Source organism: Mycobacteroides sp. H003, from assembly GCF_001440135.1.
Classification (GTDB): Bacteria; Actinomycetota; Actinomycetes; order Mycobacteriales; family Mycobacteriaceae; genus Mycobacterium; species Mycobacterium gwanakae.
Genome location: NZ_LJYL01000013.1, coordinates 55,602 through 113,272 on the forward strand (window position 1 = coordinate 55,602; position 57,671 = coordinate 113,272).

A 57,671-nucleotide genomic window follows, 5' to 3' on the forward strand; every position below is an offset into this window, starting at 1 on the left:
ACCCGACCATCTCCCAGGAGTCCACCGAGTGATGACAGGACACATCCACCGATTCGATGACCGTCACGTTTTCGATCTCCGCGACATCACAGGAGTGGATGACGCCCAGGATCTGCGTGAGCCCCGGGTTCATCCCGGTGCCATAGAAGGTGGATCCGCCACGCTCGCACGCATCTTGCAGCACCTCGGTTGTCGGCCGCCCCGACGGATGCGGGTGGTTCTGGTCGCGGTGGTGTCCGGTGATCCAGTCGGCGGTGGTGACGATGTCGATGCCCGCCTCGAGCACCTTCACATAGAGATCCTCGTCGGGGAACACACCGTGGAAGGTCAGCACATCGGGTTTGGCGGCAATGATCTCTTCGACGGTACCGGTGGCGATCACGCCATTGGCTTCCAGACCCACCAACTCACCGGCGTCTCGGCCAACCTTTTCTCTTGAGTAACAATGCAATCCGGCCAGCTCGAGGTCGGGATGCCGGGCGATACGTTTGATCATCTCAGTGCCGACGTTTCCAGTCGCCACCTGAAAGACCCTGATTCCACTCATGCTCGGACATCCTCCGGATAGAACTGGGCCGCCCATTTCCGCAGGGCGATGAAGCCTTCGTATTCGGCCCGCACCAGCGCGGGCGGGTCCGAGTAACGCTGATGCGACCAGATGTGGATATCGGCGAGGAACTGGTCGATGATGGCCTGCGCAAAGGCCTTTGCGTTCTGCGGGGGTTCCGCCGCGCCGCCGGGCTCCCCCTCGCGCGGCCTTCCGATGAAGACGGTGAATCTGACGTCACAGGTCTCGTCGTCGACGGGGGTCACCGCCGAGACGGTGCGGTTGTCGATCATCCCCCAGCTCTTGGTAACGGCGACACCCAGTCCGCCGTTGATGGCCCGCACACCACTTCTCATGTCTTCGGCAGACATGCCCGGCACCTCGTCGAAGGCGATGGTGAAGTCGACATAGGAGACGGGCCGCTCGAACTCCTGCCGGGTGAACTTCGGAATGAAGGGAGTTTTGTGCACGTATTTGAAATGCGCGAAGTCAACGCCGTTTTCGAGAACGTACTGCGGATGTAGTTGGAGGCGTTCGCGATACAGGGTGCTGTGCGGATATCCCGGGTAGTAGTCCCGGGCGCTGCTGCCGTCTTCGAATCCGGTGAAGACGTCCGGGACGTCGAAATACGGGTCGAGGCCATCGACGTCGTGCCAGATGTACACGGCCTCGTTGCGTTCGATGACCGGGTAGCTTCTGATGCGCCGCAACGGATTCGGCCGCTTTTCGTAGGGGATGCACACGTTCTTGCCGTCGCGGTTCCATTCCCAGCCGTGAAAGGGACAGACGATGCGATCGCCCTCGACATGTCCACCGTGCCCGAGGTGCGCGCCGAGGTGCTCGCAGTAGGCATCCATGACGGCGAGTTCACCCGAGTGCGCGCGCCAGGCCACCATCTCGCGCCCGAAGTAGGTCATCCGGTGCACGGCACCGACGGCGATCTCCGCCGACCATGCGACCTGGAACCATCCCGTGGGCTTCATCGACAACGGCGGCTTCGGCATCGGCACCTCCCTACGCGGCGACAGTAATCCACTCCGCGCATTTTTCACAGAGACTTCTATGAAAAATTCTTCGGCGGCTAGCATCACTGAGATGAGCGAAGGGGTAGCCACGGGGCGGCGCGCCAACCGTCGCGGCCTGGCGACCCGGGAGAGCATGCTCGATGCCGCGCTGCGGGTACTTGCCTCGGGTGATCCCACCGCCGTGTCGGCGAACAGAATCGCCAAGGAGTGCGGTGCCACCTGGGGCGCGGTGAAGTACCAGTTCGGTGATATCGACGGCCTGTGGGCTGCGGTGTTGCAGCGCACCGCCGAGCGTCGCGGCGACCAGCCGTGGCGGTCCGATCCCGAAGGCCCGCTGGATCGCCGGGTCAGCAAGATCGTCGAAACCCTCTATCGAGGGTTGACGTCGCCTGACTCCCGGGCCATCGAGAACCTGCGCCGGGCACTGCCCCATGAATCTGCCGAGTTGGAACGGCTGTACCCCCATACCGCCGCCGAGCTGGCCTCATGGAAGCATCGTTGGGCGCGGGCGTGTCAACTGGCGTTCGACGGCTTGGATGTGGATCCCGTCCGGGTGCGCGAGGTGGCAGCCTTCATTCCCGGTGCCATGCGTGGACTTGTGTCGGAAAAGCAGCTGGGAACCTATTCGGATCTGGAGGAGGCCCGCCGAGGGCTGACCAACGCGATCGTCGCCTACTTAGGAGGTCACGCATGACACGCGTGCACGCATTCACCGAGGACGCCCTGGGCGACCTGGATGCCACCGGGGTCGCGGAGCGGATCGCCTCGGGAGAGGTCACCGCCGCAGAGTGTGCCGACGCCGCCATCGTGCGCCTGGAGCGCGTCAACCCTGCGCTCAATGCGGTCGAGTTCAAGGATTTTCCGCGGGCACGGGAACGCGCACAACAGATCGAGGATGCCGCCGAAGACTTCGCCGCTTTTCGGGGCGTGCCCACCGCGACAAAGTGCAACATCCATGTCGCGGGCATGCCGCTGACCGAAGGCTCCGCGGCGATTACACCGATACTGCAGACCGCAGACGGACCATTCACGCAGCAGTTCCTCAGCACCGGGTTGGTCCCTATCGCATCGACAACCATGCCCGAATACGGCTGGTCGGCCAGTACGGAACGTTCGGGCGGCTCGGTCACCCGCAACCCCTGGCATACCGACTTCTCGGCCGGAGGATCCTCGGGCGGCTCGGCGGCACTGGTGGCCGCCGGGGTGGTACCGATCGCCCACGGTAACGACGGCGGCGGTTCCATCCGGATTCCGGCGGCGGCCTGCGGTCTGGTAGGCCTCAAACCCAGTCGCGGAAGGCTTTTGGGCGATCCGTCGAGCAGCTCAGCGCCCGTGAAGATCGTCGCCGACGGGGTGCTGGTGCGCAGCGTCCGCGACTGCGCACGGTTCTTCGAGGCGGCCGAGCTGCACTATCGCAACTCCAAGCTGACGCCGATCGGCCGCGTGGATCGCCCGGTGCAGCAGCGGCTGCGCATCGGGTTGTGCATGGATTCCCCGTTCACTCCGGCCACGGATACCGCGACCCGGCAAGCGGTGAATTCCGCGGCGGAATTGCTTGAATCCCTTGGCCACACCGTCGAGCCGTACGCACCGGCGGTCCTGCCCTCTTTCAAGGTCGACTTCGAGGATTACTGGTCCTTCTTGGCGTTCGCGGTCGCCAAGGGCGGCCCCCGGTTATTCGACGGGTTCGACGCCTCCCGGCTGGATCCGCTCACGGTCGGGCTCAGCCGCAGGTTTGTCCGGCGGTCGTATCGCACGCCGCTGTTCTTGGCCCGGCTGGCCGCATCGGCCCGGGTGTACGAGCGAGGATTTACCACCGGCATCGACGCGGTGCTCACTCCGGTGCTGACCCACACCACGCCGCGGATCGGGTACCTCACCCCCGACCAGGATCCCGAGGTGTTGCTGGACAAGCTGAGCTCCTATGTGGGATTCACTCCGGTGCACAACGCATCCGGTGCTCCGGCGATATCGCTGCCGCTCGGCCAGGATCCCGACGGCCTGCCTATCGGGGTCATGTTCAGTGGCCGTCGCGGCAGTGAGCGCACGTTGCTCGAGTTGGCATTGGAGATCGAGGAGGCGCGGCCCTTCTCGCTTCTGGGCTAGCCGACCGCACGCCCACCGTGATGCCAGTCACAAACTGCCAGTGTTGCAACAAAATTGGCGTTCTCGACATGCGATCGGCCGGTTGAACACCTACCGTCGTCTTCATGCCGACGGCGTCGCACCGCGCGAGCAGTGACCTCCGGAATCCGTCTTCACATCACCCGCGTGCTGGCAGGCTGCTCGTCCTGCTGGCCACATCCATGGTCGCATCATTGGTTGTCACAGACGGGACGCCCGCTGCCCTGCGGGTGAGGCCCCAGCAGTCCGTGTCCGGTCCGGTGACACTGACGGTCGAATCGGGCTTCATCTCCCTGACCTCCAGCTCGACACCTCTGGAATCCTTGACGATCACCCGGCGCGCCACCGTCGCACTGAACCCGGGCGAGAACGGCCGGGGACTCGACGCGGTCATCACGTCCGAATCCCTCACGTCCCCCTCCGAAACCGGCAGCCCCACACCCGGGAGTATCCCGGTGGTCTTGGTACACGGGACCGCCGAGAATCAAAAGTACTGGGACGCGATGACGACAAGCCTGCACGATGCCGGAATGAAGGCATTCACTTTCGAATACGGACAGAAGGGATTCCAGGGTCTCGTCGGGTCGATCGGACAAAAGATCGGGCTGCGCGGATTCGGTGACGTCGAGGTGTCCACCCAACAACTCGCCGACGAAGTAGCGACAGTCTTGGACCGAACCGGCGCGGGCAAGGTAGACCTGGTGGGCCACTCACAGGGCGGCCTCCTGATCAAGAATTTCGTGGCGCAGGACAAATCTGACAGGGTCGCCAACGTCGTTCAGTTGGCGCCGTCGACTCACGGCACCACCTTCAGCGGGCTTGCGGACTTCATCGGCCCCGTGGGCAATTCCGTCGATATCAACGGCTGGAAGCCCGTCAAAGACGTGATCTACACGGCCGCAAGCACATTGGCGTGGCCGTCGTTAGCGCAACAAACCGTCGGCAGCCGATTTCTTGAGAAGCTCGACAAACTTCCGGACACCAAACCTGGTGTCGACTATCTGGTGGTGAGCACCAAGGACGATGTGGTGGCCACGCCGTACCGAGCTCAATTCATCACAGCGGCACCGGGTTCCACCGCGGTCAACATGGAAGTACATTCCTTGCCCGGCGTGCCGCGAGATGGGGCGGTAGACCACGGCCTGAACACCGGAGACGTCATCTCAGCGGTGACCAATTACCTCAAGTCCAGCCAGTCGGCGCCGCGCACGGCCGATCAGGTCAAGGCCAATCCGGGTACCACGCTCACCCGGGACGGTGGCACGACAACCGTGTCCGAAGGCGGGAAGGTCGTCGCGACCATCGACGAGCAACCCGGGACTGCACAACAGAACCCTGCCAAGCAATCTCGTGAACCGGTTGGTAAGTCTGTCACCGGCACCACGGTCACCACGCCCTCGGGAGCGACCCTCGCGGTGGCGGGGCGCGATGTCACGCTGAAGCGCAACGGCCAATCGGTCTCCATCAGCGAAGCGCACGGTGTGACGGTCGCCAACAGCCCGGCCGAACGGGCGCCGAGCTCCAAGAGCTCCGCACCGGCGGATCACCCCATCAAGGCAGACCAGAAGCCTTCGGTGCCCCAGCCCACGGGAATCACACCGAAAATCGGCATCGGCGCCAATGGGGTGGCCGAGCGCAGCGGGACAACGACGGGTACCAAACCCGCAGAGCACCCGACTGGCGGCACCGCAACCGATTCGCCGTCTACGAAGGCCTCGAAGACGGCGACGTCGTCGACGGATAGCGCGACGAGCGGCACGGCGACCACAAGCACCGGCACCGGGGTGCACGCCACCAACGGCACCTCCACACGCACCGGATCATCGAGCAGCCTCGGCGGGCAACAGTCCTCCACACCGAAGGCGACCACAAGCACGTCGGGATCAGGCCCTAGATCGGCAGCGGGTAGCGGCGACAGCAAGGCGGGACATTCGGGTGCGGGCTCCAGCCCGGATTCCGGCAACCACAAGAAGTCCACGGACGGGCCGTCCCACGAACACGCCGCGGGCAACTCTTAAAGGCTGCGTTGGCGACTACGTTGGCGCTCGCGTTGCTCTCTCGGATCCGGAACCGGCACCGCGGCCACCAATGTGCGGGTGTATTCGGTGGTGGGGTTATGCAGAATCTCGCGGCGCGGACCCAACTCTTCCAGGACACCATGGCGCAGCACCGCAACCTCGTCGGCCAGTCGATCCACCACGGCCAGATCGTGACTGATGAACAGGCAGGCGAACTGCCACTGACGCTGTAGTTCCTCGAACAGGTCCAGGACGGCCGCCTGCACGGACACGTCAAGCGCGCTGGTGGGCTCGTCGGCGACCAACAGGTCGGGTCCCAGGGCAAGCGCCCGGGCCAGGTTGGCACGCTGGCGTTGCCCCCCGGACAGTTCATGGGGATAACGGTTTTCCGTGCCGGCCGGAAGCTGTACGGCATCGATCAACTCGGCCACGCGGGTGAGAATCTTGCGCTGATCGCCGTATCGGTGTACCCGCATGGGCTCGGCAATACAGTCACCCACACGCATTTTCGGATTCAGCGAGGTTGCGGGGTCCTGAAAGACGAACCCGAACTTGGCGCGCAGCGGACGCAGCTTGCGTTGGCTCATGCCCACAAGCTCCTGCCCGAGCATCCGCACCGAACCCGAGGCAGGCTGCTGCAGCGCGGCCACGCATCGCCCGATGGTCGACTTTCCGGAGCCCGACTCCCCCACCAGCCCGAGGGTTTTCCCACGACCGATACTGAAGCTCACATCATCGACCGCACGGAAGGACGAGCGACCCAACAGGCCGGGGAATTCCACGACCAGTCCGGACACCTCCAGGACAGGCTCGGCCGGTTCCCCGGCCTGGGTGGGAGCATGTTCGGGATCTCCCTGCCCCAGGTGCGGGACCGCCGCCAGCAAGGCCCGGGTGTACGGTTCGGCGGGTTCAGCGAAAAGCTGTTCCACCGGCGCTATTTCGACGACCTTCCCCTGTTTCATGACGACGACTCGGTCCGCGATATCGGCCACCACACCCATGTTGTGGGTGATGAGCACGATCGCACTGCCGATTCTGTCACGCAGATCTCTGAGGAGTTCCAGGATTTCGGCCTGCACCGTCACGTCCAGGGCCGTGGTCGGTTCATCGGCGATGATGACCGTGGGGTCACACGCGATGGCGATCGCGATGACCACGCGCTGTTTCTGGCCACCGGAGAGCTGATGCGGATAGCAGTCGTAACGACGCTCCGGATCGGGCAGCTGTACAAGCTTCAGTAGTTCGATGACACGTGCGCGGGCCTGTGCGCGTGTCATATCCGAGTGCGCGCGGACTGCCTCACTCACTTGGTATCCGATGGTGAACAGTGGATCCAGTGCCGCACCCGGCTCCTGGAAAACCATGGCGATGTCCTTGCCGCGCATAGCTGTCAGCTCGCGAGCCGACAACGTGGTCACGTCGCGGCCGTCGAGCAGGACTGAACCGGTAATGCGCGCGGTCTCGGGGAGCAGCCGGATGGCAGTACGCGAGGACACCGACTTGCCCGAGCCCGACTCCCCGACGACTGCCAGCACCTCTCCCGGCCTGACGTCGAATGACACATCTTCGACGGCGGCTACGGAGCCGCTGTCGGTGCTGAAGGTCACCGATAGCGACCGGAACGACAGAGCAGCCAACGGTTCCTTCTCGCTCATGCTTCCCCCCGCCTGGTCCGCAGGAGCGGGTTGATGATCTCGTTGAGACTCTCGCCCACCAGCGTCATCCCGAGCACCACCAGCACAATCGCCGTACCGGGAAAGACGCCCGTCCACCAAATGCCGTTCGCGACATCCGATAGCGCTTTGTTCAGGTCATAGCCCCATTCGGCGGCTTGGGTGGGCTCGATACCGAAGCCGAGGAACCCCAGTCCTGCCAGCGTCAGGATGGCCTCGGCGCCGTTGAGGGTGATGATCACCGGTAGGGACGAGGTGACATTGGACAGGATGTGCCGGAACAGGATTCGTGGAGTGCTGGCACCGGTGACCCGTGCGGCGTCAACGAACGGCTCTTGTTTGACGCCAACGGTGGCGTTGCGTACCACCCGGAAGTACTGGGGCACGAAGACGGCCATGATGGCAATGGCTGCGGCGAGAATGCCTCCGCCGGTACTGGATTGACCGCCAGTGACCGCTATCGACACCACGATGGCCAGCAGCAGTGAGGGCATCGCGTACAGCGCGTCCATCACCAGCACCAGCACCCGGTCCAGCCAGCCGCCCAGGTAACCGGAGGTCAGACCCAGCGCCACGCCCACCGGCAGGGACACCACCAGCGAGGTCACTATGACCAGCAGTGCGGTGCGGGCACCGAACAGCACCCGCGAGAACACATCTTCACCACGCACCGAAGTCCCGAACCAGTGCTGCCAGGATGGTGCCTGCTGACGGACAAAATCGACACCGTCCGCACTGGTCTGGGCGAACCCGTACGGCGCCAACAGGGGCGCCAGTATCGCAACGAGAATGAACACCGCGACCAGGACCAGACCGGCCAGCAGTGTGAACCGCTGCAGGCCATGCGTGGAACGCAACAGACCCACACCCGGCACGCCGCGCAGCCGGTCCCCCAGAGGTGTCCTGACCGATGCCGTCATCAGAACCTCACCCTCGGGTCGATAAAGGCGACCACCACATCGATGACGAAACTCATCACCGCGACGATGATCGCGATCACGGTGACGATGCCCTGCACGGCGACGAAGTCACGCGCCGAAAGATAGTGCGCCAGTTGTGAGCCCAATCCATTCCATTCGAAGGCTGTTTCGGTCAGCACAGCACCGGCGAGCAGCATGGCAATCTGCATACCCATCACCGTGACCACCGGCACCAGTGAGTTCCGGAAGGCGTGCCTCCCCACGACGACTCTCTCCGAAAGCCCACGGGCGCGGGCCGCGTCCACATACCCCGCACGCAACGTCTGCAGGAGATTGACGCGCACCAATCGCAGGAACACCCCCGCGGTCAGCAGCCCGAGCGCCAGCACCGGTAGCACCAAATGTTTGAGCGCGTCCATGAAATATCCACTGTTGCCGTACAACACGGTGTCCACCAGCAGCAGGTGGGTGCGGTGCGGCATGGCATCCAGCGCGATCTCGGTCCCTACGGTGCTGCGCCCCGAGGCCGGCAACCATCCCAGTTTCACCGAGAAGAAGAGCTTGAGCAGGATCGCGACGAAGAACACCGGGGCCGCGTAGAAGAACACCGCCGCCAGCCGCAACGACACGTCGGTGACCTTGTCACGATGCGTCGCCGCCAGCCGCCCCAAGGGAATACCCACCAGCAGGGCCAAGAGGATCGCACCGGTGGCAAGCTCGAGGGTGGCGGCACCGTTGACCACGATGATGTCGGTGATCGATCGCTTGTCGGTCAATGTGCGCCCAAAGTCCCCGCGCAGCACGCCGCTGAGGTACTCCCAATATTGGGTCCAGATGGGCCGGTCGAACCCCGCCTCGGCCTTGCGTTTGGCGATCTCTGCGGGTGTGAGCCGCCCACCAGCCTGTGCGGTGATGGGATCGCCGATACCGCGCATGAGCACGAACACCAGCGTCATCAGGATCCATGCCGTCGGAATGATCAGTGCCAGACGTACCCCGAGATAGCGCAGCAGCGTGGTGCTCATGCGGCGCTGCCTGTCTTCTTCAGCGGAGTGAACTGGAATTTGAATGAGGGGCCGAGCTTGATCCCGTCGACATTCTTCACCGACACCGCAATCTGTTTCCCAGTCAGCAGCGGCAGCGTCGAAATGTGGTCCCGTGCCATCATGTCCTGGATCTGGCCGATGATGCTCAGGCGCTTGGCCCGGTCAGGTTCGGTGGCCTCGGCGGTGATGAGCCGCGTGATGGTGTCGTTCTCGAAATGGTTCACGACCATGTTGTCCGGCATGAAGAATGGCGTCAGATAGTTGTCAGGATCGGGGAAATCGGGAAACCAACCGAACTGATATACGGGATACGAGTCCGATGACCGCCTCTCCTGGTAGGCGACCCACTCTGTCGACTGCAAGTCGACCCGAAAAAGGCCGGACGACTCGAGTTGTCCCTTGACCGCCGCGTACTCCTCCGATGAATTGCTGCCGTAATGATCCGGGTTGTACTGCAGATTAATCAGCACCGGGACTGAAATCTTGGCATCGGACAAGAACTTTCGAGCCAAATCTACGTTGGGTTTGGCCCCATAGAGCGTCTTGAATGATTCGGTAGCACCTGCCATGGAGTCCGGCACCACCGAATAGGCCGGGGTATAGATTCCCTTGTACACGTTGCGGGACAGTGCTTCACGGTCGACCAACGAGGACACTGCCTTGCGGACGGCGAGCTTCTGGGCATCCGTGCCGCCCGGCATGGTCTTGAGATTGAAGACGATGTACCTGAGCTCGCCACCGGGCCCCTCATGTACGGCAAGGCGCGGATTGACCCGCAATGTCTCGATATCGTTGGGGGACAGACTCCGGTAGGCGATATCGATGGCCCGGTTCTCGATGTCGATCTTCAGGTTCTCGCCACCGGTGTAGTACTTGATACCTACTAGCTCCCATTGCGGCTTACCCAGTCCGCCAATGTATGTGGGATTGGCCCGCAGCCCGATCAGCTGGTTCTTGCTGTGCGAGGTAATGGTGTAGGGGCCTGCGAACGGCTCGGCGCGCGCGATGGCGTCGTCATCGAGCAGCCGGTCCGCCGGGAAGACCTCTTCATCGATGATGGGTCCGGCATTGGTGGCGAGCACCTGAGGAAACGTCTGATCGTTGGGGAGTTTAAGCCGGAAGTCGACGGTCAGGTCATCGGGCGTCTCAACACGATCGAGATTGGCCAGCAGCGACTGCGGCCCGTTGGGATCGTCGATCACGCGCTCGCGGTCATACGAATACTTCACATCCGAGGACGTCAGCTTGTGCCCGTTGGCGAACACGGAGCCCGGCTTGAGCGTGCAGCTGTATACCGTGGGGTTTTTGAAGCCGCACGATGACGCCAAGTCGGGTTTGAGGTCGCCGGTCCCCGGGGTGAAGTTCATCAAAAATGGGTAGACCTGGTTCTCGACCTGAAACGAGCCATTGTCGTAGGCCCCCGCCGGGTCGAGGGTGGACACGCGGTCCGTAGTGCCCACCGTGAGGTACTCGCCGTCGACAGCTCCCGGTGGCCTACCCACCCCACACCCGGCAACGAGCAGCACGGATGCGGCCACGGCCAGTTTGCGCATCCGACGAGTATGGCAACACTTGCCCCAACCCGCTGAGGTGCGGTGCAATACATGTCACAAGGCCGACCAAGCGAGCGTTAGGTAGGTTGGTTGCGATCCCGCCGTCCGCGTCAGCGCCGGGCGGTCACGACACCCGAGCCACATGAGGGACTGAAATGAAGACTGCCGTCACCGGAGCCGCCGGCTTCATTGGTACCAACCTAGTCAATCTCCTCGTGGAGAACGGCCATGACGTGGTCGCCATCGACCGCGTAGTGCCCAGCTCACCGGAGACCCGCAGCGCCGTGACCTGGGTATCCGGCGATGTACTCGACCTGGCGTCGATGGCCAAGGCCCTCGAAGGCGTCGAGGTGGTCTACCACCTGGTGGCCGTCATCACCCTCAAACACGAAGACGAGCTGTGCTGGCGCATCAACACCGAAGGTGCGCGCACCGTCGCGCAGGCCGCCCTCACCGTCGGAGCCCGCCGGATGGTGCACTGCAGCTCCATCGACTCGTACTCCAACAGCGTGGCAACCATCGACGAGAAGTCGCCGCGCTCGACGGGTGCCGACTTGCCCGTCTACCAGCGCTCCAAATGGGGTGGAGAAGTAGCTGTGCGTGAGGTCATCGAGTCCGGGCTCGATGCCGTCATCGGCAATCCCACCGGGGTTTACGGTCCGGTGGACCTGCCCAACCTGTCGCGGATCAACCAGCTGCTGTTCAACAGTGCGCGCGGCCGACTGCCCGGCATGGTGAACAGCCAGTACGACCTTGTCGATGCCCGCGATGTCGCGGCCGGCCTCTACCTGGCCGGAGAGAAGGGCCGCACCGGCGAGAACTACCTCCTTGGCGGCTACATGGGCAGCCTGTTGCAGGTGTGCCGACTGGCTGCTCAGCACGTCGGCAAGCGCGGCCCGTTGTTCGCGCTGCCCATGGGACTTCTCAACGCCGCCATCCCGGTCATCGAGCCGATCGGCAAGCTGCTGAAGAACGATGCACTGAGCCGCGCCGCATTCAACAAACTGACCGTGTCACCCGCCGTCGATATCACCAAGGCCCGGACCGAGCTCGGCTATGACCCACGGTCCACGGCGACAACGGTGACCGAGCTGGTGGACTTCTTCGTCAGTTCGGGTCGGCTCTAGCCCCACGCGCGAGCCCCACATTGGGCACCAGCACATCGATCGGGGCGTTGCCAGGTTCCCGTATGAGGTCCTGGTCGAATTTCCCTGACCTGCCCAGGGAGGCCAGGTCAGCGGCCACCTCGTGGATGCGGCAGCCGGATCATCCATGTCGAAATCACGGACATAGGAAGGGAAATCGCGACGACCTGCCCGTCAGGGAACGGATCGAGCTATTCGCCCATATTGGTCGAGATGGCAGAGGCCCTGCGCGCGCGTGCAATTGACGTGCCGCAGCGTCGTGGTAGTTGAAACTGGCAACAATTTATACCAAGATCACCTCTCGAATCTTGAATCTGGAGGTGACGTGGAGCAGCTGTCCATCCCGCCGCATTGGGGCACCGTGGCGACGGAACTGGCACAGCGACAGGGCATAGACCCCGCCAAAATACTGATGGATGTGCAGGTTTCACCGCGATTCCTTACTGGCGAGCCTGCGGTGCTCAGCCGCGAGCAGATTCGAACCATGGTGTGCGAGGTACTTGCCCGCACACGCGACCTGTCATTCGGCATCAGCCCCATGCCGGTCCCGCCCGAGACGCTTCAGGTCCTCTTGTTCAGCCTCGCAACCTCGGAAAATGCCGGCGCGGCATTGGACCGCTGGACGGCATTCCGGGACGCGATGCCGCTGGTACCGCATATGACGGCAACCAGATCCGGAGATCGCGCCACCGTGGAGATCGAGGTATCCGCGCTCAAGCTGCCCGACGCCACGGTGACCGAGTGGAGCCTGGCCATCGTCGTGCGAGTCTGGAGCTGGTTGACCATGCGGTCGATCCGCGTCGAACGCATTCGCGTCCCGCAAGCACGCCCGATCGGACGGTCGGATCACAGTAATATCCTCGGGGCTCCGATCGAGTTCGGTAGTGCTTCGGCCACAATGATTCTGGATGCCGAGGTCCTCGACGCCCCGATCTTGCGCACCGAGGCGGAGATAACATCGCTCCTCGACCATCCCGAAGAGATCTGGTTCGACGTCCGAGGTTATGACCAGCAGTTACCCGAGCGTATCGAGCGAATCGTCAGATCGAGCATCGGGCAGAGGATTCCAAGCGTGAGCGATATCGCGACCGCTCTGAACATGACATCCTCGGCCCTACAGCGTGCCCTTCGAAGCGAGTTCGGCACCTCGGTGCGAGAAATCAGGGACGCCGCACTCCGCGATGAAGCCATCAGGAGCCTGGAGAGCGGAGCAGAATCTCTCAGCGATCTATCGATCCGCCTTGGCTTTTCGGAGTTGAGCGCTTTTACCCGCGCCTTCCGGCGCTGGACGGGAGCTTCGCCGGCTCAGTACCGCGACGGTGCGCGTTCGGTCAAGTAATTCGCCCAATTCGGTCATCGCACGCTCCCCTTCCATCCCGTAACCTCGGGCCAACGCGATCCGAGGGGGAGAGTTTGCTATCGGCTGAACGGCGTTTCGAGTTCTCCCGCAGTCTTGAGGAAATCTCTTCGGTGGCCGACTTCGAGCTACCGTCCTCCAGCGACATCGAACCCGGCAATCACGCGCCGTTCGCGTTCACCGATGGAGCTCGTCGGCTCGGTGATCTCACCGTCGGTGACGAATTCACCACGCAGACCGGAATCGCCGGTCTCATGACACCCATCGAATGGGTCGTCGTCGAAATCACCCACACGACACAACTTCTCGCCGCCCGCCGGGGCCGCTATCAGGTGGTGTCGCAGGGATTGCAGGGGGCGACCGCCACCGTCGTGCTCAACGTCTACGAACAGACACCGTCAGTGGTGGCGGAACTGTTCGTCCTGATCGACGAGGTAATCCTGACCGGTGACCTTCAGCATTCGTTCATGACAGCACTCGACGGCATGATCGACACCCAGGTTGAACTCATCAAAGCCAACTCAGAAGTGCTTCGGGACGTCACCGTCGTTGAGGAGTATCCACCGCGGGGACGTCAGCCCTAACGCGCTTGAACGGGATCCGCGCTGTCGCTTGATGTCTCCCGTGCGGTCGCCGCGAGCATGTTTTCGACCACATTCTTGCCGAGCGCCGTTTCCTTCGGCAGCTCGATCGGGTACTGACCGTCAAAGCATGCACAGCACAACCGCGACCGGGGCTCCTGGGTGGCGGCGACCATTCCTTCGGCAGAGATATACCCCAGGCTGTCGGCACCGATCGCGGTGCGGACACCATCGAACATCTCGTCGTCCGACTCCACCGCGTTGGCGATGAGTTCTGCGGGAGAAGCGAAGTCGATGCCGTAGAAGCATGGCCAGCGCACCGGCGGCGACGCAATGCGCACGTGCACCTCGGCCGCCCCGGCCTCGCGCAACATCCGCACCAGTGCCCGCTGGGTGTTGCCACGAACGATCGAATCATCTACCACCACAAGCCGCTTGCCTCGGATCACCTCGCGAAGAGGATTGAGCTTCAGGCGGATGCCGAGCTGGCGGATGGTCTGCGACGGCTGGATGAACGTGCGGCCCACATAGGCGTTCTTCATCAATCCCTGCCCATACGGAATACCCGAGCCTTGCGCGTACCCGACGGCCGCCGGGATCCCGGATTCGGGAACACCGATCACCAGGTCCGCGTCTACGGAGTGTTCGGCCGCAAGCCGGCGCCCGATCTCGACGCGGGTGGAGTGCACGGAACGTCCGTCGAGCATGCTGTCAGGCCGGGCCAGGTACACGTACTCGAAGACACAGGTCTTGGGGGTCGCGTTGGCGAATCGGCTGGAGCGAACGCCGTCGGCGTCAATGGCCAGTAGCTCGCCGGGCTCGATGTCCCGCACGAAGGAGGCGCCCACGATGTCCAGGGCCGCGGTCTCCGAGGCGACCACCCAACCGGTGTCGAGACGGCCCAGGCACAGCGGCCTGACCCCGTGCGGGTCGCGCGCCGCGTACAGCGTGTTCTCATCCATGAACACCAGACAGAACGCGCCACGAACGGTGGGCAGCAGCGACATCGCCGCTTGCTCGATGGTGGTATCGGCGGCACCGTGCGCCAACAGTGCGCCCATGATGTCCGAGTCGGTCGTGGCCATACCCGGAGTCTTCGGGTTGATAAGCCCCGCGTCGCGCGCCCGTTCGGTGAGTTCGGCCGTATTGACCAGGTTCCCGTTGTGTCCCAACGCCACCCCGGTGCCTGCAGCTGTCGTCCGGAACACGGGTTGAGCGTTCTCCCAGGTCACCGAGCCGGTGGTGGAGTAACGGCAGTGCCCGATCGCGACATGTCCGAGCATGGCGGCAAGCGTCTGCTCGTCGAACACCTGACTGACCAGACCGAGATCCTTGAACACAACCACCTGCGAGCCATCGGCGACAGCGATACCGGCGGCCTCCTGGCCGCGGTGCTGCAGCGCGTACAGGCCGTAGTACGTGAGTTTTGCTACTTCTTCGCCGGGTGCCCAGACCCCGAATACGCCGCATTCTTCACGAGGGTCGTTTTCCAACTCAATCGGCTGTGCGGTCACTATGGCTGCTCCCTGGTGGGGGGGGTGGGTGACCACATCAGTCTACGGGTGAAGGTAGCTGAACGCTGAATCGGCAGGCCGCGCCCGGGAAAAGTGCCCGTGGATAGCGTCGCGACGTGATCGATGCCACTGCGGGGCCCTTATCGTGGTGCCCTGAGCGACGAGTTCCACGACGCCTGGCTAGCCGAGCGGCACCAACGGCAGCCAGTCCGCGATCTCGGCGGCACGTGATCCGGACACGGTGACAGTGCGTCCGGCGACGGCTCCGTCCAACGTCAGCAGACCCGTCGCCAAGAGCAGCCAGGTACGCGGGGTGGTCTCCACCACGTTGGGCGGGGTGCCGCGGGTATGACGCGGACCCGAGATGCATTGCACTGCGACGAAGGGCGGTACCCGTACTTCTACGGACGCCCCGGGAGCATCTGCGGCGAGAGTTCGGGCGGTGAATCGGACGGCATCAGCGAGTGCCGCGCGTTCCGGCTCGGGCGCTTGCGCATCACGCAACCAGTCCGCGATCGCGAGTACTGCCGCCCGCGTCGAGGACGCGTCGGGCGGGCGAGCTGGCATGCTCGCCAGCCTATCCGTGGAGCGCCGGAGCCCGGCCCGGGAACCTACGCCCCGTCGCAGATTCCCGAGTCCCGAATGGTGTTGCCGTAGACATTGGCCGTGGCGATGTTGGCGTTGATCACGCCGGATGGCAACTGCTGCTTGATCTTGTCGCTGATCTGAGTGAACTGGAACCACAGGTGATAGAACGAGTCGCCGTTGTACAGCGGCGAGTACTGGCTCTGATCTGGGTAGTTGGTGATGTACAAGGCGTGCACTCGAGGATCCAGGAACGCCGCAGATTGGTCCAGGTTGGCGGTCACCACGTTGCCGACAGTGTCCGACCCCGAGGCCGCCCAGACGTCGTGGTGATCACGTAGGTAGTTCTGGAATCCGTACACCGACCCCATCAAGGTGCCGTACTGCGCGTTGAACCACTGGCAGGAATCACGCAGCGCCGTGACCTGCTCATCGGTCGCGCGGTTCTGCCACATGTTGTACGGGAACACCGAGGTGTCCGGCGACCAGTCCGACGGGTACGGGACGAACACGGGTAACGACGCGCCCGCTCCGGGCTCGGCGCTTGCCGGTGCGGCGAGCGCCACTCCGGCGGCCAGCGCCATACTGGCCAGCACTGCACCGGTCCTGCTCATCCACTTCGAGACCATCTGTGCAGTATTCCGCCGAATGTCGACTTTTGGTATCAGTTGCTCGCACTTTCTCGCCCCAACCCGACATTCGACCGGGAAACGTACAGGGTTGCCACCGCGCCCGCCTCATTGAGCGCCAGGTGGGTGAGCATGGGCGCCGCCACGCTCCCCGATCGCTCGCGTAGCCAGCCCAACAGCCAGCCGAACATGCCGGTGACCAGCACCGTTCCCAGGATGGAATCTCCCGCTGCGCGCGCGGGCCGGATATGAGCCAGCCCAAAGGCCACCGCCTGGACCACAGCACCCAGCCCGCGGCCGAAGGCCCCGATGGCCATGGGCTGCAGCACCCCGCGGAAGGCGAGTTCCTCCGACCACACCGTGCCCACCGGAATGTGCAGACCCAGCCAGGCCGCGGGATGCAGGCCGATATCCCGCTCCCGCATGGACGTGCGCACCGCTTTCAGCGCCGGAGAGGCACCGACGATGGCGGCGACCACTGAGGCGGCCACGCCACCGAGCCGCAGTCCGGCCGCCAGCGGATGTTGTCGAAGCCCCAGCGGGATGCCCGCGGCGGCGGCGAGCACCCAGCTGGCGCCCGCCCCGATCAGCGGGCGCCAGCGTTGCGGGAATCGTTCCAGGGCCGCCGGCCAAGCCACGAGCGCGATGGCGAGGATGAACACCCTGACGCGGGTGATCACGTATCGGGGCCGTCGAGCGACGCGGTGTCGACCAGAGCCCTCCGGATGCGTTCGGTGTCCTGCGGGGTCCAGCCGTCGGGCGGGGCAACCGCCGCCCAGCCGTTCACCGACGATATGCCGTAGTTGTGTCCGTGCCCATCGGGCACGGACACGGCGTTGGCCAGGTCTGCGGCGACCTGCCAGAAGGTGACGATGGGGTACCAGCGCATGGCGACAGACCGATCCCCTACCGGCGCCTCCCTGAGCCAATCCGGTTGGCTGAAAAGCAGATCCGTGGACCACCAGGTCACCGGGTCTGACGGATGCTGCACAAAGAGGACCCGAGGGTTCTGCCACGGCGGCCTGGCCAGTGCGTCGATATCGGGGCCTATCGCGAAACGCGCCGTGAATCCGCTGTCGTAGACCGGGAGCGCTTCCAACGTGCCCCGGTCGCGCTTGGACACCAACTCATTCCAGATCTGGCTGAAGTTGGGCGGACCGGTCCACAACACACCGTCGACGCCGGCCGCACGGATGTCGCCTAAGCCGTCGAACGCACCTTGTCCCGCAAACGATCCCAGGCTTTCGCCGTAGATGAGCAGCTTGGGGCGATGCCCCTGCGGCTGCTGCGCCCACCGTTTCTGAACGGTGTCGACCAAGAGCCTGCCCGAGGCCAGCGCCTTCTTCTTGTCTGCCAGGAACGAGATCCAACTGGGCAGGAAGGAGTACTGGGTGGCGACGATCGCGGTATCGCCGTTGTACATGAGCTCGATACCGCGCGCGGCGGCCGGCGTCACCCATCCGGTTCCGGTGGTGGGGACGATGATCAGCGCCTTGCGCTCGAAAGCCTTGGTGCGCTCCAGTTCCCGCACCAGGATGTCGGCGCGTTCCTCGGCGGTGTCGGCAGTCTCCAGACCCACGTACACCCTGATGGGTTCCTTGGCCTGGCGACCGTTCACCTTGGTCAGCTCATCGGCATGTAAACCACCGGAAACGAAGTTGCGCCCCTCGTAACCGAGGCTCTCCCACGAGGCCAGCGACGCCGGACTTCCCGAACGCTCCGGCTGCGTGGGCTGTTCCACCCCCGCACGGGTGGTGTCGTTATGCGGACCGAATGAGGCATTGGCAGCGGAGAAGAAGCCACGCACCAGCACACCGTTGAACAACATGATGGTCAGCACCGCGACGATGGCGGTACCGATGAGAAGGGACAACTCCTGACTCAGCCGCAGCCGCCGGATGAGGAACCGGGCCAGCAGCCGAACCAGGTCACGCAAGACTCGTGCCACCGAGATAAACAGTGCGCCAACGGCAATCGAGACGAGGAACGATTTTGAGTACTCAATTGTTGTCGGCCCTTGAGTCTCCATGAGCGCCGCGATCTGACGTTGCCAGCGGGCGGCGGGCACGATCATCGCCAGCGAGCACACTGCCGAGAGCAGCACCACCCCGAGCTTGGCGGTCACCATCACCCGATCACGTAGCGGCCACCACTTCTGGTGACGGAGCCAGAAACGCAGCACCAGTTTGGAGAGCACGACACCGATGCCGTAGCCGATGGCCGCGGTGGCTCCGCCAATGAGGCCCTGGAACAGCCAGGTACGCGGCATCAGCGACGGAGTAAGCGACAAGCAGAAGAACAAGGCGCCGAAGGCGATTCCGCTGAAGTCCAGCCGCAGCAGATTCCATGCCCAGGCCACCAAGGGGTGCCGGTCCTCGAGATGATCCTCTAACTCCTGGAACGCCAGCCAACTGCGGCCGATCCAATCATCGGGATCGACGGTGCTCGTCGTGACCGGGACTCCAGGAGTCTCGCTCATCCGAACAATCCGGGCAACACACCTTCATGGACTTCGCGCAGCTCGGCCAGCGTCACCGAGAACTGGCCCTGCACCTCAACGGAATCCGAACCCTGATCGACAACACCGATCCGCACCGCGGGCAGCTGCCGCGCCTCACACATCGCGACGAATCTGCTCTCCTCGGTACGCGGCACCGCGACCAGCACCCGCCCGGCAGACTCGGAGAACAACGCCACGAAGGGATCGGCCCCCTCGGGAAGCAAGATGCGGCAACCAGTTTCGCCGGCAAGCGACGACTCGATGACGGCCTGGATGAGCCCGCCCTCGGACAGGTCGTGAGCGGCGGACACCAGCCCGTCCCGCGACGCGGCGGTGAGAACCTGGGCAATCAGCTGCTCGCGGGCTAGGTCGACCTTCGGCGGGGTGCCACCCAGGTGATCGTGTGCCACCTGCGCCCAGATGGAACCGTCGAACTCGTCGGCGGTGTCGCCCAGCAGGATCAGCGTTTCTCCGGGTTCGGTGCCGAATCCCGTAGGGATACGCCGTTTTACGTCGTCAATAACGCCCAGTACCCCGACCACCGGAGTGGGCAGGATGGGGGTGGTGCCGGTCTGGTTGTAGAAGCTGACGTTGCCACCCGTGACCGGGATGCCCAGTTCCACACAGCCATCGGCGAGACCGCGGACCGCCTCGGAGAACTGCCACATGACGCCCGGGTCCTCCGGGGAGCCGAAGTTCAGGCAGTTGGTCACGGCGACGGGGGTCGCACCGGAGGCCGCCACATTGCGGTACGCCTCAGCGAGCGCCAAGCGGGCGCCGTTATAGGGATCGAGCACCGTGTACCGACCGGAAGCATCCGTGGCCAAGGCGATTCCACGCCCGGTCTGCTCGTCGACCCGGATCACGCCGGAGTCGGCATGCTCGGCGAGCACGGTGTTTCCGCGCACGTACCGGTCGTACTGCTCAGTGATGAAGGCACGGCTGCACAGGTGCGGGCTGCCGATCATGTCCAGCAGCGTCTGCCGCAGCTCCCCGGCTGTGGCCGGGCGCGCCAAACCTGCTGCAGTGTCTGCGATCAGCGCGTCCTGGGTGTCGGGCCGGGCCACCGGGCGCTGGTAGACGGGGCCCTCGTGAGCAACGGTCCGCGGCGGCACATCGACAACGGTCTCGCCGTGCCAGGTGATCCGCAGCCGGTCACCATCGGTCACCTCACCGATGACGGTGGCCAGCACATCCCACTTACGGCACACGGCCATGAAGGCATCTACGTTCTCCGGGGTCACCACCGCGCACATGCGCTCCTGAGACTCGCTGGAGAGCACCTCAGCCGGTGTCATTCCGGTCGCGCGCAGCGGCACCTTATCCAGATCGATGTGCATGCCGCCGTCCCCGGCCGAAGCCAGTTCCGATGTGGCGCAGGATAGTCCGGCACCACCGAGGTCCTGGATGCCGACCACCAGATGTGCCGCGTACAGCTCAAGGCAGCACTCGATGAGCACCTTCTCGGTGAACGGGTCGCCCACCTGCACGCTGGGGAGCTTCTTGCGAGAGGCACCGTCGGCCTCGTCACCGCCAAAGGTCTCCGAGGCCAGCACCGACACACCGCCGATACCGTCGAGACCGGTGCGTGCGCCGAACAGGATGATCTTGTTGCCGGTGCCGGAGGCGAAGGCCAGATGCAGATCTTCCTTGCGCAGCACGCCTGCACACAGCGCGTTCACCAACGGATTACCGGCATAGGAGGCATCGAACACCGTCTCACCGCCGATGTTGGGCAGCCCCAGCGAGTTCCCGTAGCCGCCGATACCGCGCACCACGCCATCGAAGACACGGCGGGTGTCGGGGGCATCGGCAGCACCGAAGCGCAGCTGATCCATGACGGCGATCGGCCGGGCGCCCATGGCCATGATGTCGCGAACAATGCCGCCCACACCCGTGGCAGCGCCCTGGTATGGCTCGACATATGACGGGTGGTTGTGCGACTCGACCTTGAAGGTGACCGCCCAGCCATCGCCGATGTCCACCACTCCGGCGTTCTCACCGATGCCGGCGAGCATCGCCGAGCGCATCTCCTCGGTGGTGGTCTGCCCGAAGTAGCGCAGGTGCACCTTGGAGGACTTGTACGAGCAGTGCTCGCTCCACATCACCGAATACATAGCCAGCTCGGCGTCCGTAGGACGGCGCCCGAGGATCTCGCGGATGCGGGCGTACTCGTCGTCCTTGAGCCCTAGTTCAGCGAAGGGCTGCGGGTGATCGGGGGTGGCTGTTGCGTTGTCGACCGTATCAACCCGTGAAGTCACGAACAGATTCTAACGTCGAACCCGACTTACCCTCGCTACATGCCATGCTGCCCGTACGGAGCGGCGATATCGGCAGGGTGGATAGGCCTGGCCGGATTCGCGATCATGCACAGAGCGCGCAGTTCTCCACGCTTTCCGACCAGGCCCGTCATACTTGGAAAGTGCTCCGTGCAGCTTTGCTGGTCGCAGTTGGGATCCTGACGGGTTCATCGCTGCTGGCGGCCGGCGGCTGTGCGGCAGGTCAGCCCGACCCGTCTCGCCCGATCGCCCAGGCGATCAACGGCCTGCCCGGTGTGGAGAGCACCAGTCACAGCTTCTCAATCGGCTGGTACGACACATTCACTGTGTACCTGGACGCCAACGTCCGGCCTGAGATCACGCCAGAACAGCTCACTGCGATCTGGGAGGTCTTCAGTCATCAGGTAGAGAAGGCCGGGGCCGGGCATGCACATGTCAACGTCAGGCTGACCATCAACGACTGCCCGTCCATCACCGCTCAGCCGGACCGTTACTGCGGTGGGATCTCCGAGACCACCGACATGGAAAGTGCCGAACCCGTGCCCAACTGGCAAGAGTGGCGGGCGCTCATCCGGGGGCACTACGGAAACGACATCCGCGTGAACACCAGCCATGTGAAGGGTCAGTCGCGCAAACAGATCACGGTGGCGTTAGCCCCATGGTCCGACGGGAAGCCGAGACAAGCCCGCGTACAAGACTTCTCGTCGCTCTTCCGCCGTGTTGCCACCGACTTCCCGGGCCTGCGCGAGGCAGCATGGACCGCTACCGCCGTCGGCGGACAGGCACAGGCGCCGGCACACGGAAACGATCTGGAACTCGGTACCTCGCGCGGATTGCCCACCGACGCCGAGTTCGGTCTCTGGGAAGCGCTCTCTGCCATTGCCCCGGTGAAGATGAACCTCGTCAGGGAGTCGGAGACCAGCGACGAGAAGTCATTGGTCACCGTCACGCTCCCGGGCAGCGGTGAGACCGCCTGGCGAAGTGCAGCACTGAGCCAGCTGATGCTGCTCAAGGCGTATCAGCATCGGGTCAAGTACGAGGCGACGTACGGCAAGGACACGCTATCGGTCGTTGTGGGCGGGTGCTCGCCAGAGTTCGATACCGGGTTCCCGTTGCAGAACGAGCTTCGCCAGTGGTTCGAGACCTGCTCCTAGTGATCTGCCCCGATCAACACCTTCAGCAGCTCGCGCCGGCGCAGCGCCAGGGCCGCCCAGATCAACAATCCGAAGCCGATCGCGAAGACGACCGGGAACCACGCCTCCTCGTGCATGTCGATGGTGACCGCACCACCCAGGTAGGCCGTCAGCCCGACGGCGCCGAGCACCGCGGTACGCGGGATGGCGAACACGACAGTGCACGCCAGCAGCACCCAGCCGATCAGCGCCGTCTGATACGGCGGGAAGCCCAGCGCCTCCGTCGCGGTACGCGCGAACTGCGCCCCGAAGATCTTTGGTACGGCGTCGGCCAACAGGAACAGCACGATGATCGCGGTCAGCGCGAGACCAATCTTCTCCGGTGGCGTCCGGGCCGCGAACGCGGCGTTAACACTCGACACAAAACTCTTGGTCTCGGCCATCACGGGTCCCTTCTCATATCGACCCTTCAACAGTATTGATGTCGACCGACAAGGGCACCGAGGCGCACCGAGACGCCATACTCCACCCCATGGGAATGTTCGGCCGGTGCGGCGGCGCGCTTGGCGTTCTGGTGCTCAGCGTCGCATCCTTGGTCGCCGGCTGCGATTTCACCGGCTCGCGGACAGCCGACCGTATCGATGACGCGCTGCGACCGCTCGCTGGGGTGTCGTCGGTGTCCCACACCGTGAGTCGCAACGGCGGCTTCGGGCCTACCAGCGTCACCTTCGACGTCTACGTCCGCGGCGAGGCGTCCGCCGATCAGCTCTCCGCACTGACGCACGTCTTCACGGATCAGATCCACGATTCCCGCGCGTTCCGGTCCTTAACTGCGACCCTCAACGTGAGGCGCTGGCCGGAGGGCCGTCACCTGGATTCCACGATGTATGTCGAACTGCAGCCGGCGACGGCTACCCCGGAGCCCCCGTGGCAGGACTGGCTGAAGCTCTCCCGGGGCGAATACGGATACGAGATCACGGGCTGGGCATCGCCGTCCACCTACGACCGACCCGCCGGCACCAGCCTCAATGTCACGTTGTTCGACGGCAAGGATCGGCGGCCGGACAATATCGGCGCCACCGAATTCGCCACGGCAGTGCGCAGGCTCGGCACCGACTTCCCCGGCTCCACCAGCGACTGGGTAATCACCAACTCCTTCATCTACTCCAACGATCCACCCAGCATCCGATCGGGCCACGGTCTGCCGACTGCGGCACAACTGGACTTGTGGGAGGCCCTGGACACCATCGCGCCCGTCCACGGCGCATTCAATCTGGGCCCGCTGCCAGGCAACCGCGATCAGCCGGACCGAAATCGAATCCGGCTCAACAAGCCGGCCGGCCGAAACGTGGATCGCATTGCGGAAGAACAGCTTCAGCTGATCAGAAAGTCGAAAACGGCGACCGCGTACACAATCGACGACGCCCAGATCACGGTCCGTCCCGGACGCTGCTCCGCGGGCGTGCGGGAGCCTCAGCCCAGGACTGCCCCCGATGTGAACCTGCAGAGCGCGCTGCGCGCTCAATTCGAAACCTGCCCGCGTTGACTTCTCGTAGGCTCGCACCATGACCGTCACGATCGTCGCCAAGAATCCCGTCGTCGCCGCTCTGGCCGCGGAGTGGACCGCGTTGGACGAGCTCGGCGCCACCTTGACCGATGAGCAATGGGCCGCTCCGTCGGTGCTGCCGGGGTGGACGGTCAAGGATGTCATCGCGCACGTGGTGGGTACCGAACGCCTGCTGTCCGGCGACCCGATCCCAAGCACTGATGAGGCCGTCGCCAATCTCCCACACGTGCACAATCCCGTCGGTGTCCTCAACGAACGGTGGCTGGCCTACTACCGCAAGCTGCCGCCCGTGGCGGTGCTGAACGACTTACGCAGCGTGACCAGCGCGCGCCTTGCCATCCTGGAGGGCCTGTCTCAGGAGCAGTTCAACGCTGAGACATCGACACCGGTGGGTCCGGAAAGCTACGGCCGGTTCATGCAGATCCGCGATTTCGACTGTTGGATGCACGAATTGGATGTGCGTGACAGCCTCGGGATGCCCGCACCGGCAGACCCGGTGGCAGCGACGCCGGCCCTCACCGAGCTGATCAACGCATTGCCGTTCCTGGTCGGAAAGCGAGCGGGTGCACCCCAAGGCAGCCGGATACGTTTCGTGCTCACCGGAATTGGTGCACAGAACATTGATATCGAAATCCCCGACCGGGCCCGCATCGTCTCGACGCTCTCCGGCGCGCCGCACGTGACGCTCACCGCGGACACCTGCGAGTTCGCCCGTCATCTGGGTGGGCGAGCCAGCGCGAGCCGCGACGGATTCGCCCTGGACGGTGATCCGGACCTAGGTTGGCACATCATCGCCAACCTGCGCTTCACGATGTAGCGGGCAGCTCCAGAAACGCTTGCAGCGCATCGGAGTACATCGGAACGTCGTGCGCACCCATCAGTTCACGCACCGAATGCATGGCCAGCGTGGCGGCACCGACGTCGACGGTGACGATGCCGGTGTGTGAGGCCGCGAACGGGCCAATGGTGGAGCCGCACTGCATATCCGCCCGATGTTCGTACTGCTGATATGGGACGCCGGCCCGCTCGCAGGCCAGCGCGAATGTCGCCGCACCCCGGCCATCGGTGGCATACCGAACGTTGGGATGAATCTTGATCACCGGCCCGGCATTGACGCCAATCTGATGACCCGGTTCGTGCCGATCCGGGTAGTTGGGGTGAGTGGCGTGCGCCATATCGGCCGAGACCATGAGCGAGGCGGCCGCACGCCGCAGGAAGTCCTCCCGGGTGCCGTTGCTGGACAGCACGATCCGTTCCAGAACTGTCGACAGTAGGTCCGAATGGGCGCCGTGACCGGACACCGAGCCGATCTCCTCATGGTCGAAGAGCGCAAGCACGATCGTCGAGCTGGACTCGGCGGCAAGGAACGCCTCCAGCCCGGCGTAGCAGCTGGCCTGATTGTCTAGACGCGGGGCACTGACCAGGCTCTCGTCGGGACCTATGAGCGCCGCGGCGGTCAGGTCGTGCGCCATGAGATCACGTCCGAGAACATCGGCCGCGGCGACCCCCAGCTGTCCGGCAATGAACTCGTCGAAGCTCTTCCCGCCGCTCCATACCGAATTCACATGCCACTGCGGGTCGATCACCCATTTCTTACGCTCCTCGGCGCTGACCATGTGAATCGCCAGATTCGGCACCCGCAGGATCGGCTGATCGATGCGAATCAGGGTGGACCGCACCGCATCTCCGTCACGAACCAGCACCCTTCCGGAGAGCCCCAGATCGCGGTCCAGCCAGGTCTGCACCCATGCCCCGCCATAGGGCTCCAGGGCAATCATGGGCCAACCCGCCTGCACGCGATCGGCGTTGGCCTTCACCCGGAGGTTCGGGCTATCGGTATGCGCCCCGATCACCCGGAAGGCCGCGTTGTCGTCTTCCATGTCGACACCGCGCCAGGCCACGATCGACCCCGACCGCACGGTGAAGTAGTCACCCGAGTGCCCCGGCCAACGCTGCGCCTCGAACAGCTCGGTGAAGCCTTCCTGACGGAGTCGCTGTGCCACCGTGTCCACCGCGTGAAACGGAGACGGTGAGGCGTCGATGAATTGGCACAGTCCTGATGCGGTCGCGGTCACGCTTCCCATGATGGCTGACTGGATTGGGTCTAGGGTCGAAGCGTGACCGATCCCGTGCCACAGCCTGTTCTGGAACCGCTGTCTTCGTCGGCCATTTTCCTGGTGGTGACTGTCGACGCGGGCGCCGAACAAGCAGTTCACGCTGCATTGCCCGACTTGTCCGGCCTGGCTAAGGCCATCGGATTCCGCGACCCGGCACGGCGATTGTCGCTGGTTACGGCAATCGGCTCGGATGCCTGGGACCGCCTCTTTTCCGGGCCGCGCCCCGCTCGGCTGTGGCCGTTTCAGGAGGTGCGTGGCGAGCGACACACCGCCCCATCGACACCTGGTGACATGCTGTTCCACATCCGTGCGAGCACTATGGACCGCTGCTTCGAGCTGGCCACGCGCATTACGGCCACGCTGGCCGGTGCCATCACCGTGGTGGACGAAGTACACGGCTTTCAGTACTTCGACAACCGGGACCTGCTGGGATTTGTCGACGGCACCGAGAATCCCGATGGTGAGGAAGCCGCGTCGGCAGCCCTCGTCGGCGCCGAGGATGCCGACTTCGCCGCGGGCAGCTACGTGCATATCCAGAAATACCTGCACGATATGGCCGCCTGGAGCGCGTTGCCGGTCGACGAGCAGGAGAAGGTGATCGGGCGTACCAAGCTCGACGACATCGAATTCGACGATGCCGTCAAACCCTCGAATTCACATGTGGCCCTGAATGTCATCGAGGACGACGAGGGCAACGAGCTGCAGATCCTGCGGCGCAACATGCCGTTCGGCGAGCTGGGGAAGGCCGAGTTCGGGACGTACTACATCGCTTACTCACGCACCCCGGATGTCACGGAACGCATGCTGCACAACATGTTTGTCGGGGATCCCCCGGGGAACACCGACCGCATCCTGGACTTCTCGACCGCGGTCACCGGCGGGCTGTTCTTCGCACCGTCCGCGGACTTCCTCGACGCTCCCCCACCGCTGCCTAACCAGGTAGCCGCGAAATCCACTGAGTACCAAGGGTCCCTATCCATCGGCAGCCTGAAAGGAACGTCGGCATGAACAACCTGTATCGCGAACTCGCCCCGATCACGGATGAGGCGTGGGCAGAGATCGAGACCGAGGCCACCCGCACCTTCAAACGCCATATCGCCGGACGCCGGGTGGTCGATGTCAGTGAGCCGGGCGGCCCCTCCAGCGCGGCGGTGAGCACCGGCCACCTGTTGGACGTGGCCGCACCCGCCGACGGCGTCCAGGCGCATCTGCGCGAGAGTAAACCGCTTGTACGACTGCGTGTTCCGTTCACCATCAGCCGCTCGGCCGTCGACGACGTGGAGCGCGGCTCCCAGGACTCCGACTGGGATCCGGTCAAGGTGGCGGCCAAAAAGCTGGCGTTCGCCGAGGACCGCGCCATCTTCGAGGGATATCCCGCCGCCTCGATCGTCGGCATCCGTGAGTCGAGCTCGAATCCCGAACTCAAGCTCCCCGAAGATGTCCGCGAGTACCCCGACATCGTTGCTCAGGCGCTGTCGGAATTGCGTCTGGCCGGTGTCGACGGCCCGTACTCGGTGCTGCTGTCGGCTGAGGAGTACACAAAGGTCAGCGAGGCCTCCGATCGCGGCTACCCGATCCGCGAGCATCTCCGCCGGTTGGTCACCGGGGAAATCCTCTGGGCGCCGGCGATCGATGGCGCGTTCGTGCTGAGCTGCCGCGGCGGCGACTTCGATCTGCAGCTGGGCACCGATGTCACCATCGGCTACCTGTCCCATGACGCCGACAGCGTGCAGCTGTACCTTCAGGAGACCCTGACGTTCCTGGCTTACACCGCCGAGGCCTCGGTCGCACTGCTGCCCTAGACGAGCCCCGGCTCTAACACACTCGTGTATGCCCACCTTTGTGCGACAAAGCAATTCGTTATCGTCCCCGTCGCTCAAAGGTGTGCAGCGGGAAGATCACACGGCCTGGAGTTTCCCGATCGCCGAGTGCACGACCCGGTCGAGCCTCGCCCGCCCCTCACCCGCATCCCACGCGAAGGATCGCACGACAACCAGCAGTCCACGAACTCGAACCCACGTCATCAGCTGGCCGGGAATCTCTTGGTCCATGTCGGCGGGCCGCATCAGCGCCGTGACCGACGGATACGGCGCGGTGTTCGGGCCGGGCGCGGACGAAACCTGCACCGAAACGGTGCCCATCTCCAAGGTGTTCAACCCCTGCGCCGGCACGATGGACTTCGCCCACGCGATCATGTCGACCCCGGGGTTCTCTTTGCCGTAAAGGACATCGATCGATTCTGTACAGTGCGACAACGCTCGCAGACGAACCAGAAAGTTGACCTTGGCGCCATTCGCATCACCAGCCTGGTGACACAACTGGTCACCACTACTGGTCGCACCGGCGAGATCGTCCTTCTCCACCTTCCAGTCTGCCGGGATGGCGTCGTCCGGAAGCAGGGAAATCAACTCAGAGCTTGGTTTGTCGGCCAATGCGCTGTCGGCATTCGCCGTCCCGGCGAATCCGAGAATCGCGATCACAATCGATACGACGAGCACCGCGCTCCGCCGCGTAGCCCTGGCTGCCTGACCCATAGACATGCTCCCTCCTCAGTTGACGGGAGCATAACTGTAAGAAGGGATAATTGCGCAATTGTCCAGTAGATACGCAGATAAACGCTGGTTTGAGCTTTGCCATCTATCGCCGCTCCACCGCCATGCACGATCGAGCACCGTGACAATGAACCACCGGGTCAGACAGTGCCAAACAGCCGTCACGCCGGACCGTCAGCAACGCCTACCGGCGAAGGAAATTAGGCGCTGAGCACGGCGTCGAGCGCCGAGTAAAAAATGCCGAGCCCGTCATCGCTCGGGCCGGTCAGCGGCTCGGTCGCATGCTCCGGGTGCGGCATGAGCCCCACCACGCGGCCATTGGCCGAGGAAATCCCCGCGATATCGCGCATCGACCCGTTGGGGTTCTCGCGGTAGCGGAAGACCACCCGGCCTTCGCCCTCCAACTCGTCGAGCACCTCATCGGAGGCCACGTACCGGCCTTCACCGGACTTCAGTGGCACCAGGATGTCGGCACCCTTGTCGTACCGAGACGACCACGCCGTGTTGTTGGCGTCGACGCCCAGCCACACGTCGCGGCATACGAAGTGCAATCCGGCGTTACGTGTCAATGCACCAGGCAGCAGGCCTGCTTCGCACAGCACCTGGAAACCATTGCAGATACCCAGGATTGGCAGGCCTTGTGCGGCGGCATCAACCACGGAACGCATCACGGGGGCGAACCGCGCGATGGCCCCGGCACGCAGGTAATCGCCGTAGGAAAAGCCACCGGGCACGATCACCGCATCGACGGACTTCAGGTCGGCATCGTCGTGCCACAACGAGACCGCCTCGGCACCGGAGAGCCCGGCCGCACGGGCTGCGTCGACGTCATCGAGGGTGCCGGGGAACGTGATGACACCGATGCGTGGGGTCATTCGGACTCCCGCACGATTTCCCAGTCCTCGATGACGGTGTTGGCGAGCAGCGCCTCGGCGATCGACTCGAGATCGGCGTCACCGATTTCGCCCTCGAACTCCAACTCAAAGCGCTTGCCCTGCCGGACGTCTGCCACACCGGCATAGCCAAGGCGGGCGAGTGCGCCCACGATCGCTTGCCCCTGCGGGTCCAGGATCTCGGGTTTCGGCATGACGTTTACGACGACTCGGGCCACGGCCTGACTTTACCGTGTGGGCCCGGACACATCCCGCCTAGACTCCCTTCATGCAGCTGACCCACTTCGGGCATTCGTGCCTGCTGGCAGAATTTCCGTCTGAAAATGGGAGCACGACCCTGCTGTTTGATCCGGGCAACTTCTCGCACGGATTCGAGGGCATCACCGGCCTGTCGGCCATCCTGATCACACATCAGCATCCCGACCATGTGGACCTGGCACGGCTACCCGCGCTGGTCTACGCCAACCCGGGGGCCGCGCTGTACGCCGACCCAATGACGGCGGCGCAGCTGGGCGAGCCGTGGCAAGCGGTGCATGCCGGTGATAGCTTCACCGTCGCGGATCTGAGTGTGCGTGGGGTGGGTGGGCAGCACGCGGTCATCCATCCGGAGATCCCACTCATCGACAACACCTCGTATCTGATCGGCGACGCCGGCCATCCCGCGCGGCTCATGCACCCGGGCGACGCGCTCTTCACTCCCGGCGAGGAGGTCGACGTGCTGGCGCTGCCGGCGGCGGCGCCGTGGATGAAGGTGTCCGAGGCCATCGAATACCTGCGCGCGGTCAACCCTGCTCGGGCGGTGCCGATCCACCAGGGCATCTTGCAGGAGGCCGCATACCCGTTCTTCTACACGCGGTTTCGCGAGATGTCTGACGCCGACTTCCAGGTGCTGCCGCACGAGGACGCGGTGGTGTTCTAGCCCCTTCAGCGCCGAAACCGAGGTTGTGGCGGGATCGTCTCGCACATTTTCGCCAGAACCCCGGTTTCGATGAGCACCCTAGCCGATATCCTCGGCGGCGCCCCGGCCCGCGGCCCGTCCGCTGAAGATGCAGCCGCCCAGGAACGTGCCCTCCAAGGCGCGATATCCGTGCACACCGCCGCCGCCGAACCCGGCGACCTCTCCAGCCGCATACAGGCCCTCGAAGCAACTTCCGTCGGCCCGCAACACCCGCGAATCCAGATCAGTCTCCAAGCCGCCCAACGTCTTTCGGGTCAAGATATGCAACTTGACGGCGATCAACGGACCCGCCTTGGGGTCGGTGAGGCGGTGCGGAGCCACCACCCGGACAATCCGATCGGCGAGATACCCACGCGCGGCGCGGATGGCGGCTATCTGCGGGTCCTTGCCGAACGGGTTGGCCACCTCACGATCGCGTGCCGTTACCTGCTGAGCGATCGTCGCGTAGTCCAGCGGGGTGACGTCCGGCAGCGCGTTCATCTTGGCTACCAGATCGGGCAGATTCGTGGCACTGACGAAGTCGACGCCCTTATCGACGAACGCCTGCACCGGCGCCGGCGCGCCGGCCTTGCCACGCCGGAGCACCCCCCGCACATCCTTGCCCGTGAGGTCGGGATTCTGCTCTTGCCCCGACAGTGCGAACTCCTTGGCGATAATCCGCGCATTCAGGATGAACCACGAGTAGTCGTGCCCGCTACGGCAGATGTGCTCCAACGTGCCCAAGGTGTCGAATCCGGGGAACAAGGGCGCTGGAATTCGAGATCCATTGGCGTCCAACCAGAGTGATGAGGGACCGGGAAGGATGCGAATCCCGTGACCCGGCCAGACCGGGTCGTAGTTGGTGATGCCCTCGGTGTAATGCCACATGCGGTCACGGTTGATCAGGTGGGCACCCGCACCAACCGAGATCCCGAGCATGCGCCCATCGACATGCGCGGGCACGCCGGTCAACAGCTGCTCCGGAACACGTCCCATCCGCTCGGGCCAGTTGGCCCGCACGAGATCGTGGTTGGCCCCGATGCCGCCACTGGTCACGATGACGGCTTGCGCACGGAACTCAAACTCTCCCACTGCTGTTCGCGAGGAAGCGATACCCCTCGCGTCGGTGGAAGGCTCCAGCACGGTGCCGCGGACACCCACGGCGGCGCCTTGTTCGACGATCAGCTCATCGACCTGGTGGCGGTAGGCGAGGCGCACTTGCCCCCGGTCCACAGCGGCGAGCACGCGCCGGGCGAAGATCTCCACCAGGCCGGGCCCGGTGCCCCAGGTGATATGGAATCGCGGAACCGAGTTGCCCGGCCCCAGCGCGTCCTTACCGCCGCGTTCGGCCCACGCCACCACGGGAAATGTTTGTAACCCCCTGGCGCGCAGCCAACTTCGCTTCTCGCCTGCGGCGAAGTCGACATACGCGTGTGCCCATTGACGAGGCCAGTGGTCCTCCGGCCGATCGAAGCCGGCGGTACCGAGCCAATCCTGCAAAGCCAGCTCGTGGGAGTCCTTGATGCCCAGGCGACGCTGTTCAGGACTGTTGACGAAGAACAGGCCTCCGAACGACCAGTACGCCTGCCCGCCCAGATTGGCGGCGTTCTCCTGCTCGACGATGACGACATTCTTGCCGCGGTCCACCAACTCACAGGTCGCCACCAATCCGGCAAGACCTGCGCCGACGACGATGACATCGGAACTCGCGTCACTCACCGGTTCACCGTAGCGGGGTCGATTGACGATTAAAAGGTCCAACTACCTTGCGGTGAAAGCACAAAGCCATGTCCCGCGCGTCGGGGCAGCACATGCGGCATGCCGTTGAAGCTTCCGTCGAAATCGCAGTTCGAGGCGATCGCCACGATTCCCGAGTAAGAGACTGGGCAAACTGTAGCGACTAGGCCACGCTGTGCAATACCTGCTTGGGCGACCATTCGTAAACGCCCGGAACCGAGCCGTGCAGCAGCGAGAGGTCGATGGCGTCGATCATGGCTTGCCGCGGACCGGGCTTACGAAGGTGCTTGGCCGAGATGGCCACACGCACCACACCGTCGCGGCGCGCGGTCCGCGCGGCCGAGAGCACCAGCATCCGGCACCACCAGGGCTCGGAGAGGAATCCCTCGCCGATACCCAGCACCCGAGCCCGCACCGAGGTGCCATGGACCAGGTCGGTGATCTCGGAAAGTCCGATATTCAGACGGAAACCGTTGCGCGGCAGCATTTCCACTGCGCCGGCCGAGGCCATCCACCCCGGTGCCGCGAACAGGCGCGTACGCAGGCCGGTCTGCTCCATCACACGGTCGGCAGCCATCAAACGCAGGTTGGCCTCGTGTGCGGGCAACGCGGCGAACTCATCGCGACGCTTCTTGGTGGCCGCCTGGTCGTATCCGTGCAGGACGATGGCATCGCCCCGCGACCGGCGTGCGGCCAGCCAGTCGACCGTCGGCTGGTCCTCCACGAGGCGGTACTTGCCCTTCAAGCGCGGGGACACGAGGAACGACAGCGGAATCGACCGCTTATCCATTTCCTCAGTAAATACAGCGATCTCGTCGAGAGTGCGATCGCAGATTCCCGACACCGATACCAGCAGCTGTCCTGCCATGCCGCCAGTGTGGCAACTCCAGATGTACGCAAGGTGTCAGACACCCCGCATCGAAAAGAACGCTCCGGCGCGCTACCCCAGCTCCTTCTCGATGGCCGCGATCACCTCGGGAGCATCCGGCACCGTCGTCGGCCGAAACCGGTTGACCACCGAACCGTCCCGCGCGATCAAGAACTTCTCGAAGTTCCACTGCACGTCCCCGGCCGTGCCTTCGGCATCAGCGGTCTTGGTGAGCTCGGCGTACAGCGGATGCCGGCTCTCACCGTTGACATCAGTCTTCTCCAGCAGCGGGAAGCTCACCCCGTAGGTGGTGGAGCAGAACGTCTGAATCTCCTCCGCCGTCCCGGGCTCCTGCCCCATGAATTGGTTACACGGCACGCCCAGCACTGTCAGGCCACGGTCGGCGTAATCGGTGGCCAGCTTTTCCAGAGCCGCGTACTGCGGGGTGAGGCCACATTTGGACGCGACGTTGACGACCAGCACGGCGTTATCACCGAAATCGGCAAGTGACAGCTCTGCGCCGTCGAGTGCGGTCAACGGAATGGAGGCGAGATCGGACATGCTCACCACGTTACCGGTGTTGCGATGGTTGACTGTTCGCACATTACGCAACGTTGCGGGAGGTCATATGAGCGAGGAGGACGAGTTCTCCTCAGGTCGCAGTGCCCTGCGGATCGCCTCGGTGGCGGCGCTGGGCGGACTGCTCTTCGGGTACGACAGCGCGGTCATCAACGGCGCCGTACAGGCGATCCAGGACGAGTTCGCCATCCGGGATGCGGAGCTGGGATTCGCGGTCGCGTCCGCGCTCCTCGGGGCCGCTGTCGGTGCCATGACGGCCGGCCGCGTGGCCGACAGGATCGGGCGGGTGGCGGTCATGAAGATCGCCGCCGCGCTGTTCCTGCTGAGCGCGGTCGGCGCCGGGCTGTCCACCAACATCGAATTGCTCGTCATCTTTCGCGTGATCGGCGGAGTGGGGGTGGGTGTCGCCTCGCTGATCGCACCGGCCTACATCGCAGAGACCTCACCGTCGAACATCCGTGGCCGGTTGGGTTCTCTACAACAACTGGCAATCGTCACCGGCATCTTCCTGTCCCTCACCGTTGACTGGCTGCTGGCGCATATCGCGGGTGGATCGCGCAGTGAATTGTGGTTGGGCCTCCCGGCATGGCGCTGGATGTTTCTCGCGATGGCGCTGCCGGCGCTCGTCTACGGCGCGCTGGCCTTCACCATCCCCGAGTCACCTCGTTATCTCGTTGCCACCCACAGAATTCCCGAGGCACGCACGGTGCTGACGAGGCTGCTCGGGGAGAAGAACCTGGACATCACGATCACCCGAATCCAGGAAACTCTCGACCAGAGCACCGCGCCCTCGTGGCGTGATCTACGCAAGCCCACCGGTGGTCTGTACGGCATCGTGTGGGTTGGTGTGGCGCTGGCGGTATTTCAGCAGCTAGTAGGGATCAACGTGATCTTCTATTACTCGAATGTGCTGTGGCAGGCCGTCGGATTCGGCGAGAGCTCGTCCTTCACCATCACGGTTATCACCTCCATCACGAACATCGCCACAACGCTGGTGGCCATCGCGTTGATCGACCGGGTGGGCCGCAAGCCCTTGCTGCTCATTGGTTCGGCCGGGATGGCCGTGACGCTCAGCACGATGGCAATCGTCTTCAGTTCGGCCACCGTCCTGGACGGCAAGCCGCACCTGGGACCCGTCGCCGGACCCGTCGCGTTGGTGGCTGCCAACCTGTTTGTCGTGGCGTTCGGAATGTCCTGGGGCCCGGTGGTGTGGGTGCTGCTCGGCGAGATCTTCCCCAACCGAATCCGGGCGGCGGCCATGGGAGTGGCCACGGCCGGAAACTGGGCTGCCAACTGGCTGGTGACCGTCAGCTTCCCCGCGCTGCGCGACTCGTTGGGAATCGCCTACGGGTTCTACGCGATCTGCGCGGTGGTGTCGCTGGTATTCGTGGCGCGCTGGGTGAACGAAACCAAGGGCCGGACACTGGAAGACATGGATTCGGCCATCATCTGAACAGCTGGCCGGACCGCACCGCGGCGACCACTCCTCCGTCGACCAAAAGATCGGTCCCGGTGATGTACGACGCCTCGGTACCGAGCAGGAAGGCCGCTGCCGCGGCAATATCGTCGGGCGTGCCGATCCGTCTGGTCGCCGATCCGTCGATCATGGCCTTGGTGACGGCACCGGTCTCCGAGGCGAGTTCCTGGTGTCCCATCTTGGTGGACACCACCCCCGGGCTGATCGAGTTGAGTCGGGCGTCGCGCGCACCCCATTGCCGGGCAAGTGCTCGCACGCGAATATGGTTGGCGCGCTTCGATAACTGGTAGGCAACCGCGGGATACTCGATGCTCTGAACGTACGGTAGCGCGAGCAGATCCTCAGCGCCGGTGCTCGCCAGTTCCCGCTCCTGCTCGGCCGAGAGTTCCATGGGCATATGGCCGGCCATGCTGGCGATCACCACACCCGCGCCGCCGGAGGACACGACGTTGCCGAACTCCTCCAGAACCAGGGCCACCCCCACCAGGTCGACGGCCAGAATGGCTTGTGCCGGGGCCTGCGCCGGAGAGAGACCGGCGGTGTGCGCCACCTGGGTGACCCGCCCAAGCTCTGCGGCGACGGCGGCGAGCCCGGATACCGACTCGCGCAAGGAAACGTCAACGCGGTGCCCGATGACGTTGTGTCCATCGGCCTTCAGCTCGTCGACGACCGCTCGCAGTGCCTGCTCGTTGTAGTCCGCGATCACCAGGGTCTTACCGATGCCCTGGCGGCGGGCGATGACCTTGCCCATCCCACCAGCGCCGGTGACAACGACGACTTCGTCGGACAACCGACTACTCCTTCACGGCACCAAGAACATCGAGTACCCAGGCGAGCTGAAATGCGCTTTCTTTCCAGCGCTCGTAGCGTCCACTGATACCGCCGTGCCCGGCCGTCATCTCGGTGCGCATCAAGATGGGACGATCGCCTGTAGTCGTGTGCCGCAGCTCGGCAACCCATTTGGCCGGTTCGACGTACAGCACCCGCGAATCATGCAGTGACGTCATCGCGAGAATGGTCGGATACTCGGCGGCACGAATGTTCTCGTATGGCGAGTACGACTTGATGTAGTCGTAGACATCCTTGTCTTCCAGGGGATTTCCCCACTCGTCCCATTCGGTAACGGTGAGCGGCAGCGTCGGGTCACAGATGGTGGTGACCGGATCCACGAAGGGCACTTGCGCCAGCACCCCGGCGAACAGTTCGGGCGCCAGGTTCACGGCGGCACCCACCAACAGACCGCCCGCGCTCCCGCCCCACGCCGCGAGCCTGTCCGGCAACGCAATTCCAGCATCAACGAGATGTCGTGCTGCCGCTACGAAGTCGGTGAAGCTGTGCTTCTTGTGCAGCATCTTGCCGTCCTCGTACCAGAGGCGGCCCATCTCACCGCCACCGCGCACGTGGGCGATGACGAACACCACTCCCCTGTCCAGCAGCGAGAGGCGTCCAATGCTGAACTGCGGGTCCTCGCACATCTCGTAGGCGCCATACCCGTAGAGGATGGTCGGCGCCGGTTCACGAGTGTCCGTGCGATGAACCACCGACAGCGGTATCCGGGTGCCGTCCTGGGCAACCGCCCATTCCCGTCGCTCCACATAGTCGTCCCGGCGATAACCGCCGAGAACGGGTTGTTCCTTGAGCAGCGTGCGTTCCCCGGTGTGTACGTCGAGGTCGTACACCCGCGTCGGTGTGATGAAGGATGTGCAACCCACACGCAGCAGCGGTGAGTTCCATTCGGGGTTGTCGCCCAGACCGGACAGCATGAGCTCCGAGTCGAACTCGACCTCCTGCGGCGCACCGTATCCGTCGGCCTCAATCGGCCATACCTGGATGCGTGGCAGCGCTTCTCGGCGATAGCCGATCACGAAACGCTCGGCGAAGGCTTCCACACCGTCCAGGCGCACATCGTCACGATGGGCGATCAGGGTGCGGGCCAGTGCCGGGTCGGCTGGTCCGTCGGCGACCGCGGCGCACGGTAGGTCAGCGAGCGCGAAGTTCACCGCCCCGTCGTTATGCAGGATCAGGAGCCGATCCTCACCGCCGACCACAACGTGATCGACGGTGTATTCGATACCGGTGCGGCGCAGCCAGACTGGAGAGAAGATGGTCGCGGGGTCTTCGGCGTCGCCGATCAGGATCTCGGACGTCACCGACGAGTGCACGCTGATGGCGACAAAGCGGTCACTACGGGTACGGCCCACGCCGATCCAGAAACGCTCGTCCGGCTCGGAGAACACCTCGACGGGCTCCGTATCACTACCCAAGGTGTACCTGCGAATAGCGTAGGGCCGGAACGCTTCATCGATCACCGGGTAATACAGGGTGCGACTGTCCATCGCCCAGGTTGCGCCGGCACCGATGTCGGTGATCTCGTCCGGGTACATCTGCCCGGTCCGCAGATCCTTGAAGCGCAGGGTGTACATCTCGTGGCCGACGACGTCGACCGAGTAGGCCAACGTGTTCCCGTCGGGGCTGACGGTCGCAGCTCCCAGGGAGAAGAAGTCGTGCCCCTCGGCTTCCACGTTGCCATCGAGCAGGATCTGCTCGCCAGGAACATCGTGATCCAGCGCCGGAGGCCGCCAGCTGTCGATTCCGACGGATTCGCCTATCGGACAACGACAATGAGTACCGTACTGCTTGCCCTCGAAGCTTCGGGCGTAGTACCACCACTGCCCCATCCGAGTGGGAATCGAGAGATCCGTCTCCTTGGTGCGGGACTTGATCTCGCCGAAGATGCTGTTGCGCAGGCCTTCTAGGTGGCCAAGCTGGTCATCGACGTAGGCGTTCTCTGCCTCCAGGTGCGCGATGACCTCTGGGCTCTCCTTCGCGCGCATCCATTCGTACGGATCGACGAAGGTATCCCCGTGGTACTCGCGCAGGGTGTCGATGCGGTTCGCGGTGGGCGGGCGTACGGGCCCGCTCACGCCGACGGGCCGATCCAATCAGCGAAGCTGAGCCCCGAGATGCGTTCATATGCCTCGATGTACCGCTCGCGGGTGGCTACCGCCACCGCCTCAGGCAATGGCGGCGGCGGCGTATCCGACGCGCGATCCCATCCCGATTCGGGACCGGTGAGCCAGTTGCGCACGAACTGCTTGTCGAAGCTGTCCTGCACCACACCCGCCTTGTAGTTGGCCGCGTCCCAGTACCTGGACGAGTCGGGGGTGAACACCTCATCGGCCAGCACCAGGGTGCCTTCGATATCGACACCGAACTCGAATTTTGTGTCGGCCAAGATGATTCCCTTGTGCAGGGCATGTGCTGCGGCCCTGGTGTAGATCTTGATCGTCTCGTCGCGCAGTTGGTTGGCACGCACGCCGCCGACAAGATCCACCACGGCGGCGAAATCGACATTCATATCGTGCTCTCCGATGTCGGCCTTCGTCGCCGGGGTGAACAACGGCGGATCCAGTCGACTGGCCTCACCAAGCCCCTGTGGCAGCACGTGACCGCACACCGCACCGGTGCGCTGGTAGTCCAGCAGTCCGGACCCGGTGAGGTATCCACGTGCCACACACTCCACCGGGAGCATGTCGAGCCGGCGCACCAGCAGCGCCCGGCCCAGCACCTCCTCGGGTATGCGCGGGTCATCGGGCGGTCCGGCCAGATGGTTCGGCACGGTCAGCAGCCCGAAGAAGAAGACGCTCATCGCGGTGAGGATGCGCCCCTTGTCCGGTATCGGCGTGTCCAGGACGAAATCGAACGCGGAAATTCGGTCGGTAGCGACGAACAGCAGGTGCTCGCCGTCGACTCGGTACAGCTCACGGACCTTTCCGCTGGCCACATGCTGGTAATCGGACAGCGGAGGACGCATCGTGCCATCCTACGATTCATGCGATTCCTGCCCTACTCGACCCGACCGGGACGGTTGCTCGGCCAGTTGTTCAGCGATGTAGCGGTCGCGATCTGGAGCACGATCTGGGTGTTCGTCGGGCTTGCTGTGCACGCCGCGGTGTCGACGATCGCCGAGGTAGGCCGGCAGGTGAAGGATGGCGCCGATGGTATTTCGGACAACCTGAACTCCGCCGGCGACAGCGCACACCGGATCCCCTTGGTGGGCGACAAGGTGGGCGGACCGTTACGTGCGGCCAGCGAGGCGGCCGCCGATTTGGCCGGGGCCGGCCACAACCTGGACACCACTGCGACCTGGCTGGCGATCGTTTTGGCGATCGCCGTCGCCGCGCCTCCCATTCTGGCGTTCGCAGGGCCGTGGATCTTTTTGCGGATCAGGTTCTTTCGCCGCAAGCTGGTCGCGGTACAGCTGGCGGCCACCCCCGCCGGTGAACAGCTGCTGGCCCTGCGGGCACTCGCCAACCGGCCGCTGAAGAAGCTGGCGGTGGTCACGCCCGATCCGGTGGCGGCCTGGCGCGCTCAGGACACCGCGTCGATGCGGGGCCTGGCGGCCATCGAATTGAGGGCCTCGGGTATCAGCACACCGAAAACCTGGCGCACCTCCTAGCCGATCACGGCGCGTTAGGAGGCCGCCACAAGCAGATGGCGGATACCGGTATGCCGGTTACTGCGCGTCCATTCCACCGGCCCGGCCAGTTGCAATGACGCAAAACGCGGCAGCAGCTCCTCGAACACCACTCGCAGCTCCAGACGAGCCAGATGTGCCCCCAGACAGAAATGCACGCCCTGTCCAAAGCCTAAGTGAGGATTCGGTTTGCGCGTGATGTCGAAGACGTCCGGCCGGTCGAAAACCAGCGCATCGCGATTCGCCGAGCCCTCCCAGACCACTACCTTCTGTCCTGCGACGATCTGCCGCCCGCCCAACATCACATCAGCGGTTGCCGTCCTGCGCTTGGACGGTGACGGCGAGGTCCAGCGCAGCATCTCCTCGATAGCCGTCGGCAGCAGCGCAAGATCTTCACGCAGGGAACGGAATTGGCCGGGGTTGTCCAGCAGTGCCAACAGGCCACCGGCAATGGCATTGCGCGTGGTCTCGGCACCGGCACTGAACAACAGGCAGAAGAACAGATAGAGTTCGGCGTCCGACAGCGCGGGCGCGTCCGGATCATCGACCGTCGCATTGGCAACCACAGACAACATGTCGTCGGCGGGCGCCGCACGTTTCGATGCAACCAACTCCGAACCATATTGATACATACCGGAGCTGGGATCGCCCAAAGAGCTGGTGACGTGCGATTGCCGTGACTTACCGAAGTCGAAACTGGGCTCAACCGCCTCGAACAGCCAATGCCGTTCAGACTCCGGTACCCCCAGCAGGATGCAGATCATCTGCATGGGCAGCTCTGCGGCGATATCGACAAGGAAATCAAACGGCACGGTCGGCTGCACCGCGTCCAAGAGCGCCCGGCAGCGCACCCGCAAGTCATCCTCGACCCGCTGGATCATGCGTGGGGTCAGTCCGGAGCTCACCAACTTGCGGATCTGGCGGTGTCGCGGATCATCCATCATGTTGAGCACCTGCCCGGCGATCGGCAGGTCCTGTATGAGGGTGCCGCCGTAGGGCCGGTCACCCCCGGTCACCGATGAGTACATCACCGGATCACGCAGCACCTCAAAGGTTCCGCATAAGTGGCCACCGACCAGAAGCCCTCGTTGTCCGGGGTGTTCTCGGTGGGCGCGTGCCAGTACACCGGCGCCTCGCGCCGATGCTGTGCGAACAGGGCGTGCGGAAACCCGCCGGCGAAGTTGTCCAGGTCGGTCAGGTCTATGCCACGAAGAGCCGCGCAGCCCATGAACTACAGAATGGCACCCGGGTTGTAGGCCGCGGCCTCGGGGTAGGCGTCGACAAGCGCGGCAACATCGGCCACCACCCGATCGACCTGGTCGGCTGCGGCACCGGTGAACGAGGCCCGATCTGCCAGCGCAGCTTCCAGGGTCGCAGCGTCCAGCGGCAGCCTCGGATCTTCGGCCAGCAAGCCCAAAAGGTCTGGTTCGGCACCCTTTTCACGCATAGCGAGCGCTGTCGCGACGGCATGCTCCTTGATGACCTCGTGGGCTTCTTCGCGTCCAACCCCGGCGCGCACCGCAGCCATCAGCACCTTGGTGGTCGCCAGGAACGGCAGGTAGCGACGCAGCTCCCGATCGATCACCGCCGGGTAAGCACCGAACTCGTCGAGCACCGTCAGGAATGTCTCGATCATCCCGTCGATGGCAAAGAAGGCATCGGGCAGCGCGACACGCCGCACCACCGAGCAGAACACATCGCCTTCATTCCATTGCGCCCCAGCCAGTTCCGCAGCCATGGAGCCATACCCACGCAGAATCACCTGCAAGCCGTTGACCCGTTCACAGCTGCGGGTGTTCATCTTGTGAGGCATCGCCGAGCTACCCACCTGCCCGGGCGCGAAGCCCTCGGTGACCAGCTCGTGCCCGGCCATCAGCCGAATGGTGTGCGCCAGCGAGGAGGGGCCGGCACCGAGCTGCACCAGCGCGGACACCACATCGTGGTCCAGAGAGCGTGGGTACACCTGGCCAACGCTGGTCAGAGCAGCCGAGAACCCGAGGTGCTCGGCAATACGCTGCTCCAACGCGGCCAACTTGACCACGTCCCCGTCGAACAGATCGAGCATGTCCTGCCCGGTACCCATGGGACCCTTGATCCCACGCAGCGGATACCGGTCGAGAAGCTCACGCAACCGAGTGAGCGCGATCAACGTCTCGTCGGCCGCCGATGCGAATCGCTTACCCAATGTGGTGGCCTGTGCGGCCACGTTGTGACTGCGTCCGGCCATCACCACATCCCGGTATTCGACGGCGTGACGCGCGAGCCGCGCCACCACCGCGACACCGTGGGCATGGACATATTCCAGCGACCGCCGGATCTGCAGCTGCTCCACGTTCTCGGTGAGGTCGCGGCTCGTCATCCCCTTGTGGATGTGCTCATGCCCGGCGAGGGCATTGAACTCCTCAATACGAGCCTTGACATCGTGACGGGTGACACGCTCGCGGGCGGCGATGGAGTCCAGGTCAACCTTCTCGACCACGCGCTCGTAATCCTCGATAACGCCGTCGGGAACGTCGATGCCGAGATCGCGTTGTGCGCGCAGCACAGCGATCCACAACTGGCGCTCCAACAGCACCTTTGATTGCGGCGACCAGAGCGCTGCCATGGCATCGCTCGCGTACCGGGATGCCAGGACGTTAGGGATTTGCACAACCAGAGTCTATGGGGGGAAGGAAATCGACTCAGCCAGCTGTTCCACTTCCAACGGTGCGAGCACATCGATGACGTCCACCAACATCGCCGTGGCAGTCGCCTGTGGGCTACTGGCCGCCTCGGTGAGCGCACCCACCATCGCCCCATCGATGGTCGAAATCAGCACCGCGACACGGACGTTATCGATGGACCGACCGGACCGGCGCACCACCTGCGCCACGGCATCGTCGCGCTGTTCCCGGAGACGCTGCTGCACCTCGCGCAGTTCGGGATGGCGACTGCACGCCAGTTCACGCTCGTACCGCGATACCAACTGTTCCCCGCCACCGAATCCCGGCGTGCCGAACAACAGCTCCACCACCGCCTCGGCGGTAGCGGCAGCTCCGCGGCGCCGATACTGAACCAGCGACAGCCGTTCCTGGATCTGCTCCAGCTCGTGGGTTCCCGCGTGTTCGACAGCTCGCGCGATCAAGTCCTCCAACGAGGAGAAGTAATAGGTGGTCGAGGCCAATGGCAGGCCGGCACGCTGCGCCACCGCCCGATGCCGAACCGCATCAATGCCATTGTCCCGCAACAGATCAGCGGCAGCGCTGATCAACGCCCGCCGCCGTCGCTCCCCCTTCGGGGTGGCTTGCGGACGGTGCGCGGCATTCCCTTCGGGGAACACCTCGACCTGTTGCCTGACTGTCACGTCATGTCATGCTGCCAGCAGAGACGCGTCCCCACGGGCGTTTTGCGCTATCTCATGCAAGCGGCCACATCAGGCCCTGCCGAGTCGCACCAGAGCCTCCTCGATCGCATCTGTGCTGCCGGCGAAGCTCAGGCGGATGGTGTGGTGACCACGCACGGTGTCAAAGTCGATGCCGGGCGCGACGGCTACCCCAGTGCGCGCCAACAGGTCCGCACACCACTGCTCGGCATTACCGGTCAGGTGCTCAATATCGGCATACGCGTAGAACGCGCCATCGGGCGGCGCGATCTTGGTAATGCCCGCGTTGATAAGACCGCTGATGAGCAGCGTCCGGTTCGCCGCATACCGGCGCACATGCCCGTCGAGCTCGACGCGCGCCTCGGGGCTGAACGCCGCCAGCGCACCGTACTGCGAAACAGCCGGCGGGCAGATTGTGAAGTTCGAGGACAGTCTGTCGACGGCACGCAGGAACCGGCGCGGCACCAGCATCCAGCCCAACCGCCAACCCGTCATCGAGAAGTACTTGGACACCGAGCCCATAACCACCGATTCTCGACTGAATTCCCATGCACTGGAAGTCATTTGATCGCCGTAGGACAGCCCGTGGTAGATCTCGTCGGAGATCAGCAGTGTGCCGTTGGCTTCACACCACAGCGCGAGGGCCTCCAGCTCCCTCGCGTCGATGATGGTGCCGGTTGGGTTGGCAGGACTGGCGACGATGAGACCGGCAGGGGGTCGACCCTCCTCCTGCAAAAATGCTTCCAGCATCGCCACCGTCGGCTGGTAACGCGTCTGGAGCCCGCAGTCGATCTCGACAACCCGACAGCCAAGCGCGGCAAGACAATTACGGTATGCCGGGTAACCGGGCCGGGTCATCACGACCGTATCGCCCACATCGAAGGCCGCGAGGAACAACAGCGTGAATCCGCCCGAGGATCCCGTGGTGACGACGACGTCCTGCGCCTCGACCTCGATACCCGAACGCTCGCGGTGGTACCCGGCGATCGCCTCACGCAGTTCCGGCAACCCGAGTGTTTCGGTGTATCCGAGCACCTGCGTGCCGAGAGCCTCTCGGATCGCATCGAGAACCACAGCGGGTGCGCCGGTCGACGGCTGCCCTGCGGCCAGGGAGATCATGTCTCCGTGCGTGCGCTGCCGTGCGGCGGCCGCCGTCAGCACGTCCATGACATAGAACGGCGGAACGTCCGAGCGCCGCGAGAGACCTACCACGGCTGCGACGGTATCGAATATCTGGATCTGGACGGAACCGGCATGATGTCCCCATGCGTGATCTGTCTCGACGCTCCCTGTTCAAGCTCGGCGCAGCAACCGGTGCCGGTGCCGCACTGGCCGGTCTGGGGGCTTTCCCTGCCCATGCCGACGGCGCCATTGCCGCGGGCTCCTTTGTCTCGGCGGCGCGCGGCGGTGTCCGCACCGAATGGCGTATTGCCCGGCCACCAGGGGTAACCGGCCCCATCCGGCCCATCATCGCGCTGCACGGCAAGGGACAGACCGCCGCCGGAGTCATGGAGGGCGGCGTGGAGAACATGCTGGCGCAGGCCGTCACGGCGGGAGCCAAGCCCTTCGCCCTGGTGAGCGTCGATGGCGGCGGCGGTTACTGGCACAAGCGGTCCTCGGGTGAGGACTCCGGGGCGATGGTGCTGGACGAATTCATCCCACTGCTGGCCGAGCAGGGACTCGATACTTCGCGTGTCGCATTTCTGGGCTGGTCGATGGGCGGATACGGCGCCATGCTCCTGGGCTCACGCCTGGGCGCCGGCCGAACTGCCGCCATCACCGCCGTCAGCCCGGCGCTGTGGACATCCTCCGGTGCCGCCGCACCCGGCGCCTTCGACGGTCCCGAGGACTACGCCGCCAACTCGGTATGGGGGCTGGCCGCACTGAACTCCATTCCGCTGCGCATCGACTGCGGTGACAGCGATCCGTTCTACAGCGCCACCAAGCAGTTCATCGCCCAGCTTCCGACACCACCTGCGGGCGGCTTCAGCCCCGGCGGTCACGATGGCTCGTTCTGGAGCTCACAGATCGGCGCCGAGCTCGCGTGGATGTCGCCGCTGCTCACCGCGTAGGGCTGTTCTCCCGCTGTTGGCTGGACCTCGACGGGTTTGCCATCCGCTGGCATTATCGATCCCGTGACCGAAATGAGCCGACGTCGCCTGTTGCAGATGGGTGCCGCGCTCGGGGCCGGTGCTGCGCTTCTTCCGACGCTCGCGGCACCCGCACGGGCCGCGGCCGATGTCACCAGCGGTTCCTTCATCTCCGAGGCCCGCAGAGGCACTCCCACCGGATGGAAGGTAGCCAGACCACCCGGAGTCGACTGGCCCGTGCGTCCGGTGATCATGTTGCACGGCCGCGACGAGAACGCCGATCGGACCATCTACTGGGGATATGAGCGGATGCTCGGGGATCTGGTCGCCGCCGGGGCGCCGCCCTTCGCGGTCGCCGCGATCGACGGGGGCAACAGCTACTGGCATCCGCATCAGAACGGCGACGACCCCGGCGCGATGATCATCGACGAGTTCCTGCCGATGCTCGCCGAGCAGGAGGGCCTCGACGTCTCTCGGGTGGCCTTCATGGGCTGGTCCGCGGGCGGCTATGGCGCGCTGCTCAACGGTGCGCGTCTGGGCGGACCCCGAACCGCAGCCGTCGCCGCGGTGTCCCCGTCGATATGGCTGTCCTACCCCGAGGCCACCGCTGACGCCTTTGACAACGAGGAGAACTGGGAAGAGAACTCGGTTTTCGGTCGGCCTCAGCTCAACGGGCTGCCGGTGTGGGTGTCGTCCGGCTATGACGACAGGTTCTACACGGCCAGTAAGGTTTTCGCCGAGCAGCTGGCGGCGCCCCCGGCCGGAGATTTCGGTCCAGGCGCACACGAGGGCGGGTACTGGCTGTCGCAGGTCCCACTCGCGCTGGGCTGGATCGCACCGATCCTGGCCGCCTAAAGCCCCGGGTTTGGCGGGATCTCGAAGGTCGTCGAGGGCTCTTTAGGCTCCTGAACGCAGCTCATCGTCCACCAATTGGCAACCGACCCCGACCGGCGTCCTTCGCACTGGCGTACTTGTTCCTGCCTGATGGCTTCGAAGTCACGGGTTATGTCGCAGGAGCGGGCCGCCGACTGATGCGCGAATTCGTAGCGGAGAACCAATGCATCGACCGAAAGGAGCCCGTCACGGCGGGCGAGCTTGTCGGCGAGCACAACATCGTTCTCTGCCATGCCACGGATGTCCGCCTCCAGAGTCAGTCCATGGTCGGCATGATCGTCCGGCATCAGCGTCCGTAAAGACTCTGCCTCACGCCGCAACGCCGTGCTGAACGCCGAGGCAGCGGGCCCGACCCGCGGGTCCTCCCATGACCACGTGCGATTCCTCGTCAATTTCGAGAAGTCGTCGTACGCGGATTCTGCGCGCTCCGCCACGGCGAGAACGGCCGTACACAACGACAGCTCGTGGATGTACGGGGCCGGCACCGCCTGCGATCGGTTCGACCGCCAGGTGATCGCCAACAGCACGATCATGGCGAGCACCAGCGCCGCCGCGCCCAGCGCATACCAGTTGCGACGTGCCACCGATCCCCCTTGCCATCCCCCTAGAGGCTGATACGCCCTTCGGCAGCAGCCAATCCGATATCAGTACGGAAGTGACTGCCGGGCAGGCGAACTGCCTCGATCTTTGCGTAGGCGTCGGCGCGTGCGGCCTGCAGGTCCTTGCCGGTGCCGACGACGGAAAGCACCCGCCCACCCGAGGACACGACGGCCCCGTCTTCCCGACGGGCCGTCCCGGCATGCAGGACACCCTCGGCCTCCGAGCCGGTGATCACATCGCCGGTGCGCGGACGCAGCGGATAGTTCTCGGCGGCCAGCACGACGGTCACGGCACTGCCGTCCTGCCAGCGCAGCGGGCCGAAGTCGGGGAGGGTTCCGGTCGCGGCGGCATTCAGCAGCTGCCCCAGCGGTGATTCCAGCAGCGCCAACACCGCCTGGGTCTCAGGATCGCCGAAGCGGCAATTGAATTCGACGACCGAGGGGCCGTTCGAAGTGATCGCCAGGCCGGCGTACAGCACGCCAGAGAATCGACTGCCACGCTTAACAAGTTCAGCGGCAACGGGTTTGAGGATGGTGTCAACAATTTCGGTGACGGTCTCATCGGGCAGCCAGGGCAGCGGGCTGTAGGCGCCCATGCCGCCGGTGTTCGGACCGGTGTCGCCGTCACCGACCCGTTTGTGGTCCTGTGCGGGCAGCAGCGGCACCACCGTCTCGCCGTCGACGATGCACAGCAGCGAAACCTCGGGGCCGTCCAGGAAGGACTCCAGCAGCACCGGATGTCCGTCGTCGAGCAGGCTGGCGGCGTGGGCGCGGGCCGCGGCGCGATCATCGGTGACCACCACACCCTTACCCGCGGCCAGCCCGTCATCCTTGACCACCCAGGCCGGCTCGCTCGCGAACCGGTCCAGCGCGGCGTCCAGATGCGCTGGGTTGTCTACTATCTCACTGCGCGCGGTACGCACGCCCGCAGCCGTCATGACGTCCTTGGCAAAGGCCTTGGAACCCTCGATGCGAGCGGCGGCCGCCGACGGGCCGAAGCACGCGATACCCGCCGCGCGAACAGCGTCACCCACGCCCAGTACCAACGGCACCTCGGGCCCGATCACCACGAGGTCGATGTTGAGCTTGGCGGCCAACGCCGCGACCTCGGCACCGGAGCTGATGTCGACGGCATGCTGTTCGGCCACCGCTGAGGTCCCCGCATTACCCGGGGCTACCGCCAGGTAGTCCACGTGCGGGTCACGCTTCAGAGCGATCAACAGAGCGTGTTCACGGCCACCGGACCCAATGACAAGGACGCGCATGCCCCAGACCCTATCGGCTTGGGTATGCCTGGCTATGCATCCGGGCGGTATCCCCGCAGTAGCTTGGCAAGCAACTCGTCCCTGCCCGCGACGAGCTCCGGATAGGGACGCAGCGTCTTCACCAGTGCCTCCCCGTCGAACATGTCGGTGATCATGAAGACCAACGTCACCAGCTCCGTGTCGGACAACCGGTCGGTTCCCGGCACCGAGCGCGCCAGCGTGACCATCTGAGCGCCGTACTCGGCGACCGCGACCTGCAAGGTCTCCCGCAGCTGCGTGTCGGTGCGCGCGGCCACCATGAGTTCGTAGAGCACGGCGTTGATGGGCTCCTCCTTGAGCGAGCGCATCACCGCCATTACGTCCTCGAATTCGGTGAGGCGGTCGCCCGCCTCGTCGAACTGTGCGCGCACGGTGGCCAGCTGGCGACGCAGCGTCTCGCGCGCCACCGCGGCCATGAACTCACCGACAGTCGGAAAATGCCGGAACAGCGCCCCGTAGGAGAGCCCGGCCCGCTTCGCGATCCGCTGCACGGAGGCACGCGAATATCCCAGCTCAGCGATGGTGCCGATACCGGATTCGAGCAGTCTCGCGATCGTGGATTCACGGCGCTCGGCCTGGGTGGGACTCACGGGTGCACACTAGAGGAATGCAACTCCAATGTGGCGCCCATCACTAACATTGTGATTGGTTGCCATCTTTTTTAGACTCGCCGTAACACCCAACGAAGGGCAGCCCCCATGAGCGACTACGACCTGATCATTCGCGATGGCCTCTGGTTCGACGGCACCAATTCCGAACCTCGTAGGGCCAACCTCGGTATCAAGGAGGGGCGCGTTGCCACCGTCTCCACCACGCCCCTCGACGAGACCGATTGCCCCGAGGTGATCGATGCCGGCGGCAAGTGGGTTCTGCCCGGGTTCGTCGATATGCACACCCACTACGACGCCGAGGTGCTGCTCAACCCCGGCCTCGATGAGTCGGTGCGCCACGGCGTCACCACCATCGTGTTGGGCTGCTGTTCCATGTCGACCGTCTATGCCAAGCCCGACGACGCAGCCGACCTGTTCAGCCGCGTGGAGGCGGTGCCTCGCAAGCATGTGATCGGCGCGCTCAACGAGTTCCAGGACTGGACCGATCCGGAAAGCTACGTCAAGAAGATCGACGCGCTGCCGCTCGGCCCGAATGTGACCTCTTTCCTTGGGCATTCGGATCTGCGCACCGCCGTCATGGGACTGGGCCGCGCCACTAACAACTGGTCCTTCCCCACCCGCACGGAACTCGACCGCATGGCTGACATGCTCGAGAAGGCACTCGATGCCGGCATGCTGGGGATGTCGGGAATGGACGCCCCGATCGACAAGCTCGATGGGGACCGCTACCGCTCGCGCGCGCTGCCGTCGACCTACGCATGGTGGCATGAGCGGTGGCGCCTCATCAACGTGCTGCGCAAGCGCGACCGCATCCTGCAGAGCGCCCCGAACATCAACAACCCGGCCACCGCGGTGCTGTTCTTCCTGTCCACGGGAACACGTTTCTTCAAGCGCCGCAAGGCTGTTCCTGTCAGCCTGCTGGTCGCGGCCGACTCCAAGAGCATCAAGGGCGCCAACGTGTTCTTCAGCGCCGCAGCACGAATCGGCAACAAGATCTTCAAGTCCAACGTCAAGTTCCAGCACCTGCCCGTGCCGTTCACGCTGTACTCCGACGGCATCGACCTGCCGGTGTTCGAGGAGTTCGGTGCGGGCACCGCCGCCCTGCACATCAAGGAGCAGCTCGAGCGCAACAAACTGATGGCCGACAAGGAGTATCGCCGCAAATTCCGGCGCGAGTTCGCCATCAAGAAGCACAAGCCAGGCCTGTGGCACAAGGACTTCCACGACGCCGTCATCGTGGAATGCCCCGATGCCTCGCTGATCGGCAAGACCTTCGGTCAGATCGGTGATGAGCGCGGAATCGAGGGACTGGATGCCTTCCTGGACGTCCTGGTCGAGAACGGCGAGAAGAACGTCCGCTGGACGACGACCGTCGGCAACCACCGTCCCAAGGTGCTCGACGAGATGGCCAAGGACCCCAACTTCCAGATGGGCTTCTCCGATGCCGGTGCGCACCTGCGCAATATGGCGTTCTACAACTTCCACCTGCGCTTCCTCAAGCGCATGAACGACGCACAGAAGGCCGGGAAACCCGTCTTGTCCCTTGGCCACACCGTGCATCGACTCACCGGCGAACTGGCCGACTGGTTCGGGCTGGACGCCGGACACCTGCGCGAGGGCGACCGCGCCGATTTCGTCATCATCGATCCGGAGAAGCTGGACGGCAGCGTCGATGCCTACAACGAGGCGCAGGCTCCGTTCTTCGACAACCTGTCTCGCATGGTGAACCGCAATGACGAGACCGTCATTGCCACCGCGGTCGGCGGCAAGGTGGTGTTCCGTCTCGGTGAGTTCATCGAGGGGTACGGGCACGATCTGCAGACCGGCCGGTATCTGAAGGCCGGTGAGAAGCTCGCGGTCCGATGAGCGCGGCGACACGCCTGTCGACGTTCACCAATGACGGGCTGACCTTCGACGTCATCGACGAGGGCCCGCTCGACGGACCGGTGATCGTTGCGCTGCACGGTTTTCCCGAGCGGGCCGACAGCTGGAGCGGTGTAATCCCGATCCTTACCGCCGCCGGGTTTCGGGTGCTGGCCCCGGACCAGCGGGGCTACTCCCCCGGCGCCCGCCCCAAAGGCATACGGAATTACACACTCGACAAGCTGGCCGGCGACATCCTGGCACTTGCCGATCAGGCCGAAGTACCGAAATTTCATGTGCTGGGACATGACTGGGGTGCTGCCGTCGCATGGCAGCTAGCCGGCCAGCATGCCGACCGCGTGATCACCGCATCCATTCTCTCGGTGCCACATCCACGGGCGTTTCTCTCCGCCTTGCCGCGCGGGCAGATTCTGAAGTCTTGGTACATGCTCTTCTTCCAGATCCCGTGGCTGCCGGAACGACAGACCACAGGGAACGGCCTGCTCGTCCGCAAGTTGGCACGCGATATGAGGCTCAGCGACGCCAAGGTCCAGGAAACACTGGAATTGGCACGCGAGCCGGGCGCCGCCACCGCGACCATCAATTGGTACCGCGCTATGCGGTATGCCAAGCCGTCCGGTCCTGGGCAGGTCCAGATCCCGACCTTGTATGTATGGAGCACCGACGATGCGGCGCTGGGTCGCAGGGCCGCCGAAAACACCGCCAAATACGTCGACGGGCCTTATCGATTCGAGGTGCTCGATGGTGTCTCCCACTGGATCGCAGCGGAACGACCGAGCGAAACTGCGGCTCTAGTGCTGGAGCATGTTAGGGCGCATACAAATCGAGTCGCGGGACTATAGGTCCACCACAATCCGGGCGCCCGCAGATGTCGCCCGCGAAACGCAGACCAACATGTGGCCCGCCGCTCGCTGTTGCTCGGTGAGGGTTCCATCACGATGCTCTACCTCGCCGGACAGCACGCGCTGTATGCACGTCCCGCAAAACCCTTGTTGGCAGGAATACCCGATGTTAGGCCGCGCGACCCGCAACGCGGCCAACACGGTCTGCTGCGGTGCGACAGCCAGCACGTCTCCGGTACGTGCCAACTCCACCTCGAACGCCATACCGTCAGCGACAGGTAGCGGCGAGAATCGCTCGGTGTGTAGCTCGACGCCCAGCGGGATTGCTCGAATCACCGACTGCGCCATCAGTGGCGGACCGCACACATAGACAGCCGTTCTTCTGTCAAACCTGCCGAGAAGCTCACCGGCACAGGGCAATCCGCTCTGATCATCGGTGCGCACCCGCACCTTGTCTCCGAACGCAAGCAGTTCGTCCACGAACGGCAAGCTGCCCCGATGTCGACCGGTGTAACACAAGGTCCAGGGCACACCCAGCTGCTCAGCCACCCGGATCATCGGCAAGATCGGTGTGATGCCGATGCCCCCGGCGATGAAGTGCAGACTTGTGGCACGCGACGACACTCCGGGCAACGCCAGCATAAAGGCATTGCGGGGACCACTGATCTCGATTCGATGACCCGCGGCCAGCCCATGTATTTCCACGGACCCACCGCCTCCATTCTCGATGCGGCGCACTGCGATTCGATACTCTAGCGGTTGCAGCGGATCACCGCATAGGGAGTACTGGCGTGTTCGCCCCGACGGTAGGTGGACGTCGATGTGCGCCCCCGGATGCCAACTCGGCAACGGCTCGTCATCATCGGCTACAAGCGTCAGCTGTACAACATCCGAATCACCGGCAAGCACCCTACGATCCACCACTCGTACCGTTCGTCGGTTTGTGACGCACGGAAGCTCGGGCAGTTCACGATCGCCGCCAAGACGCATAACCAACGACACAAAGTGCGGAACTGCCGCACCCGCTAAACGGATCAAGGCGTCAGGGCGGGTGTCCCGGTAGAGCCCAGGGGGCGGCTCGCCCGTGTACGGCTTGAGTAAACCTCTTGCGAGCCGTGACAATCGGCCCTTAGTCATGGAGAAGGCGTGCCGCCGGGGACGTGGCCAGATAGGCGACCGCCTGTGCAGTGCTGCCCTCATCCACCGGGCTGTAGTCGCGTTTGAGCAGCCGGAGTCCGCTGCGAACTATGTATCCGGCAGCGGGCACCGCACCCCGCCGCCCGGAAGCGCGCAGCTTCCACAAAAGCCGGATATAGCCGATATTTGGCAACGCCGGATCTTCGTGGACAAGAAACCTGGTGCCGCGCAGCAGCATTACGAAGAAGACAACGCTAACCATGACCCCCGACACGACTTGGGCGAGATAGTCCATGCCGAAATACTTCGCCACGTTGTACGAGACGTGCCGGTGTTCCACTTCTTCGGCTCCATGCCACCGGTACAGGTCGCACAACATCGGGTCGGCGTTCATTTCGCCCCATGAGTTGTTCAGTGCCCAATGACCCAGCACACCGGTGTAATGCTCTGCGGCACATAGCGCGTGGGTTCCGGAGGCCAGCGCCTTACGCCGGTTCGTCTTATTCGCCCGTGCGGAACGATGGCCGTATTGGGCCACGACCCACTCCAGCTGACGCGTGAACGGCACCGGATCGATCCCATGCCGGCGCACATAGTCGACCAAGACTTCATCGTGCGTCTTCGCATGCACTGCTTCCTGCCCGATAAAGCCGACAATCTCCTCGCGCAGGCGCTCGTCTCGCACGTATTCCAGCGCATCGGATAACAACGCGCTGAACCAGCGCTCAGCCACCGGCAGGAACAAATTGAGCGCCGTCACGACATGCGATGCGTACGGATCGCCAGGAATCCAGTGCAGCGGCGAGGCTCCCCAGTCAAAATGGACATTTCGTGGGCGCAGCGCCACTTCCTCGGGAGCAAACCTATCGGTCGCCATTGACACTCCTCACCGATAACGTGCGCAAACTACACCGATCGAGCCGATGTTCATGCGCTTTGGGAGTAATTCGATGCCAACGGCCCTCTGGACGGGTGTCTGTTGCGTCGGTTTTCACAAAGATCTCGCCGATGGATGGGAGACCCAACCGGCCGAGCAGACACCACAGCGACTATCCCGACTGCAGTACCGCCGCCGCGTCCTGCAGGCCGCGGATCGCTGCGGCAATCGCCGGACGGTGCTGGGCACCGGGACGGACCAGCACCTCGTAGAGCCGTCCTGCCCGGACCTCACGGATGACCAGCCGTGCCACCCGCGGACTCCGGCTCACGTATCGCGGCATCAGCGCGATGCCATGGCCGTGCGCCACCATATCCTCGACGATCTGGAAATCCTTGAAACGGAACCGGACTCGGGGTCGAATACCCGCCGACACTCCGAGTGAGACCAGCACATCGTCCACCGGAAATCCCTCCGGGACACTGATCCAGGTCTCGTCGGCCAACTCGGACGGAGTCACCGATCCTCGCCCCGCCAGCGGATGATTCTTGTGCACCAGCAGATCGATGGGCTCACGCATCAGCGTCATCGACCACACCCGTGCAGAGCTCAGCACGGCGGCCCGCTCGTCACGGTGGGTGACGACAATGTCGTACTCGGTCAACAACCCGGGAGCCTCGCTGTACGTCACGTCCTCGTCTGCCGGACGCACATCGACCTCACCGGCCACCGCGGCCACCAGCCTGGGCAGCAGCAGGCTCCCACCGGACGGGAACGACGCGATCCGCACGATCGGTTGTGTCCCCTCCCGATACGCCACCATCTCCTCGGCCGCGCGGTCGACGGCGGCAATCACCTCGTCGGCCCGCAATACCAGCGCGCGGCCTGCCTCGGTAAGAGCGATACCCCGCCCGTCTTGCCGCAATAGCGGCACACCGGCCTCCCGTGCCAAGACCTTCAACTGCTGCGACACCGCCGAGGGGGTGAGCCTCATCGCGTCCGCCACCTCGCCGACGGTGCCGCGATCGGCAAATTCTCGGAGAATCTGCAGGCGGCGCACATCCATGAAGGAAATCTACATCAATAGTGCACATTAATTAGATTGTGCTAAATCGATTGGATACGCAGGATCGACGGCATGACAACCCGGCACCGTCTCCTCGGACTGACAGTTGCAGTGTTGTGGGGCCTGAACTTCGTGGCGATCCACGCTGGGCTCGAGCATTTCCCGCCGATCTTCTTCGCCGGACTGCGGTTCGCGGTGCTGGCGATCCCGGTGATCCTGTTCGTGCCCCTGCCGCGCGTACCGCTGCGATGGTTCCTGCTGTACGGGATCGGCTTCGGCACCGTTCAGTTCGCGTTCCTGTTCCTGGCCATGGCGAACGGAATGCCGACAGGGCTCGCATCCTTGGTGTTGCAGGCCTCGGCGCCGTTCACGGTGATCCTCGGCGTGCTGCTACTCGGCGAACGGATGTCGCGCCTGCAGGTCGCGGGGATCACCCTCGCGATCGGCGGCATGGCTCTCATCGCCGCCGACCGGGCCGTGCATGGAGCCTCTGCCGCCGTGGTGCCAGTAATCCTGACGCTGCTCGGCGCCCTCGGCTGGGCGTTCGGCAACATCGCGAGCCGAAAGGCCATGGCAGGCAACAACGATCCGCGTACCCCCGTGCGACTCACCCTGTGGATGTCGGTGGTACCGCCGATCCCGCTGTTCGCGCTCTCGGCGTTCACCGAAGGGCCGTCGGCCGGATGGCACTCGCTGACGTCACTCGGCGAGCGCAGCGGGCTCATCGCCCTCGGCGGCCTGGCGTACATCGTGCTGCTGGCCACCATCGTCGGCCTGGGCCTGTGGACCTACCTGATGGGCCGCTACCCCGCCAGCCGGGTGGCACCGTTCTCGCTGCTGGTTCCGGTCGTCGGTATCACCGCTTCGTGGCTGGCACTCGGCGAGCGCCCCACCGCGATGGAACTCCTCGGGGCGGCGGTGGTGATCACCGGATGCCTGATCGGCATGACCGCGCGCCCCGCCACCACCGCGGCTGCCGATACGAGCGATGCGCACGACCCCGTGCCCCTCGAACTGTCCGCGACCTGCGCCTCGCGAACGGCCCACTAACCTATGGGCATGTCGAGCGTGTTCACGAAGATCATCAACGGAGAGCTGCCCGGTCGGTTCGTCTATGAGGACGAGGACGTCGTCGCGTTCCTCACCATCGCGCCGATCACCCAGGGCCACACCCTGGTGGTACCGCGCGCCGAGATCGACCAGTGGCAGGACATCGACGCGGCCGTCTTCGCGAAGGTCAACCTCGTCGCGCAACGCGTCGGCCGCGCCATCCGTAAGGCCTTCGACGCCCCACGCGCCGGCTACATCATCGCCGGGATGGAGGTGCCCCATCTGCATGTGCACGTCTTCCCGGGTTTCACGCTGACCGATTTCAGCTTCGAGAACGCCGACCCCAATGCCTCGGCGGAATCCCTCGACGAGGCGCGGGCGAAGATCAAGGCTGCGCTGGCTGAGATCGACTAGTCCGCACGATCTTTGGCGCCGTCTCGGTGGTGTCCAGGTCGTCCGGTCCGGCGTCGTCGTCGGTCATGTCGGCGCGCGGCAGCCGCACCTCGAATCGGCAGCCCTCACCCGGCGCGGTGTGCACGGTGACCGTGCCGTCGTGTGCGGCGGTGAGGGCATCGACGATCGACAGCCCCAGCCCCGTGCCGCCGCTGCTGCGGGTACGTGACGTGTCCGCGCGATAGAACCGCTCGAAGACGCGTTCGGCATCAGTCTTCGTCATGCCCGGTCCCGCGTCGATGACCTCCAGGACGGCGTCATCTCCCTCGGTGCCCACCCGAACCCGGACGGCCGCGGTGGTGTGCCCGAGCGCGTTACTCACCAAATTGCCCAGCACCTGACGCAACCTCAGTTCGTCGCCGATGACCTCCGGGGTCCCTGGCCCATCAAAGACTTCCAGTTCCACATCACGTTCGGGCGCAGTGGCTTTCGCGTCGTGCACGGCGTCGGTAGCCAGCACCAGCAGGTCGACGAGGCGCTGTTCCATGGGCCGATGTGCGTCCAATCGCGCCAATAGCAGCAGGTCCTCCACGAGCTGACCCATGCGGGTCGACTCGCCTTCGATACGGCCAAGCACCAGCTCGATATCGGTGGCCGCGCCCTGGCGGTAGAGCTCGGCGTAGCCGCGGATGGTGGTCAGGGGTGTGCGCAATTCATGGCTGGCATCGGTGATGAACCGGCGCATGCGCTCCTCAGAGGTGCGGGCCGTCTTCGCGGACTTCTGCGAGTCGGCCACCGCACGCTGAATCTGCGCCAGCATTCCGTTGAGCGCCAACGATAATCGGCCCACCTCGGTGCGCGGGTCGCGTTCGGGTACCCGTCGATCGAGATGACCGGCGGCGATATCGGCGGCCGTCGCCTCCACCTCGGCCAGCGGCCGCAGGCTGCGGTGCACCAACCAATATCCGGCAATACCAAGCACAGTCAGCACGGCGGTCCCTATGGCCACCTGCAACCACAACAGGTCCCGGGCCGTAGTGCGCACATCGGTGATGTCGCGGGCAACGGTGGTGTACCCGCCCATCGCGTCGTGGCGGGACACCGCACGCCACTCGGTGGTGCCGTCGGCAGAGCGCACCGTCACGGGACGGCCGCCCACATCATTGTCGAACGGCAGGTCCGGATCGGCCCGGGCACGGTCATTGAGCATGATGACCACCCGCCCGCGGTCATCGGTGGTGCGGATGAAGAACAAGGACGGGGGCCGATGCCGGTTGGTGTCGAAAGTCGGCGGCGGCGGAGGGGGCCGATTGGCCCACCCATTAGCGGCGTCGATCAGCTCCCGATCGGCGCGGTTCATCATGGTGCGCTGCATGGTGGTAGTCACCGCGATGCCAGATGCCACCAACCCCAGCGCGACCAGAACCAAGGTTCCGACCACGAGGCTCACCCGCAGCGGTACACCCCGACGAACGCCGGGGCGGGTACTCACCGCGGCTCGCGCAATACGTATCCCACGCCACGAAGCGTATGCAACAACCGCTTCTCACCGTTGTCGATCTTGCGCCGCAGATACGAGACATAGGACTCGACGACGTTCACATCGCCACCAAAGTCGTAACGCCACACATGGTCGAGGATCTTCGGCTTACTGAGCACGGTGCCCGCGTTGATCATGAAATACCGCAGCAGCGTGAACTCCGTGGGCGAGAGCGCGACGGGCTCGCCGG

53 protein-coding genes and 2 pseudogenes (2 of these 55 cut by a window edge) are annotated in these 57,671 nt (G+C 64.5%); 20 read left to right on the forward strand and 35 right to left on the reverse strand.

Going from position 1 to position 57,671, the window contains the following annotated elements; translation table 11 throughout:
* Positions 1-547, reverse strand: partial view of a dihydrodipicolinate reductase gene (locus AOT87_RS10255; RefSeq protein WP_057969363.1) — the 5' portion only. It extends 527 nt beyond the left edge of the window; the window shows 547 of its 1,074 coding nt (coding positions 1-547); the start codon lies at positions 545-547; its stop codon lies beyond the left edge, outside the window.
* Entirely contained in the window at positions 544-1,551 is a 1,008-nt protein-coding gene (locus tag AOT87_RS10260) for a Rieske 2Fe-2S domain-containing protein (RefSeq protein WP_057969362.1), read from the reverse strand. The genes AOT87_RS10255 and AOT87_RS10260 overlap by 4 nt, the downstream gene beginning before the upstream one ends.
* A gap of 91 nt (positions 1,552-1,642) precedes the next feature.
* On the opposite strand from AOT87_RS10260, the gene AOT87_RS10265 reads away from it, so the two are divergent.
* From AOT87_RS10265 to AOT87_RS10275, 3 genes are all read left to right on the forward strand, one after another.
* Positions 1,643-2,266: a TetR family transcriptional regulator gene (locus AOT87_RS10265; protein WP_044104496.1), complete on the forward strand. Its 624-nt coding sequence runs from the start codon at positions 1,643-1,645 to the stop codon at positions 2,264-2,266.
* Complete coding sequence (locus AOT87_RS10270; protein ID WP_057969361.1) at positions 2,263-3,678, forward strand: amidase; 1,416 nt, start codon at positions 2,263-2,265, stop codon at positions 3,676-3,678. Before AOT87_RS10265 ends, AOT87_RS10270 begins: the two co-directional genes overlap by 4 nt.
* 104 nt (positions 3,679-3,782) lie before the next feature.
* Positions 3,783-5,714, forward strand: a complete 1,932-nt coding sequence (locus tag AOT87_RS10275; protein WP_057969360.1) for an alpha/beta fold hydrolase — start codon at positions 3,783-3,785, stop codon at positions 5,712-5,714.
* Here AOT87_RS10275 and AOT87_RS10280 read toward each other — a convergent pair.
* Genes AOT87_RS10280 through AOT87_RS10295 form a run of 4 tightly spaced genes read right to left on the reverse strand, consistent with a single transcriptional unit; the run spans position 5,711 to position 10,855 of the window.
* On the reverse strand, positions 5,711-7,369 hold the full coding sequence (locus AOT87_RS10280) for an ABC transporter ATP-binding protein (RefSeq protein WP_057969359.1): 1,659 nt from the start codon (positions 7,367-7,369) through the stop codon (positions 5,711-5,713). The two genes, AOT87_RS10275 and AOT87_RS10280, sit on opposite strands and share 4 nt — an antisense overlap.
* Positions 7,366-8,307 (reverse strand): ABC transporter permease, encoded by a 942-nt coding sequence (locus AOT87_RS10285; protein ID WP_057969358.1) that lies wholly within the window; start codon positions 8,305-8,307, stop codon positions 7,366-7,368. The genes AOT87_RS10280 and AOT87_RS10285 overlap by 4 nt, the downstream gene beginning before the upstream one ends.
* The gene (locus AOT87_RS10290; RefSeq protein ID WP_057969357.1) at positions 8,307-9,332 is read right to left on the reverse strand and encodes an ABC transporter permease; all 1,026 of its coding nucleotides are present in this window, start codon (positions 9,330-9,332) and stop codon (positions 8,307-8,309) included. Before AOT87_RS10290 ends, AOT87_RS10285 begins: the two co-directional genes overlap by 1 nt.
* A complete protein-coding gene (locus AOT87_RS10295; RefSeq protein WP_081343290.1) occupies positions 9,329-10,855 on the reverse strand; it encodes an ABC transporter substrate-binding protein in 1,527 nt (508 codons plus the stop codon). Before AOT87_RS10295 ends, AOT87_RS10290 begins: the two co-directional genes overlap by 4 nt.
* 206 nt (positions 10,856-11,061) lie before the next feature.
* Between AOT87_RS10295 and AOT87_RS10300 the strand changes: the two genes are divergently transcribed.
* From AOT87_RS10300 to AOT87_RS10310, 3 genes are all read left to right on the forward strand, one after another.
* Positions 11,062-12,033 carry an NAD-dependent epimerase/dehydratase family protein gene (locus AOT87_RS10300; RefSeq protein WP_057969355.1) on the forward strand — a complete coding sequence of 324 codons (972 nt, stop codon included), beginning with the start codon at positions 11,062-11,064 and terminating at the stop codon, positions 12,031-12,033.
* A 343-nt stretch (positions 12,034-12,376) separates the two neighbouring features.
* Entirely contained in the window at positions 12,377-13,390 is a 1,014-nt protein-coding gene (locus AOT87_RS10305; protein WP_057969354.1) for an AraC family transcriptional regulator, read from the forward strand.
* 74 nt (positions 13,391-13,464) lie between these two features.
* Positions 13,465-13,992 (forward strand): hypothetical protein, encoded by a 528-nt coding sequence (locus AOT87_RS10310; protein ID WP_057969353.1) that lies wholly within the window; start codon positions 13,465-13,467, stop codon positions 13,990-13,992.
* Here AOT87_RS10310 and purF read toward each other — a convergent pair.
* From purF to purL, 6 genes are all read right to left on the reverse strand, one after another.
* Positions 13,989-15,503, reverse strand: coding sequence for an amidophosphoribosyltransferase (gene purF / locus AOT87_RS10315; protein ID WP_030094221.1), 1,515 nt, complete (start codon positions 15,501-15,503; stop codon positions 13,989-13,991). The two genes, AOT87_RS10310 and purF, sit on opposite strands and share 4 nt — an antisense overlap.
* A gap of 180 nt (positions 15,504-15,683) precedes the next feature.
* Positions 15,684-16,070 (reverse strand): sterol carrier family protein, encoded by a 387-nt coding sequence (locus AOT87_RS10320; RefSeq protein ID WP_057969352.1) that lies wholly within the window; start codon positions 16,068-16,070, stop codon positions 15,684-15,686.
* Between the two features lie 44 nt (positions 16,071-16,114).
* The gene (locus AOT87_RS10325) at positions 16,115-16,717 is read right to left on the reverse strand and encodes a hypothetical protein (RefSeq protein ID WP_057969351.1); all 603 of its coding nucleotides are present in this window, start codon (positions 16,715-16,717) and stop codon (positions 16,115-16,117) included.
* 35 nt (positions 16,718-16,752) lie between these two features.
* On the reverse strand, positions 16,753-17,394 hold the full coding sequence (locus AOT87_RS10330) for a CPBP family intramembrane glutamic endopeptidase (RefSeq protein ID WP_057969429.1): 642 nt from the start codon (positions 17,392-17,394) through the stop codon (positions 16,753-16,755).
* Positions 17,394-19,196 carry an alpha/beta-hydrolase family protein gene (locus AOT87_RS10335; RefSeq protein WP_081343287.1) on the reverse strand — a complete coding sequence of 601 codons (1,803 nt, stop codon included), beginning with the start codon at positions 19,194-19,196 and terminating at the stop codon, positions 17,394-17,396. The genes AOT87_RS10330 and AOT87_RS10335 overlap by 1 nt, the downstream gene beginning before the upstream one ends.
* The gene (purL, locus tag AOT87_RS10340) at positions 19,193-21,478 is read right to left on the reverse strand and encodes a phosphoribosylformylglycinamidine synthase subunit PurL (RefSeq protein WP_057969350.1); all 2,286 of its coding nucleotides are present in this window, start codon (positions 21,476-21,478) and stop codon (positions 19,193-19,195) included. Before purL ends, AOT87_RS10335 begins: the two co-directional genes overlap by 4 nt.
* Positions 21,479-21,603: 125 nt before the next feature.
* On the opposite strand from purL, the pseudogene AOT87_RS10345 reads away from it, so the two are divergent.
* Positions 21,604-22,650, forward strand: a pseudogene (locus AOT87_RS10345) (hypothetical protein); the annotation flags it as partial.
* Here the strand turns inward: AOT87_RS10345 and AOT87_RS10350 are convergent.
* Entirely contained in the window at positions 22,647-23,075 is a 429-nt protein-coding gene (locus AOT87_RS10350) for a DoxX family protein (protein WP_030094214.1), read from the reverse strand. The pseudogene AOT87_RS10345 and the gene AOT87_RS10350 sit on opposite strands and share 4 nt — an antisense overlap.
* An 86-nt stretch (positions 23,076-23,161) precedes the next feature.
* On the opposite strand from AOT87_RS10350, the gene AOT87_RS10355 reads away from it, so the two are divergent.
* The gene (locus AOT87_RS10355; RefSeq protein ID WP_057969426.1) at positions 23,162-24,175 is read left to right on the forward strand and encodes a hypothetical protein; all 1,014 of its coding nucleotides are present in this window, start codon (positions 23,162-23,164) and stop codon (positions 24,173-24,175) included.
* Between the two features lie 19 nt (positions 24,176-24,194).
* Entirely contained in the window at positions 24,195-25,013 is an 819-nt protein-coding gene (locus AOT87_RS10360; RefSeq protein WP_057969349.1) for a maleylpyruvate isomerase family mycothiol-dependent enzyme, read from the forward strand.
* Here AOT87_RS10360 and AOT87_RS10365 read toward each other — a convergent pair.
* The gene (locus tag AOT87_RS10365) at positions 25,003-26,271 is read right to left on the reverse strand and encodes a M18 family aminopeptidase (RefSeq protein WP_057969425.1); all 1,269 of its coding nucleotides are present in this window, start codon (positions 26,269-26,271) and stop codon (positions 25,003-25,005) included. The two genes, AOT87_RS10360 and AOT87_RS10365, sit on opposite strands and share 11 nt — an antisense overlap.
* Before the next feature lie 42 nt (positions 26,272-26,313).
* Here AOT87_RS10365 and AOT87_RS10370 point away from each other — a divergent pair, with 42 nt between their 5' ends.
* Together AOT87_RS10370 and AOT87_RS10375 are read left to right on the forward strand one after the other, a co-directional pair.
* Positions 26,314-27,321 (forward strand): Dyp-type peroxidase, encoded by a 1,008-nt coding sequence (locus AOT87_RS10370; RefSeq protein WP_057969348.1) that lies wholly within the window; start codon positions 26,314-26,316, stop codon positions 27,319-27,321.
* Positions 27,318-28,115: a family 1 encapsulin nanocompartment shell protein gene (locus AOT87_RS10375; RefSeq protein WP_057969347.1), complete on the forward strand. Its 798-nt coding sequence runs from the start codon at positions 27,318-27,320 to the stop codon at positions 28,113-28,115. The genes AOT87_RS10370 and AOT87_RS10375 overlap by 4 nt, the downstream gene beginning before the upstream one ends.
* 96 nt (positions 28,116-28,211) lie before the next feature.
* Here the strand turns inward: AOT87_RS10375 and AOT87_RS10380 are convergent, their stop codons facing one another.
* The 3 genes from AOT87_RS10380 to purS form a co-directional block, all read right to left on the reverse strand.
* Positions 28,212-28,853, reverse strand: coding sequence for a hypothetical protein (locus AOT87_RS10380; protein ID WP_131727284.1), 642 nt, complete (start codon positions 28,851-28,853; stop codon positions 28,212-28,214).
* Between the two features lie 212 nt (positions 28,854-29,065).
* Positions 29,066-29,740, reverse strand: coding sequence for a phosphoribosylformylglycinamidine synthase subunit PurQ (purQ, locus tag AOT87_RS10385; RefSeq protein ID WP_057966747.1), 675 nt, complete (start codon positions 29,738-29,740; stop codon positions 29,066-29,068).
* Positions 29,737-29,976 (reverse strand): phosphoribosylformylglycinamidine synthase subunit PurS, encoded by a 240-nt coding sequence (gene purS / locus AOT87_RS10390; RefSeq protein ID WP_030094207.1) that lies wholly within the window; start codon positions 29,974-29,976, stop codon positions 29,737-29,739. The genes purQ and purS overlap by 4 nt, the downstream gene beginning before the upstream one ends.
* Positions 29,977-30,026: 50 nt before the next feature.
* Here purS and AOT87_RS10395 point away from each other — a divergent pair, with 50 nt between their 5' ends.
* Positions 30,027-30,677 carry an MBL fold metallo-hydrolase gene (locus tag AOT87_RS10395; protein WP_057966748.1) on the forward strand — a complete coding sequence of 217 codons (651 nt, stop codon included), beginning with the start codon at positions 30,027-30,029 and terminating at the stop codon, positions 30,675-30,677.
* 78 nt (positions 30,678-30,755) lie between these two features.
* Here the strand turns inward: AOT87_RS10395 and AOT87_RS10400 are convergent, their stop codons facing one another.
* The 3 genes from AOT87_RS10400 to AOT87_RS10410 form a co-directional block, all read right to left on the reverse strand.
* A complete protein-coding gene (locus tag AOT87_RS10400; protein WP_057966749.1) occupies positions 30,756-32,414 on the reverse strand; it encodes an FAD-binding dehydrogenase in 1,659 nt (552 codons plus the stop codon).
* A 181-nt stretch (positions 32,415-32,595) separates the two neighbouring features.
* Entirely contained in the window at positions 32,596-33,300 is a 705-nt protein-coding gene (locus AOT87_RS10405) for a DUF2334 domain-containing protein (RefSeq protein ID WP_057966750.1), read from the reverse strand.
* Between the two features lie 72 nt (positions 33,301-33,372).
* Positions 33,373-33,861 (reverse strand): glutathione peroxidase, encoded by a 489-nt coding sequence (locus tag AOT87_RS10410; RefSeq protein WP_057966772.1) that lies wholly within the window; start codon positions 33,859-33,861, stop codon positions 33,373-33,375.
* 67 nt (positions 33,862-33,928) lie between these two features.
* Here AOT87_RS10410 and AOT87_RS10415 point away from each other — a divergent pair, with 67 nt between their 5' ends.
* Positions 33,929-35,332 (forward strand): sugar porter family MFS transporter, encoded by a 1,404-nt coding sequence (locus tag AOT87_RS10415; RefSeq protein ID WP_057966751.1) that lies wholly within the window; start codon positions 33,929-33,931, stop codon positions 35,330-35,332.
* On the opposite strand, the gene AOT87_RS10420 is transcribed toward AOT87_RS10415, so the two are convergent.
* The 3 genes from AOT87_RS10420 to AOT87_RS10430 are packed head-to-tail and all read right to left on the reverse strand — an operon-like array spanning position 35,325 to position 39,170.
* Entirely contained in the window at positions 35,325-36,146 is an 822-nt protein-coding gene (locus AOT87_RS10420) for an SDR family oxidoreductase (RefSeq protein ID WP_057966752.1), read from the reverse strand. The genes AOT87_RS10415 and AOT87_RS10420 overlap by 8 nt on opposite strands.
* Before the next feature lie 4 nt (positions 36,147-36,150).
* A complete protein-coding gene (locus AOT87_RS10425) occupies positions 36,151-38,280 on the reverse strand; it encodes a S9 family peptidase (protein ID WP_057966753.1) in 2,130 nt (709 codons plus the stop codon).
* On the reverse strand, positions 38,277-39,170 hold the full coding sequence (locus AOT87_RS10430; RefSeq protein ID WP_057966754.1) for a phosphoribosylaminoimidazolesuccinocarboxamide synthase: 894 nt from the start codon (positions 39,168-39,170) through the stop codon (positions 38,277-38,279). The genes AOT87_RS10425 and AOT87_RS10430 overlap by 4 nt, the downstream gene beginning before the upstream one ends.
* Positions 39,171-39,188: 18 nt before the next feature.
* On the opposite strand from AOT87_RS10430, the gene AOT87_RS10435 reads away from it, so the two are divergent.
* A complete protein-coding gene (locus AOT87_RS10435; RefSeq protein WP_057966755.1) occupies positions 39,189-39,815 on the forward strand; it encodes a hypothetical protein in 627 nt (208 codons plus the stop codon).
* Between the two features lie 14 nt (positions 39,816-39,829).
* Here the strand turns inward: AOT87_RS10435 and AOT87_RS10440 are convergent.
* The 4 genes and pseudogenes from AOT87_RS10440 to AOT87_RS10455 form a co-directional block, all read right to left on the reverse strand.
* A pseudogene (locus AOT87_RS10440) lies at positions 39,830-41,061 on the reverse strand (cytochrome P450).
* Between the two features lie 3 nt (positions 41,062-41,064).
* Positions 41,065-42,483 (reverse strand): adenylosuccinate lyase, encoded by a 1,419-nt coding sequence (gene purB / locus AOT87_RS10445; RefSeq protein WP_057966756.1) that lies wholly within the window; start codon positions 42,481-42,483, stop codon positions 41,065-41,067.
* 9 nt (positions 42,484-42,492) lie between these two features.
* Positions 42,493-43,176, reverse strand: a complete 684-nt coding sequence (locus tag AOT87_RS10450; protein ID WP_030094195.1) for a TetR family transcriptional regulator — start codon at positions 43,174-43,176, stop codon at positions 42,493-42,495.
* A 69-nt stretch (positions 43,177-43,245) separates the two neighbouring features.
* On the reverse strand, positions 43,246-44,361 hold the full coding sequence (locus tag AOT87_RS10455; protein WP_199344261.1) for a pyridoxal phosphate-dependent aminotransferase: 1,116 nt from the start codon (positions 44,359-44,361) through the stop codon (positions 43,246-43,248).
* Positions 44,362-44,459: 98 nt separating this feature from the next.
* Between AOT87_RS10455 and AOT87_RS10460 the strand changes: the two genes are divergently transcribed.
* Both AOT87_RS10460 and AOT87_RS10465 read left to right on the forward strand, forming a co-directional pair.
* On the forward strand, positions 44,460-45,266 hold the full coding sequence (locus AOT87_RS10460) for a hypothetical protein (RefSeq protein WP_030094193.1): 807 nt from the start codon (positions 44,460-44,462) through the stop codon (positions 45,264-45,266).
* A 63-nt stretch (positions 45,267-45,329) separates the two neighbouring features.
* A complete protein-coding gene (locus AOT87_RS10465) occupies positions 45,330-46,139 on the forward strand; it encodes an alpha/beta hydrolase (RefSeq protein WP_030094192.1) in 810 nt (269 codons plus the stop codon).
* On the opposite strand, the gene AOT87_RS10470 is transcribed toward AOT87_RS10465, so the two are convergent.
* The 3 genes from AOT87_RS10470 to AOT87_RS10480 are packed head-to-tail and all read right to left on the reverse strand — an operon-like array spanning position 46,136 to position 48,671.
* A complete protein-coding gene (locus AOT87_RS10470) occupies positions 46,136-46,762 on the reverse strand; it encodes a hypothetical protein (RefSeq protein ID WP_057966758.1) in 627 nt (208 codons plus the stop codon). The two genes, AOT87_RS10465 and AOT87_RS10470, sit on opposite strands and share 4 nt — an antisense overlap.
* A gap of 20 nt (positions 46,763-46,782) precedes the next feature.
* The gene (gene purD / locus AOT87_RS10475; protein WP_057966759.1) at positions 46,783-48,042 is read right to left on the reverse strand and encodes a phosphoribosylamine--glycine ligase; all 1,260 of its coding nucleotides are present in this window, start codon (positions 48,040-48,042) and stop codon (positions 46,783-46,785) included.
* A gap of 32 nt (positions 48,043-48,074) precedes the next feature.
* Positions 48,075-48,671 (reverse strand): TetR/AcrR family transcriptional regulator, encoded by a 597-nt coding sequence (locus AOT87_RS10480; protein ID WP_057965221.1) that lies wholly within the window; start codon positions 48,669-48,671, stop codon positions 48,075-48,077.
* Between the two features lie 108 nt (positions 48,672-48,779).
* Here AOT87_RS10480 and AOT87_RS10485 point away from each other — a divergent pair, with 108 nt between their 5' ends.
* Positions 48,780-50,558 carry an amidohydrolase family protein gene (locus AOT87_RS10485; RefSeq protein WP_057966760.1) on the forward strand — a complete coding sequence of 593 codons (1,779 nt, stop codon included), beginning with the start codon at positions 48,780-48,782 and terminating at the stop codon, positions 50,556-50,558.
* A complete protein-coding gene (locus AOT87_RS10490; protein WP_057966761.1) occupies positions 50,555-51,418 on the forward strand; it encodes an alpha/beta fold hydrolase in 864 nt (287 codons plus the stop codon). The genes AOT87_RS10485 and AOT87_RS10490 overlap by 4 nt, the downstream gene beginning before the upstream one ends.
* Here the strand turns inward: AOT87_RS10490 and AOT87_RS10495 are convergent.
* The 3 genes from AOT87_RS10495 to AOT87_RS10505 all read right to left on the reverse strand — a co-directional run bounded on the left by AOT87_RS10495 (position 51,413) and on the right by AOT87_RS10505 (position 54,498).
* Positions 51,413-52,339, reverse strand: coding sequence for a PDR/VanB family oxidoreductase (locus AOT87_RS10495; RefSeq protein WP_234795798.1), 927 nt, complete (start codon positions 52,337-52,339; stop codon positions 51,413-51,415). The two genes, AOT87_RS10490 and AOT87_RS10495, sit on opposite strands and share 6 nt — an antisense overlap.
* Positions 52,340-52,547: 208 nt before the next feature.
* Positions 52,548-53,432 carry a metal-dependent hydrolase gene (locus tag AOT87_RS10500; protein ID WP_057966763.1) on the reverse strand — a complete coding sequence of 295 codons (885 nt, stop codon included), beginning with the start codon at positions 53,430-53,432 and terminating at the stop codon, positions 52,548-52,550.
* A gap of 172 nt (positions 53,433-53,604) precedes the next feature.
* Positions 53,605-54,498 carry a LysR family transcriptional regulator gene (locus tag AOT87_RS10505; protein ID WP_057966764.1) on the reverse strand — a complete coding sequence of 298 codons (894 nt, stop codon included), beginning with the start codon at positions 54,496-54,498 and terminating at the stop codon, positions 53,605-53,607.
* A 72-nt stretch (positions 54,499-54,570) separates the two neighbouring features.
* On the opposite strand from AOT87_RS10505, the gene AOT87_RS10510 reads away from it, so the two are divergent.
* Complete coding sequence (locus tag AOT87_RS10510) at positions 54,571-55,548, forward strand: EamA family transporter (RefSeq protein ID WP_057966765.1); 978 nt, start codon at positions 54,571-54,573, stop codon at positions 55,546-55,548.
* 9 nt (positions 55,549-55,557) lie between these two features.
* Positions 55,558-55,962 (forward strand): HIT family protein, encoded by a 405-nt coding sequence (locus AOT87_RS10515; protein WP_057966773.1) that lies wholly within the window; start codon positions 55,558-55,560, stop codon positions 55,960-55,962.
* Here AOT87_RS10515 and AOT87_RS10520 read toward each other — a convergent pair.
* Entirely contained in the window at positions 55,934-57,454 is a 1,521-nt protein-coding gene (locus AOT87_RS10520) for a HAMP domain-containing sensor histidine kinase (protein WP_272936776.1), read from the reverse strand. The two genes, AOT87_RS10515 and AOT87_RS10520, sit on opposite strands and share 29 nt — an antisense overlap.
* Positions 57,430-57,671: the end of a response regulator transcription factor gene (locus AOT87_RS10525; RefSeq protein WP_272909190.1), read on the reverse strand. Its footprint extends 499 nt past the window's final position; 242 of the gene's 741 nt are visible here — the last part of the coding sequence; its start codon lies off the right edge, out of view; its stop codon occupies positions 57,430-57,432. Before AOT87_RS10525 ends, AOT87_RS10520 begins: the two co-directional genes overlap by 25 nt.

Coding starts and splice junctions, on each gene's coding strand:
- AOT87_RS10460 (WP_030094193.1), top strand. CDS start 44,460: ATGCGTGATCTGTCTCGACGCTCCCTGTTCAAGCTCGGCGCAGCAACC.
- AOT87_RS10285 (WP_057969358.1), bottom strand. CDS start 8,307: ATGACGGCATCGGTCAGGACACCTCTGGGGGACCGGCTGCGCGGCGTG.
- AOT87_RS10355 (WP_057969426.1), top strand. CDS start 23,162: ATGGGAATGTTCGGCCGGTGCGGCGGCGCGCTTGGCGTTCTGGTGCTC.
- AOT87_RS10430 (WP_057966754.1), bottom strand. CDS start 39,170: ATGCGTCCTCCGCTGTCCGATTACCAGCATGTGGCCAGCGGAAAGGTC.
- AOT87_RS10405 (WP_057966750.1), bottom strand. CDS start 33,300: ATGGCAGGACAGCTGCTGGTATCGGTGTCGGGAATCTGCGATCGCACT.
- purQ (WP_057966747.1), bottom strand. CDS start 29,740: ATGACCCCACGCATCGGTGTCATCACGTTCCCCGGCACCCTCGATGAC.
- AOT87_RS10335 (WP_081343287.1), bottom strand. CDS start 19,196: ATGAGCGAGACTCCTGGAGTCCCGGTCACGACGAGCACCGTCGATCCC.
- AOT87_RS10270 (WP_057969361.1), top strand. CDS start 2,263: ATGACACGCGTGCACGCATTCACCGAGGACGCCCTGGGCGACCTGGAT.
- AOT87_RS10490 (WP_057966761.1), top strand. CDS start 50,555: ATGAGCGCGGCGACACGCCTGTCGACGTTCACCAATGACGGGCTGACC.
- AOT87_RS10265 (WP_044104496.1), top strand. CDS start 1,643: ATGAGCGAAGGGGTAGCCACGGGGCGGCGCGCCAACCGTCGCGGCCTG.
- AOT87_RS10500 (WP_057966763.1), bottom strand. CDS start 53,432: ATGGCGACCGATAGGTTTGCTCCCGAGGAAGTGGCGCTGCGCCCACGA.
- AOT87_RS10410 (WP_057966772.1), bottom strand. CDS start 33,861: ATGTCCGATCTCGCCTCCATTCCGTTGACCGCACTCGACGGCGCAGAG.
- AOT87_RS10515 (WP_057966773.1), top strand. CDS start 55,558: ATGTCGAGCGTGTTCACGAAGATCATCAACGGAGAGCTGCCCGGTCGG.
- AOT87_RS10290 (WP_057969357.1), bottom strand. CDS start 9,332: ATGAGCACCACGCTGCTGCGCTATCTCGGGGTACGTCTGGCACTGATC.
- AOT87_RS10485 (WP_057966760.1), top strand. CDS start 48,780: ATGAGCGACTACGACCTGATCATTCGCGATGGCCTCTGGTTCGACGGC.
- AOT87_RS10380 (WP_131727284.1), bottom strand. CDS start 28,853: ATGTCTATGGGTCAGGCAGCCAGGGCTACGCGGCGGAGCGCGGTGCTC.
- AOT87_RS10415 (WP_057966751.1), top strand. CDS start 33,929: ATGAGCGAGGAGGACGAGTTCTCCTCAGGTCGCAGTGCCCTGCGGATC.
- AOT87_RS10260 (WP_057969362.1), bottom strand. CDS start 1,551: ATGCCGAAGCCGCCGTTGTCGATGAAGCCCACGGGATGGTTCCAGGTC.
- purD (WP_057966759.1), bottom strand. CDS start 48,042: ATGCGCGTCCTTGTCATTGGGTCCGGTGGCCGTGAACACGCTCTGTTG.
- AOT87_RS10320 (WP_057969352.1), bottom strand. CDS start 16,070: ATGCCAGCTCGCCCGCCCGACGCGTCCTCGACGCGGGCGGCAGTACTC.
- AOT87_RS10325 (WP_057969351.1), bottom strand. CDS start 16,717: ATGGTCTCGAAGTGGATGAGCAGGACCGGTGCAGTGCTGGCCAGTATG.
- AOT87_RS10505 (WP_057966764.1), bottom strand. CDS start 54,498: ATGGATGTGCGCCGCCTGCAGATTCTCCGAGAATTTGCCGATCGCGGC.
- AOT87_RS10280 (WP_057969359.1), bottom strand. CDS start 7,369: ATGAGCGAGAAGGAACCGTTGGCTGCTCTGTCGTTCCGGTCGCTATCG.
- AOT87_RS10375 (WP_057969347.1), top strand. CDS start 27,318: ATGAACAACCTGTATCGCGAACTCGCCCCGATCACGGATGAGGCGTGG.
- AOT87_RS10395 (WP_057966748.1), top strand. CDS start 30,027: ATGCAGCTGACCCACTTCGGGCATTCGTGCCTGCTGGCAGAATTTCCG.
- AOT87_RS10455 (WP_199344261.1), bottom strand. CDS start 44,361: ATGGACGTGCTGACGGCGGCCGCCGCACGGCAGCGCACGCACGGAGAC.
- AOT87_RS10360 (WP_057969349.1), top strand. CDS start 24,195: ATGACCGTCACGATCGTCGCCAAGAATCCCGTCGTCGCCGCTCTGGCC.
- AOT87_RS10510 (WP_057966765.1), top strand. CDS start 54,571: ATGACAACCCGGCACCGTCTCCTCGGACTGACAGTTGCAGTGTTGTGG.
- AOT87_RS10300 (WP_057969355.1), top strand. CDS start 11,062: ATGAAGACTGCCGTCACCGGAGCCGCCGGCTTCATTGGTACCAACCTA.
- AOT87_RS10275 (WP_057969360.1), top strand. CDS start 3,783: ATGCCGACGGCGTCGCACCGCGCGAGCAGTGACCTCCGGAATCCGTCT.
- AOT87_RS10435 (WP_057966755.1), top strand. CDS start 39,189: ATGCGATTCCTGCCCTACTCGACCCGACCGGGACGGTTGCTCGGCCAG.